At 67.5% G+C, this 56894-nt stretch carries 49 protein-coding genes (2 of these 49 cut by a window edge); 22 read left to right on the top strand and 27 right to left on the bottom strand.

All coding sequences use genetic code 11. The features are described 5' to 3' along the window. Positions 1 to 565: the 3' portion of a GNAT family N-acetyltransferase gene (locus F7Q96_RS13070; RefSeq protein ID WP_151022804.1), read on the top strand. It extends 536 nt beyond the left edge of the window; only the last 565 of its 1101 coding nucleotides appear in the window; its start codon lies beyond the left edge, outside the window; it ends in the stop codon at positions 563 to 565. A gap of 134 nt (positions 566 to 699) precedes the next feature. On the opposite strand, the gene F7Q96_RS13075 is transcribed toward F7Q96_RS13070, so the two are convergent. Then, positions 700 to 2055: a lysine N(6)-hydroxylase/L-ornithine N(5)-oxygenase family protein gene (locus F7Q96_RS13075; protein WP_053823542.1), complete on the bottom strand. Its 1356-nt coding sequence runs from the start codon at positions 2053 to 2055 to the stop codon at positions 700 to 702. Between the two features lie 242 nt (positions 2056 to 2297). Between F7Q96_RS13075 and F7Q96_RS13080 the strand changes: the two genes are divergently transcribed. The 4 genes from F7Q96_RS13080 to F7Q96_RS13095 are packed head-to-tail and all read left to right on the top strand — an operon-like array spanning position 2298 to position 5102. Then, positions 2298 to 2522: an MbtH family protein gene (locus F7Q96_RS13080; protein WP_053823541.1), complete on the top strand. Its 225-nt coding sequence runs from the start codon at positions 2298 to 2300 to the stop codon at positions 2520 to 2522. Beyond that, the gene (locus tag F7Q96_RS13085; protein ID WP_053823540.1) at positions 2519 to 3286 is read left to right on the top strand and encodes a thioesterase II family protein; all 768 of its coding nucleotides are present in this window, start codon (positions 2519 to 2521) and stop codon (positions 3284 to 3286) included. Before F7Q96_RS13080 ends, F7Q96_RS13085 begins: the two co-directional genes overlap by 4 nt. A 56-nt stretch (positions 3287 to 3342) precedes the next feature. After that, a complete protein-coding gene (locus F7Q96_RS13090) occupies positions 3343 to 4113 on the top strand; it encodes a 4'-phosphopantetheinyl transferase family protein (RefSeq protein WP_053823539.1) in 771 nt (256 codons plus the stop codon). Next, positions 4110 to 5102 carry a TauD/TfdA family dioxygenase gene (locus F7Q96_RS13095; protein ID WP_082371685.1) on the top strand — a complete coding sequence of 331 codons (993 nt, stop codon included), beginning with the start codon at positions 4110 to 4112 and terminating at the stop codon, positions 5100 to 5102. Before F7Q96_RS13090 ends, F7Q96_RS13095 begins: the two co-directional genes overlap by 4 nt. Positions 5103 to 5288: 186 nt before the next feature. Here the strand turns inward: F7Q96_RS13095 and F7Q96_RS13100 are convergent, their stop codons facing one another. The 5 genes from F7Q96_RS13100 to F7Q96_RS13125 all read right to left on the bottom strand — a co-directional run bounded on the left by F7Q96_RS13100 (position 5289) and on the right by F7Q96_RS13125 (position 12379). After that, positions 5289 to 7370 carry a 3-hydroxyacyl-CoA dehydrogenase NAD-binding domain-containing protein gene (locus F7Q96_RS13100; RefSeq protein WP_053823538.1) on the bottom strand — a complete coding sequence of 694 codons (2082 nt, stop codon included), beginning with the start codon at positions 7368 to 7370 and terminating at the stop codon, positions 5289 to 5291. Between the two features lie 109 nt (positions 7371 to 7479). Continuing rightward, entirely contained in the window at positions 7480 to 9237 is a 1758-nt protein-coding gene (locus tag F7Q96_RS13105) for a long-chain-fatty-acid--CoA ligase (RefSeq protein ID WP_151022806.1), read from the bottom strand. A 135-nt stretch (positions 9238 to 9372) separates the two neighbouring features. Beyond that, positions 9373 to 10707 carry an MFS transporter gene (locus tag F7Q96_RS13110; RefSeq protein WP_053823537.1) on the bottom strand — a complete coding sequence of 445 codons (1335 nt, stop codon included), beginning with the start codon at positions 10705 to 10707 and terminating at the stop codon, positions 9373 to 9375. Next, a complete protein-coding gene (locus F7Q96_RS13115) occupies positions 10704 to 11435 on the bottom strand; it encodes an alpha/beta fold hydrolase (protein ID WP_249041677.1) in 732 nt (243 codons plus the stop codon). Before F7Q96_RS13115 ends, F7Q96_RS13110 begins: the two co-directional genes overlap by 4 nt. A gap of 8 nt (positions 11436 to 11443) precedes the next feature. Continuing rightward, positions 11444 to 12379 (bottom strand): alpha/beta fold hydrolase, encoded by a 936-nt coding sequence (locus F7Q96_RS13125; protein ID WP_053823536.1) that lies wholly within the window; start codon positions 12377 to 12379, stop codon positions 11444 to 11446. 314 nt (positions 12380 to 12693) lie between these two features. On the opposite strand from F7Q96_RS13125, the gene F7Q96_RS13130 reads away from it, so the two are divergent. The 7 genes from F7Q96_RS13130 (at position 12694) to F7Q96_RS13160 (ending at position 21323) form a co-directional block, all read left to right on the top strand. Continuing rightward, on the top strand, positions 12694 to 13878 hold the full coding sequence (locus F7Q96_RS13130) for an acyl-CoA dehydrogenase family protein (protein ID WP_151022808.1): 1185 nt from the start codon (positions 12694 to 12696) through the stop codon (positions 13876 to 13878). A 73-nt stretch (positions 13879 to 13951) separates the two neighbouring features. Beyond that, a complete protein-coding gene (locus F7Q96_RS13135) occupies positions 13952 to 15106 on the top strand; it encodes an acyl-CoA dehydrogenase family protein (RefSeq protein WP_053824553.1) in 1155 nt (384 codons plus the stop codon). Positions 15107 to 15418: 312 nt separating this feature from the next. Next, positions 15419 to 16375: an ABC transporter permease gene (locus tag F7Q96_RS13140; protein ID WP_053823535.1), complete on the top strand. Its 957-nt coding sequence runs from the start codon at positions 15419 to 15421 to the stop codon at positions 16373 to 16375. Continuing rightward, positions 16375 to 17349 (top strand): ABC transporter permease, encoded by a 975-nt coding sequence (locus F7Q96_RS13145; protein ID WP_226995024.1) that lies wholly within the window; start codon positions 16375 to 16377, stop codon positions 17347 to 17349. Before F7Q96_RS13140 ends, F7Q96_RS13145 begins: the two co-directional genes overlap by 1 nt. A gap of 107 nt (positions 17350 to 17456) precedes the next feature. After that, complete coding sequence (locus F7Q96_RS13150; protein ID WP_053823534.1) at positions 17457 to 19175, top strand: ABC transporter substrate-binding protein; 1719 nt, start codon at positions 17457 to 17459, stop codon at positions 19173 to 19175. A 73-nt stretch (positions 19176 to 19248) separates the two neighbouring features. Further along, entirely contained in the window at positions 19249 to 20241 is a 993-nt protein-coding gene (locus F7Q96_RS13155; RefSeq protein WP_053823533.1) for an ABC transporter ATP-binding protein, read from the top strand. A gap of 59 nt (positions 20242 to 20300) precedes the next feature. Further along, positions 20301 to 21323, top strand: a complete 1023-nt coding sequence (locus tag F7Q96_RS13160) for an ABC transporter ATP-binding protein (protein ID WP_053824551.1) — start codon at positions 20301 to 20303, stop codon at positions 21321 to 21323. A gap of 153 nt (positions 21324 to 21476) precedes the next feature. On the opposite strand, the gene F7Q96_RS13165 is transcribed toward F7Q96_RS13160, so the two are convergent. The 4 genes from F7Q96_RS13165 to F7Q96_RS13180 form a co-directional block, all read right to left on the bottom strand. Beyond that, positions 21477 to 22715, bottom strand: a complete 1239-nt coding sequence (locus tag F7Q96_RS13165; RefSeq protein ID WP_053823532.1) for a TetR/AcrR family transcriptional regulator — start codon at positions 22713 to 22715, stop codon at positions 21477 to 21479. Positions 22716 to 22781: 66 nt separating this feature from the next. Continuing rightward, positions 22782 to 24344, bottom strand: coding sequence for a class I adenylate-forming enzyme family protein (locus F7Q96_RS13170; protein ID WP_170265849.1), 1563 nt, complete (start codon positions 24342 to 24344; stop codon positions 22782 to 22784). A 203-nt stretch (positions 24345 to 24547) separates the two neighbouring features. After that, positions 24548 to 25189: an NADPH-dependent F420 reductase gene (locus tag F7Q96_RS13175; protein ID WP_257720540.1), complete on the bottom strand. Its 642-nt coding sequence runs from the start codon at positions 25187 to 25189 to the stop codon at positions 24548 to 24550. Continuing rightward, positions 25186 to 25938 (bottom strand): 3-oxoacyl-ACP reductase family protein, encoded by a 753-nt coding sequence (locus F7Q96_RS13180; RefSeq protein ID WP_053823530.1) that lies wholly within the window; start codon positions 25936 to 25938, stop codon positions 25186 to 25188. The genes F7Q96_RS13175 and F7Q96_RS13180 overlap by 4 nt, the downstream gene beginning before the upstream one ends. Positions 25939 to 26055: 117 nt before the next feature. On the opposite strand from F7Q96_RS13180, the gene F7Q96_RS13185 reads away from it, so the two are divergent. Continuing rightward, positions 26056 to 27030, top strand: a complete 975-nt coding sequence (locus F7Q96_RS13185) for a LysR family transcriptional regulator (RefSeq protein WP_053824549.1) — start codon at positions 26056 to 26058, stop codon at positions 27028 to 27030. Here F7Q96_RS13185 and F7Q96_RS13190 read toward each other — a convergent pair. From F7Q96_RS13190 to cyoA, 7 genes are all read right to left on the bottom strand, one after another. Next, positions 27023 to 27538, bottom strand: coding sequence for a response regulator transcription factor (locus tag F7Q96_RS13190; protein WP_043440636.1), 516 nt, complete (start codon positions 27536 to 27538; stop codon positions 27023 to 27025). The genes F7Q96_RS13185 and F7Q96_RS13190 overlap by 8 nt on opposite strands. A 67-nt stretch (positions 27539 to 27605) precedes the next feature. After that, a complete protein-coding gene (locus F7Q96_RS13195; protein WP_151022810.1) occupies positions 27606 to 28985 on the bottom strand; it encodes an ATP-binding protein in 1380 nt (459 codons plus the stop codon). A 100-nt stretch (positions 28986 to 29085) separates the two neighbouring features. Further along, the gene (locus F7Q96_RS13200) at positions 29086 to 29883 is read right to left on the bottom strand and encodes an SURF1 family protein (RefSeq protein WP_390885762.1); all 798 of its coding nucleotides are present in this window, start codon (positions 29881 to 29883) and stop codon (positions 29086 to 29088) included. Next, the gene (cyoD, locus tag F7Q96_RS13205) at positions 29880 to 30317 is read right to left on the bottom strand and encodes a cytochrome o ubiquinol oxidase subunit IV (protein WP_053823528.1); all 438 of its coding nucleotides are present in this window, start codon (positions 30315 to 30317) and stop codon (positions 29880 to 29882) included. Before cyoD ends, F7Q96_RS13200 begins: the two co-directional genes overlap by 4 nt. Next, positions 30314 to 30970: a cytochrome o ubiquinol oxidase subunit III gene (gene cyoC / locus F7Q96_RS13210; RefSeq protein ID WP_006577860.1), complete on the bottom strand. Its 657-nt coding sequence runs from the start codon at positions 30968 to 30970 to the stop codon at positions 30314 to 30316. Before cyoC ends, cyoD begins: the two co-directional genes overlap by 4 nt. After that, positions 30963 to 32966: a cytochrome o ubiquinol oxidase subunit I gene (gene cyoB / locus F7Q96_RS13215; RefSeq protein ID WP_053823527.1), complete on the bottom strand. Its 2004-nt coding sequence runs from the start codon at positions 32964 to 32966 to the stop codon at positions 30963 to 30965. Before cyoB ends, cyoC begins: the two co-directional genes overlap by 8 nt. Next, entirely contained in the window at positions 32959 to 34116 is a 1158-nt protein-coding gene (gene cyoA, locus F7Q96_RS13220) for a ubiquinol oxidase subunit II (RefSeq protein ID WP_082371684.1), read from the bottom strand. Before cyoA ends, cyoB begins: the two co-directional genes overlap by 8 nt. A gap of 202 nt (positions 34117 to 34318) precedes the next feature. On the opposite strand from cyoA, the gene F7Q96_RS13225 reads away from it, so the two are divergent. Both F7Q96_RS13225 and F7Q96_RS13230 read left to right on the top strand, forming a co-directional pair. Beyond that, positions 34319 to 35644, top strand: coding sequence for an MFS transporter (locus F7Q96_RS13225; RefSeq protein WP_053823526.1), 1326 nt, complete (start codon positions 34319 to 34321; stop codon positions 35642 to 35644). A gap of 246 nt (positions 35645 to 35890) precedes the next feature. Beyond that, positions 35891 to 38458, top strand: a complete 2568-nt coding sequence (locus tag F7Q96_RS13230; RefSeq protein ID WP_151022812.1) for a hybrid sensor histidine kinase/response regulator — start codon at positions 35891 to 35893, stop codon at positions 38456 to 38458. A 65-nt stretch (positions 38459 to 38523) separates the two neighbouring features. Here F7Q96_RS13230 and F7Q96_RS13235 read toward each other — a convergent pair whose 3' ends face one another. After that, entirely contained in the window at positions 38524 to 38772 is a 249-nt protein-coding gene (locus F7Q96_RS13235) for a hypothetical protein (RefSeq protein WP_053823524.1), read from the bottom strand. 1006 nt (positions 38773 to 39778) lie between these two features. Here F7Q96_RS13235 and aqpZ point away from each other — a divergent pair. Next, the gene (gene aqpZ / locus F7Q96_RS13240) at positions 39779 to 40477 is read left to right on the top strand and encodes an aquaporin Z (protein ID WP_053823523.1); all 699 of its coding nucleotides are present in this window, start codon (positions 39779 to 39781) and stop codon (positions 40475 to 40477) included. Positions 40478 to 40593: 116 nt separating this feature from the next. Here the strand turns inward: aqpZ and F7Q96_RS13245 are convergent, their stop codons facing one another. Continuing rightward, a complete protein-coding gene (locus F7Q96_RS13245) occupies positions 40594 to 41319 on the bottom strand; it encodes a glutathione S-transferase family protein (protein ID WP_053823522.1) in 726 nt (241 codons plus the stop codon). Between the two features lie 134 nt (positions 41320 to 41453). Between F7Q96_RS13245 and F7Q96_RS13250 the strand changes: the two genes are divergently transcribed. Continuing rightward, the gene (locus F7Q96_RS13250) at positions 41454 to 42344 is read left to right on the top strand and encodes a LysR substrate-binding domain-containing protein (protein ID WP_053823521.1); all 891 of its coding nucleotides are present in this window, start codon (positions 41454 to 41456) and stop codon (positions 42342 to 42344) included. A gap of 21 nt (positions 42345 to 42365) precedes the next feature. Here F7Q96_RS13250 and F7Q96_RS13255 read toward each other — a convergent pair whose 3' ends face one another. Next, complete coding sequence (locus F7Q96_RS13255) at positions 42366 to 43274, bottom strand: LysR family transcriptional regulator (protein ID WP_053823520.1); 909 nt, start codon at positions 43272 to 43274, stop codon at positions 42366 to 42368. A gap of 121 nt (positions 43275 to 43395) precedes the next feature. Between F7Q96_RS13255 and F7Q96_RS13260 the strand changes: the two genes are divergently transcribed. From F7Q96_RS13260 to F7Q96_RS13275, 4 genes are all read left to right on the top strand, one after another. Continuing rightward, positions 43396 to 44520 (top strand): muconate/chloromuconate family cycloisomerase, encoded by a 1125-nt coding sequence (locus F7Q96_RS13260; protein WP_053823519.1) that lies wholly within the window; start codon positions 43396 to 43398, stop codon positions 44518 to 44520. 154 nt (positions 44521 to 44674) lie between these two features. Next, entirely contained in the window at positions 44675 to 45646 is a 972-nt protein-coding gene (locus tag F7Q96_RS13265) for a tripartite tricarboxylate transporter substrate binding protein (RefSeq protein ID WP_053823518.1), read from the top strand. Positions 45647 to 45926: 280 nt separating this feature from the next. Beyond that, positions 45927 to 47483: a methyl-accepting chemotaxis protein gene (locus tag F7Q96_RS13270; RefSeq protein ID WP_053823517.1), complete on the top strand. Its 1557-nt coding sequence runs from the start codon at positions 45927 to 45929 to the stop codon at positions 47481 to 47483. A 248-nt stretch (positions 47484 to 47731) separates the two neighbouring features. Then, entirely contained in the window at positions 47732 to 48232 is a 501-nt protein-coding gene (locus tag F7Q96_RS13275) for a DUF3597 domain-containing protein (protein ID WP_053823516.1), read from the top strand. Between the two features lie 93 nt (positions 48233 to 48325). Here F7Q96_RS13275 and F7Q96_RS13280 read toward each other — a convergent pair whose 3' ends face one another. The 7 genes from F7Q96_RS13280 to F7Q96_RS13310 form a co-directional block, all read right to left on the bottom strand. Then, positions 48326 to 49804, bottom strand: coding sequence for a M81 family metallopeptidase (locus F7Q96_RS13280; RefSeq protein ID WP_053823515.1), 1479 nt, complete (start codon positions 49802 to 49804; stop codon positions 48326 to 48328). 72 nt (positions 49805 to 49876) lie between these two features. Next, positions 49877 to 51163, bottom strand: a complete 1287-nt coding sequence (locus F7Q96_RS13285) for a Zn-dependent hydrolase (RefSeq protein WP_053823514.1) — start codon at positions 51161 to 51163, stop codon at positions 49877 to 49879. Positions 51164 to 51196: 33 nt separating this feature from the next. After that, positions 51197 to 51898 carry an ABC transporter ATP-binding protein gene (locus F7Q96_RS13290; RefSeq protein ID WP_053823513.1) on the bottom strand — a complete coding sequence of 234 codons (702 nt, stop codon included), beginning with the start codon at positions 51896 to 51898 and terminating at the stop codon, positions 51197 to 51199. A 2-nt stretch (positions 51899 to 51900) separates the two neighbouring features. Beyond that, positions 51901 to 52668 carry an ABC transporter ATP-binding protein gene (locus F7Q96_RS13295; protein WP_151022814.1) on the bottom strand — a complete coding sequence of 256 codons (768 nt, stop codon included), beginning with the start codon at positions 52666 to 52668 and terminating at the stop codon, positions 51901 to 51903. Continuing rightward, a complete protein-coding gene (locus tag F7Q96_RS13300; protein ID WP_082371849.1) occupies positions 52665 to 53690 on the bottom strand; it encodes a branched-chain amino acid ABC transporter permease in 1026 nt (341 codons plus the stop codon). The genes F7Q96_RS13295 and F7Q96_RS13300 overlap by 4 nt, the downstream gene beginning before the upstream one ends. Next, positions 53690 to 54547 (bottom strand): branched-chain amino acid ABC transporter permease, encoded by an 858-nt coding sequence (locus tag F7Q96_RS13305; RefSeq protein WP_053823512.1) that lies wholly within the window; start codon positions 54545 to 54547, stop codon positions 53690 to 53692. The genes F7Q96_RS13300 and F7Q96_RS13305 overlap by 1 nt, the downstream gene beginning before the upstream one ends. Before the next feature lie 205 nt (positions 54548 to 54752). Then, complete coding sequence (locus F7Q96_RS13310) at positions 54753 to 55955, bottom strand: ABC transporter substrate-binding protein (protein WP_053823511.1); 1203 nt, start codon at positions 55953 to 55955, stop codon at positions 54753 to 54755. A 299-nt stretch (positions 55956 to 56254) separates the two neighbouring features. Between F7Q96_RS13310 and F7Q96_RS13315 the strand changes: the two genes are divergently transcribed. Continuing rightward, positions 56255 to 56894, top strand: the 5' portion of a protein-coding gene (locus tag F7Q96_RS13315) for a FadR/GntR family transcriptional regulator (RefSeq protein WP_053823510.1). 200 nt of this gene lie beyond the right edge of the window; the window shows 640 of its 840 coding nt (coding positions 1-640); its start codon is at positions 56255 to 56257; its stop codon lies off the right edge, out of view.

Genomic DNA, 56894 nt, shown 5'->3' on the forward strand with positions numbered 1-56894 from the left:
GCGCACCTTCACGCTGCACGTCGCCACCGTCGAGCACGACCTTGCCAGCCTGCACCGCTGGATGAACGATCCCGATGTCGCGCACTTCTGGCAGGAGCAAGGCGACGAGGAAAAGCACCGGCGCTATCTGCAGGGACTGATCGACGATCCGCACATGCTGCCGCTGATCGCGTCGATCGATGGCACGCCGTTCGGCTACTTCGAGGTCTATTGGGCCAAGGAGAACCGCATCGCGCCGTTCTACGACGCCAACGACTACGACCGCGGCTGGCATGTGCTGATCGGCGAGCCGGCATTTCGTGGCAAGGCCTTCCTGACCGCATGGTTCCCGGCCATCCAGCATTTCCAGTTCCTCGACGATCCGCGCACGCAGCGCATCGTCGGCGAACCGCGCTCCGACCATCACCGCCAGATCGCCAATCTGGACCGGGCTGGCTTCTCGAAGGTCAAGCTGTTCGACTTCCCGCACAAGCAAGCCATGCTGGTGATGCTGCTGCGCGAACGCTTCTTTGGCGAGCATCTGTACCTGCCCGCGGACCGGGACGGCCTGGAAATGGCGTCCTGATGTGTCGATCCCGCGAACGCCGATATGGGTGGTTGCCGCCACCGCAGAGGCGGGGTCCAGCGTGTTGAGAGAGCGTTGATGTCACTGGGTCCCCGCGTACGCGGGGACGACAACATAAGTCAGCGATATGCGGCCTACGCCGTGCCGACCAGCGGCCGGGACTCGATCGTCTCCGGCGCCAGCGGCACCGCCTCACGGCCCGCTTGCGTCTCGTTTGCCAACACTGCCTCGGCGATCTCGTGCGAGCGCACCGCCAGTACCGACAGCAGCGTATCGCTGAGGCCGTGGCTGTCCTCGCAGCATCCTTGCAGGAAGATCTGCGGCAGGCAGCGCGTCGAGGTCCGCAGCCGATAGTGGCGGTCGACGCGGAAGCCCTCGCCGATCAGCGAGGCCAGCGGCGCAAGCATGCGCTGGTGGGCCTGGCGCCGATAGCCAGTGGCCAGCACCACCAGATCGAACTGCTGGCGCTGCACGGCGCCATGGGTACGGTCGCGCAGCACGCAGGCAATGCCGTCCGGCTGCGGCGCGGCCGCCTCGATCTCCTTGCCGGACAGCAGCTGGTGCTGCGGATTGCCGACCACTCTCTGCTGATAGAGCAGCTGATAGATGCGCTCGATCAGGTCGAGGTCGACCACCGAGTAATTGGTATTGCGGTATTCCTGCAGCATCTGTTGCCGGCGCTCGCCCGGTTGCCGATAGATGAAGTCGGTGAAGCCTGGGCTGAAGATCTCGTTGACGAACGGGCTGTCGTCCGACGGCTTCAGCGCGCCGCCGCGCATCACCATCGCCACCTCGGCGGCCGGGAAGCGCTTGACCAGGTCCATGAAGACCTCGGCCGCGCTCTGCCCGCCGCCGACCACCGCAATCCGCCGCGGCGCCGTATCGTCACGGTACTCGGCGATCCTGTCCAGATAGCCGGACGAATGCACCACGCGCGCATCGTGCCAGCCGCGGAAGGCCGCGGGCACCTGCGGCTCGCCGCCCACGCCCATCACCAGGTTGCGCGTCAGCCGTTCATGGATGCGCCCGTCCACGCCGCGGGAGCGGACACGCAGGCGTTGCACCACGCCGTCGGCCGGTTCCGGCAACACGTCGATCACTTCCTCGCCATAGTGGCAGCGCTCGCCGAAGTGCGAGGCGACCCATGCCAGGTAGTCGTTGAACTCGATCCGGCTCGGGAAGAAGGTCTTCAGGTTGATGAACGCCTCGAGCCGTCCACGGCTGTGCAGATAGTTGATGAAGGTATAAGGGCTGCGCGGATTGCGCAGGGTGGCCAGATCCTTCAGGAAGGAGATCTGCATATCGGTGTCGTCCAGCAGCATGCCGCCGTGCCAGACGAAATCGGGCTTGCGTTCGATGAAGGCATAGCGCGGCGGACGCGCGGCACGGGCGGCGGACGCGGCACGCTCTTCCATCGCAATGGCCAGCGCGAGATTCGATGGCCCGAAGCCGATGCCGAGTAGATCGTATTCCAAAGCACTGCTTGTCATCTGATGCCCCTTGCGGTGGGAGTTCGGCGACCGACGCAGCGGCCGACCCCGCGTCTCGTGCGGGGATATCCGATGTGACGATCCGCGGCCGGCGATATTTAGGTTTTCAGATCCGATCCGGCTATCCCGGACACCAGCCGGCCAGGCCCACTAAATCCGCGGCGTCCCGGTCCGTCTTGTTGTCACAGGCGTTCGCATCTGCGCCGCCAATGCCACGCATCCAGTCAGACGAGGGACACACCATGAGCTTCGACAGCGACACCCTGCTCTTCCAGGTCGTCATCAATCCGGAGGAGCAGTATTCGATCTGGCCCGATTACCGTCCGATCCCGGCGGGCTGGCGGGCCGTCGGCTTCAGCGGCCAGCGGCAGCAATGCCTGGAGTACATCGAGACCCACTGGACCGATATGCGTCCGGCGAGCCTGCGCGCCGCGATGGAAGCGCAGGGCGAGCCCGCGGCGCGATGAGCACCCTGGGGCCGGTGACGCTGTGGTGCCTGCCCAATGCGGGCGCTGGCGCGGCGGCCTATGCCGAATGGCGCCGCGCGGCGCCGGCCGGGCTGACGATCCGGCCCGTCGAACTGCCCGGCCGCGGCACCAGGATCGGGCAGCCGCTGTGCGAATCGTTCGATGCGCTGTGCGACCGGCTGGAACACGAACTGCGCCAGCAACGGCTGCTGGCTGAGTCGGCACGTCGCCGCCACGCCTTGTTCGGCCACAGCATGGGCGCCCTGCTCGCCTACGAGCTGGCGCACCGCTGGCAGGCCGAGGGCGAGCCCGCTTGCGCGCTGCTGGTCTCCGGTTGCCCCGCCCCGCGCCTGCGCGATCCCGACCGTTTCGCCGGACCGCTGGACGATGCCGCCCTGATGGATCATCTGCGCGAGCTCGACGGCACGCCGCGGGAGCTGCTCGAACACGAGGAAATGATGGCGCTGACATTGCCGGTGCTGCGCGCCGATTTCCGTGTCTGCGCGAGCTATCGGCATCGCGAGCGGCCGTTGCTGCGCTGTCCGCTGCATGCCTTCGGCGGGCGCGACGATCGCAGCGTCGGCGGGGCGGTCGCCGGCTGGGGGCACGAAACGGAGGGCGTCTTCACGCTGGACTGGTACGACGGCGGCCACTTCTTCCTGCGCGAGCACACCGGCTCGATGCTTGCGCGGATCGGCGCGCAGCTTGGCGTGCCGGTTCCAGCGGCCGCAGCGAGCGATACCGTGGAGGTCAGCGCATGCTAGCGCCGGCGCCCGTACCTGTGCCTGTATCCCTTCCCGCGCCGCTCGCTCGCTACGAGATGCGTGTCTGGCGGCTGGACATCGACATCCGGGCCGAGCCGGCACCCGGGGACCTCGTGGTCCTGTCGCCGCCGGAAGCGGCACGGCTGCGCGCCTATCGCCGCATCGCCGATCGGGCCCGCTTTGCCGCGGTACGCGGTGCGCTGCGGCGCTTGCTCGGCGCGTTTCTCGATCTGGCCCCGTGCGAATTGCCGCTGGAGGCAGACCCGCAGGGCAAACCGATATTGCCGCCGTCGATCCACGACGCGCCGATGTTCAACGTCTCGCACAGCGGCCGCGTCGGCTTGATCGCCATCGCAAGCGATCCTGCGATCGCGGCGGTCGGCATCGACGTCGAGCAGTGCCGCCCGGTGGAGCCGCTCGCGTTGGCCGCGTCCGCCTTCTCGCCGGACGAGCAAACCATGCTGCACGGCTGTCATCCCGCGCTGCGGCTCGATCGCTTCTATGCGCTGTGGACCGCGCGGGAAGCCTTGACCAAGGCGGCCGGCACGGGCATCGGCGACGCTCGCTGGCTGCAGGTTGCGCTGCAGGGGTCGGGCGATGGCCGCTGGCGGGCGCATGGACCGCACGCAGAATTGCCGATCGCGATGGGGTCGTGGCACCCGGCAGAGGCCAGCGACGTTGTCTCGCTGCCATGCCCGGTGAACTATGCTGACCTGCCATATCGCGCCGCCGTGGCGCTGCTCGCTCGACCGCTCTCTGCTCCCCTCTCCCGCCATGCGGGAGAGGGGAGAAACTCTGCCGAAGCTATCCCGATGAGGACCGCATGACCGATCTGTCCACGCCTGCGCTCGAGTCGCTGACCGCCGCGTCGTTGCCGCGCACGGCGGCACTGCCCTTCACCATCGAGGCCGCCAGCCCGGGGGAACCGCTGATCGAAGCGTTGCCACGGCTGCGCGCCCGGATCGAGGAACACCTGTACACGACCGGCGGCGTGCTGTTCCGCTCGTTCGCCGTCGATGGCGCCGAGGGCTTCCGCACCTTTGCCGCCGCCTTCGGCCACCCGCTGCTCAGCTACGAGTTCGGCTCCACACCGCGCAGCAAGGTGACCGGCGGCGTCTACACGTCCACCGAATACCCGGCGCACCAATCGATTCCGTTGCATAACGAGCAGGCCTATACGCGCGAATGGCCGATGAAGATCTGGTTCTATTGCGAACGGGCGGCGCCGCAGGGCGGCGAAACGCCGATCGCCGACAGCCGCGCGATCTACCGCGCGGTCGATGCGGGCACACGGGAGCGTTTTGCCACGCGCGGGCTCTGCTATGTGCGCAATTTCGGCAACGGCATGGATGTGCCGTGGCAGCAGGTGTTCAACACCGAGGACCGCGCCCAGGTCGAGACCTATTGCGCGCGGCATGGCATCGTCTGCGAATGGAAGGACGACGGCGAATTGCGCACGCGACAGCGGGTACAGGGGATCGCCCATCATCCGCATACCGGCGATCCGGTCTGGTTCAACCAGGCGCACCTGTTCCATCTGTCGGCGCTGGCGCCCGAGATGCGCGAGGTGCTGCTCGATACGGTCGGTGAAGAAGACCTGCCGCGCAACGTCTATTACGGCGACGGCACGCCGATTCCGGACGCCGAACTGGACGCGGTCCGCGCGGTGCTGGACGTGCACAAGGTCGTGTTCCCGTGGCGCGAGGGCGATGTGCTGATGCTGGACAATATGCTGACCGCGCACGCCCGCGAGCCGTTCAGCGGACCGCGCAAGGTCGTGGTGGCGATGGCCGAGCCGCACGGCGCGCGGGCCTAGGACGACCGCGGCCGCACCGCCCATGGGGTCATTCGGCCAATCGCCAATGCTGGACCCGGCGTCATACGAGCCGCCGGGTCCCAGGGACGTTGCCAGGACTTCGCCGGGACGTTGCCGGGACGTTGCCGGGAAGTGGCCGGGACGTGGCCGGGACCACGGCATTGCGGCCCGGACTGGCAACCACCCCTACTTCAGGTCACCGAACTTGCGCCCCTGCGCCACCAGCTCCTCGAGCAGCCGGGCCGGCTTGAAGTCGGCACCGAAGCTTTCCTCGTAGCGCCGCAGCGTCTCCAGCACCTTGTCCAGTCCGATGGTATCGGCATAGAACATCGGACCGCCGCGGTAGACCGGCCAGCCATAGCCGTTGACCCAGATCACGTCGATGTCCGACGCACGGATCGCCATGCCTTCCTCCAGGATCTTCGCGCCCTCGTTGATCATCGGATAGATGCAGCGCTCCAGGATCTCCTGCTCCGACACCACACGGGCGGTCCGCCCCTGCTTCGCCGCGAAATCGCGGATCACCTGCTCGACTACCGGTGACGGCCTGGCGTTGCGCTTCTCGTCATAGTCGTAGTACCCCGCGCCGGTCTTCTGGCCGCGCCGGTCCATTTCGCAGAGGATTTCGCGCAGCGTCGAGCTGCTCGATTTCTCCCGGACCCAGCCGAGGTCGAGGCCAGCCAGATCGCTCATCGCAAACGGTCCCATCGGGAAACCAAAGTCGTACAGCACCCGATCGACGTTCCACGGCAGCGCGCCTTCCAGCACGAGTTTCTGCGCCTCGCGCTGGCGTTGCGCCAGCATCCGGTTGCCGACGAAGCCCGGGCAGACGCCGACCAGCGCGGCGATCTTGCCAATCTTGCGGGCCAGTTCCATCGACGTCCGGATCACCGGCTTGGCGGTCTTCGCGCCGCGCACCACCTCCAGCAGCTTCATCACATTGGCCGGCGAGAAGAAATGCAGGCCGATGACCGCATCCGGCCGCGACGTGGCGGCGGCGATCTCGTCGACGTCCAGCGCCGAGGTATTGGTCGCGAGGATCGCGCCGGGCTTGGCGATGCGGTCGAGCCGGCCGAACACGTCCTTCTTGACGTCCATGTTCTCGAACACGGCTTCGATCACCAGATCGGCGTCGGCCAGCCTTTCCATCTCCAGCGTCGGCGTCAGCAGCGCCATGCGGCGCTCGATGTCGGTGGCGGTGATGCGGCCCTTCTTGGCCGTGTTCTCATAGTTGGTCCGGATCGTGCGGACGCCGCGGTCCAGCGCCTGCTGCGAGGTCTCGACGATGGTGACCGGATAGCCGGCATTCAGGAAGTTCATCGCGATGCCGCCGCCCATCGTGCCGGCACCGATGATGCCGACCTGCTTGACCGGCAGCAGCGGCGTATCGGCGCCGATATCGGGCAATTGCCAGACCTGGCGCGAGGCGAAGAAGTAGTAGCGCTGCGCCGCCGACTGCGTGCCGTTCAGCAGCTCGACGAACATCGCGCGCTCGCGCTTGAGCCCTTCGTCGAACGGCAGTTCGACCGCCGCCTCGATGCAGCGGATGTTGTATTCCGGCGCGTCGAAGCCGCGAAAGCGCCGGGCGTTGGCCCGGCGGAACTCGGCGAAGATCTCCGGCTTGCCGCGCGCGGCGGCGATCTTGTCGTCGAGGTCGCGCACCTTGCGCAGCGGCCGCCCCTCGGCCACCACCTGGCGGGCGAATGCGATGGCATCCGCGCGCAGGCTGGCGTCGTCGGCCAGCAGATCGACCAGGCCCATCTCGGCCGCGGCCGGCGCCGGCACATGGGTGCCCGAGGTCACCATCTCCAGCGCCTTCTGCACGCCGACGATGCGCGGCAGCCGCTGGGTGCCGCCCGCACCGGGCAGCAGGCCGAGATTGACCTCCGGCAGGCCGCATTTGGCCGAGCGCGCCGCGACGCGATAGTGGCAGACCAGCGCCACTTCCAGCCCGCCGCCGAGCGCGGTGCCATGGATCGCGGCGATCACCGGCTTGGGCGCGTCCTCGATCGCTGCCTGCACTTCGGGCAGCGAGGGGCCAGCGGGCGGCTTGCCGAACTCGGTGATGTCCGCGCCCGCGATAAACGTCTTGCCGGCGCAGATCAGCACGACGGCCTTGACCGCGTCGTCGGCAACGGCCTGCTGGACGCCCGCGAGGATGCCGGCGCGAACGTTGGCCGACAGCGCGTTGACCGGTGGCGAATCGATCGTCAGCACGGCGATGCCGGCGTCCACGGTAAGGTCGGTGACCGGGTTGATGGTCGTCATCGATGTGTCTCCATAGGAATTGGATTGAAATCGGAATTGGATTCAGGACCGGCCTCGGGCCTCGGATCGGATTGCGCACGGGACAAAGGCCACGCGCCCCACGGCCAACTCAGCCCGCACGATCGCTGACATCGCGCGCGATCGCCAGAAAGCGATCCAGCTCGTCGCGGATGCGCTTCTTGTTGTATTTGCCGACGCTGGTCTTCGGGATGTCGCGCGTGATCGCCACCAGCTTGGGCAACATCCATTTGGTGATGCGGCCGGTGTCGACGCCGTGGGTCTTCAGGAAGTCGATCACCGCGTATTCGTCCGCCTCGAAGCCGGTGCGCACGCTGACCAGCGCCATCGGCCGTTCGCCCCAGACCGGATCCGGCACGCCGACCACGGTCGCCTCCTGCACGAAGTCGGCCATCGCGATCAGGTTCTCCAGCAGCACGGTCGGCACCATCTCGGCGCCGCTGCGGATCACGTCCTTGATGCGGTCCGCGATCGTGATATAGCCGTGCGCATCCACCTTGGCCAGGTCGCCGGTATGCAGCCAGCCGCCGCGCCACAACTCGGCGCTTTTCTCCGGATCGCGGAAGTAGCGCTCGGTGGTCCACGGCGCGCGCACCACGATTTCGCCGACGGTCTGGTCGTCTTTGGGCACCGGCCGGCCGTCGTCGTCCACCACCTCGACATCGACACCAAGGATCGGCAAACCGGCCTTGACCAGCAGCGCATCGGTCTGCTCCCGGTCCAGGTCGACCAGGTCCTTCTTGATGAAGGAGGTGACGATGGTCGGCGCGGTTTCCGTCATGCCGTAGCCCGAACTCATCCGGAACGACGGGATCAGCGCTTCGAGCTTCTTCTTCAGGCCCAGCGGCAGCGCGCCGCCGCCGACGTTGACGCGCACGAGGCTGCTGAGGTCGTATTTGTGCAGGTCCGGGTATTCGAGCAGCATCGCCGCAATGGTGGCGACGATACCGACCGAGGTCACCTTCTCGCGCTCGACCAGCTCGCAGAACCCCTGCACGGTGAAGGTGCCGTGCAGCACGATCTTCTGCGCGCTGTAGACCGCGATAAAGGGCGCGCCCCAGGCGTGGATGTGGAACATCGGCGTGTTCAGCAGCGGCACCGCCGATTCGCCGAGCCGCACGCCCAGCCCGTCCTCGATATCGATCGACGGCGTGTTGGCGATCGCCATCTGTGCCATCACGTGCACCGTCATCAGATATAGCTGCCGGTGCGTGAAGGTCGCGCCCTTCGGCTGCCCGGTAGTGCCGGTGGTATAGCACAGCGTCGCGTTGACGTCCTCGTGCAGCGCTGGCCAGTCGAACTGTTCCGGCTGCCGCGCCAGCAGGTCCTCGTAATGGATCAGGCCGGCGATGCGCGTGTCGGGCAGGCCCGGCTTGTCCGACAGATAGACGAAGCGCTGCACCACGTCCTTGATATGGTCGTAGATACCCTCGACCAGCGGCAGCAGCGCGTCATCGAAGAACAACACGCGGTCCTGCGCATGACGGATCGTGTAGACGATGTGCTCGGGCGACAGGCGGACATTGACCGGGTGCAGCGTCGCGCCGACGCCCGGCACGCCGAAGTACAGCTCCAGATGGCGGTGCGTGTTCAGCGCCATCGTGGCAATGCGGTCACCCGGTTCGCCTGGCGTGCCAGCCACCACACCCAGTTCCGATGACAACGCGTTGGCCAGCTGGCAGACGCGCCGATACCACTGGCTCCAGGTAAAGCGGAAATACTCGCCGCTGAGGTGATTGCGGTAGACGACGCCGATCTGGTCGGGATACATCCGCACCGGCCGCCGCATGATGGTCGTCAACAGCAACGGATAGTGGGTGCTGAACTCGGGATAGGTTCTCGCTTCCATCTCGTCTCCTGGGTCGTCGTTCTTGTCCTTCCGGTCTTTCTTGTCCGTCTCCCTTCTCCCGCAAGCCGGAGGGGGGAGAAAACAATCGCGCAAGCGCAAGCGTCGGCGTCCGCTTTCGCACGCCGCAGCCGCCCGTCACGACGTCATCGGGTCGCCCTGGTTCGGCGGCAACGGGCCGGGCCGCCGTCGCGGGTCCTTCATCGCCAGCGCCATCGCGAAGGCCAGGCACTTGACGCCGATGGCCAGCGCGAACACCAGCCAGAAGCGCACGCCCTGCGCCAGCATGCCGCCGAGCACCGGGCCGATCGCCATCATGGCGTAGGTGCCGGTGCCCGCAACGGCCAGCAGCATCGGCCGGTCCTTGCGTGCGCCGAACTCCATCACCAGGTTGTCGGCCGAAATGAAGAAGCCGCCGAAGCCCGCGCCCAGCCCGCAGAAGGCCAGCACGAACCAGCCCAGCGAGCCGCAACACAGCAGCAGCGCGGTAGCGGCGACCCATAGCGCGATGCTGGCGAGGAACACCAGCCGATAGCCATGGCGGTCGGCCAGCCGGCCCCACAGCAGGTTGCTGGCGGTCTGCGCCAGCAGATAGGCCAGGCTCAGATAACCGAGCGTGGCGCCGGACAGGTCGATATGCTGGCCCGCATAGATCGCATAGAACGGCATCGCCATCATGCCCAGCGCCACCAGCGCGCGGGCGACGAAGAAGCGCACGAAGTCGGGCTGCGCCCGCAGCAGCGCCGGCACTTCGCGGATCCGGCGCCGGAAGCCGACCGGCAGGCGCACATCCTGCAAGGCGGGCTCGCGCATGCCGGCCAGTGCGGAGATGCCGAGGCTGGTCAGCACGAAGGCGGCCAGGAAGGTCGCCGCGTAGCCGTTGCCGAGCACGTCGTTGCCGACCAGATAGCGGCCCCCGAGCCAGGCGACCGCCGCCGCGGTCAGGCCGCCGAAGAAGTTGCGCAGCGCGCTGAGGCCGCCGCGGCGATGCAGCGGAATGATCTTCGAGGTCAGGTATTGGAAGGCGACGTTCTGGACGCCGTTCAGCAGGCCGAACAGCAACAGGAAGACGGCCGCGGCCGTCAGCGCCGCCGCGCCCGACAGCCACAGCGCCGACAGCGCGAGCCCCAGCACCTGCAGCCGCACCAGCCAGCCGACGCGGTACAGCATCGGCATCACCTGTTGCCGATGCTCGATCAGCGTCGCGCCCCACAGCGACGATGCGGCCATGCCGGCGTACTGGGCCGACAGCACCAGCCCGACGGTCAGCTTCGAGCCGGACAGCAGATACAGATAGGCCGGCACGAAGGTCGGCGCGGTGACCAGCCGGAAGCCGGTCATCCCGAGCATGCCGTGCGCCAGAAAGGCCATCGCATTGCGGCGGAAATGCCGCGACACATGGTCCAGATAGCCGCGCTCGCCGTCGTCGTCCGCATCGGCGGCCTCGCGCGCCGGCGACAGGGCGGGGCTCATGCCGACTCCAGCCCCGGCCGCGTGCCGGCCGCCGGCACCCTCGCGTACTGCCGCAGCGCCTGGTCCAGCGCGACCGGCTCCAGCGACAGCAGTTCCATCACCGCCGCGAGCCACGGCGGACGTTCGCAACAGCAGACGCAGATCGGTGTGTCGAGGTCGGAATGCTGCGACGCGAGCATCGCGAAGCTCGACGCATAGCTCGGAGGACGGACGTCATTGGCCAGCTCGGCAATGGCAAAGGGATCGGGCGGCGCGGGTTGGCTCAGGTCGGGCACCGGGATATAGGGGCTGCGCGCCGCGCTGCCGCCGCCGGACAGCCCGGGCCCGTCGCGCACGATGGCGCCACGCACCTCGCCGGGGCGTGCGCCTGCCAGCAGCAGCGCGACATAGCCGCCGATACCGCGCCCGGCGACCGTGCAGGGGCCCAGATGCGCGAGCGCGATGTCGGCATCGGCCATCAGGAATTCGCAGCTGTAGCCGCCGCCGCGCGGCAGGTCGGAGTCACCGTGGCCGGTGAAGTCGAGCGCATGGATGGGGCCCGGCCAGCCGGCGTATTCGGCCGGCAGCACAGCCGGCGAGCGCTCGCCAAGCCCGTGCAGCAACAGCAGCGGATGCCCGTCGCCATCCTTGAGCCGGTGCAGGGCGAGCCGCAGACGATGGTGGCGCAGGTACTGGGGCTGGGATGGGCGCAGGGATGGGCCCGGGGATTGGCGCTGGGATGAAGTCAAGGACATGGTCATGCCCCGAAGAACTGCAGGATGCGGCGCGCCGTCTCCTGCGGCCGTTCGATATGGATGAAGTGGCCGACGTCCTGCATGCGATGGACCTCGGTGGTCGCCGGGAAGAACGGCATCAGGTCGTCAGCGGTCGCGTCCCAGCCCATCGGTTCCTTCTCGGAGCCGAAAATGGCCAGCATGGGAATCGGGAACCCGGGCAGCCTGTCGGTCATCCAGCGAACACGCATCGGTCCGAAGCCGCCCACGCCGATCGCCGGGTCCAGCTTCCAGCGCCAGCCCTGCTCGTCGCGCCGCGCACCGTGCGAGGCGATGTAGCACAGCCATTCGTGGCTCAGGCGGGGGTTCATCCTGGCGCGGCGCTGCGCCAGTTCCTCGAGCGTACCGGGGCGCCGTTCGAGCTCGCCGCTGCGCCGGCGCGCGTCGAGCCAGCGCGCAATGACGGGCCCGGTCAGCGAGGACTTGCGTTCGCGTACGGCGCTGTCGGCATGCGGGCTGCGGAACGGCAGCCCATCGATCGCGGCAAACCGCGTGAACCGGTGCGGCAGCGCCTGGATCGCCTGCACCAGCAGCGAGCCGCCCTTGCTGTGGCCGACCGCCAGGCAGGGCTCCCGCGTGATCGAGTCCGCCACCGCCAGCATGTCGCGCACATCGGCAATCCAGTTGTAGAGATCGGCGTGATCGGAATCGCCGTGGCCGCGGTGATCGTACGAGACCACGCGGTAGCCCGCGTCCGCCAGCAGCGGCGCAAAGCCATCGAAGGTCCGGGCGAAGTCGAGCGCGCCATGGACCAGCAGCAGCGGCGTGGCGTCCGGCTCGCCCCATTCGTAGACGGCCAGCCGCAGGCCGCTGGCGTCGACCCAGCGGCGCCGGTCGGGCGCCCGCGCGCCCGGGAAGGTCCACACCGCTTCGTCTGTCGAGGGCTCGCTGGTCTGCATGTCTCCACCTTGGGCCGAGCGGGCGCCGTCTTGTGCCGCCAGCCTGTTTCGTGATTTTGGTATGTTTCAGGCGATGCTAGCACAAGGTCGCCGCTCCGCCATATTGCCTTCCCTGCTGCGCCGCGTGTGGCATAGCCGGTATGCGTTGTTTGCATGGTCGATACCATTTTCGTAAATGGCGTATTGACGATGTCCAACACGCGCTTGTATAACGGCCCTGCACGCGCTTCATCGCCGCATTCGGCATGAGGCGGCGCACGGTTCAAGCAAGGACGACGGCCCGCAGAGGCCGCCCACCGCGACAGGAGGCCACCGTGGAAGACCTGGAGACGTTCCGGCAGCAGACGCACGCCTGGCTGCAGGACAATTGCCCGCCCGAGATGCGGCAGCCGGTGCAGGACGACGAGGACATCTGCTGGGGCGGACGCAAGTTCCGCTTCCGCTCCGAGGCGCAGCGCCAATGGCTCGAGCGGATGGCCGAGCGCGGCTGGACCGTGCCCGAATGGCCGCGCGAGTACGGTGGCGGCGGCCTGAGCCGCGAACAGGCGAAGATCCTGCGCGAGGAAATGCAGCGGCTGGGCTGCCGCGTGCCGCTGCAAAGCTTCGGCATCTCGATGCTGGGCCCGGCCCTGCTGAAGTACGGCTCCGAGGCACAGAAGCGCGAGCACCTGCCGAAGATCGCGCGCGGCGAGATCCGCTGGTGCCAGGGCTATTCCGAGCCGAACGCCGGCTCCGACCTGGCGGCGCTGCAGACGCGCGCCGAGGACCGCGGCGACCACTTCGTCGTCAACGGCCAGAAGATCTGGACTTCGTATGCGGACAAGGCCGACTGGATCTTCTGCCTGGTGCGCACCGATTTCTCGGCGCAGAAGCACACCGGCATCAGCTTCCTGCTGTTCGACATGGAGACACCCGGGGTGACGACGCGCCCGATCGTGCTGATCTCCGGCAAGTCGCCGTTCTGCGAGACCTTCTTCGACGATGTCGTGGTGCCGCGCGACCAGCTGGTCGGCGAGCTCAACGGCGGCTGGGAGATCGCCAAGTATCTGCTGACCCATGAGCGCGACATGATCAGCGCGATCGGCAGCCGCGGCTTCCGGCAGCCGCTGGGGCGCCATGCCGCCAAGGCGATCGGCACCGATGCGGCCGGCCGGCTCGACGAGCCGATGCTGCGCGCGCAGCTGGCCCGCTTCGAGATCGACGAGGCCGCATTCGGCTTCGCCGGCGAACGGGTGCGCGACCTCGCCAGACAGGGCGAGGGCATTGCCGCGTTTTCGTCGGTGCTGAAGTACTACGGCGCCGAGCTGAACAAGCGGCGCTACGAACTGCTGATGTCGATCGGCGGCAGCGATGCACTCGAATGGGAAAGCGAGCGCAGCCAGCAGGGCGCCACCGCGCGCGCCTGGTTGCGCACCAAGGCCAATTCGATCGAGGGCGGCACCAGCGAGGTCCAGCTGAACATCGTCGCCAAGCGCATCCTCGGCCTGCCCGGCGCCTGACGCCCTTCCCTCCTTCACCCGTGCCGGCGCCGTGCGATCGCACGGCGCTCCGGCGACCTTCGCGGACATCGACATGGCCATCGTACTGAACGACACCCAGGACATGCTGCGCGACAACGCGCTGACCTTCCTGCGCGAGAACGCGCCGATCTCCGCGTTGCGCGCGATGCGCGACAGCGGCGACCCGGTCGGCTTCTCGCGCGAGCTGTGGCAACGCTTTGCCGATCTCGGGCTCGCCGGCGTGCTGGTGCCCGAGGCGTACGGCGGCAGCGGGCTCGGCGTGGTGGAAGCCGGCGTCATCATGGAGGCGATCGGCCGCACGCTGGCGCCGTCGCCCTTCCTCTCCACCGCGGTGCTCGGCGCCTCGCTGCTGACCCACTTCGGCAACGACGCACAACGCGACGCGCTGCTGCCCGCGATCGCGGCCGGCCGGCACCTGACCGCGCTGGCGCTTGACGAAGCCGGCAAGCATCGGCCGTTCCGCCTGTCCACCCGCGCGACGGCCGATGCCGGCGGCTACCGGATCGACGGCAGCAAGCAGCTTGTCGTCGACGGCCACGTGGCCGATACGCTGATCGTCGCGGCGCGCACCGCGGACGCCCAGGCGGGACAGAGCGAGGACACACAGGGCATCACGCTGCTGCTGGTACCGCGCACCAGTCGCGGCGTGCGAATCGAACGGGTGGTATTGGCCGACGCCACGCAGGCCGCGCGCATCGTCTTCGAAGGGGTGCAGGTGCCCGCCGATGCGGTACTCGGCGACGTCGATGGCGGTGGTGCGATCCTCGAGCGCGCGCTCGACATCGGCCGCGCGGTGCTGTCGTCCGAGCTGCTCGGCATCGCGGATGAAGCGTTCGCCCGTACGCTGGCGTATCTGAAGGAGCGCCGGCAGTTCGGCAAGATCATCGGCGAATTCCAGGCGCTGCAGCATCGCGCCGCCCATCTGTTCACCGAGCTCGAGCTGACGCGCGCCATCGTGCTGCGCTGCCAGCAACGGCTCGATGAATCGGCGCCAGACGGCCCCGAGGCGCTCGCATCGGCCGCCAAGGCCAAGGCGGGCGAGACCGCGACGCTGGCGGTGCAGGAAGGCGTGCAGATGCACGGCGGCATCGGCATGACGGACGAGTTCGAGATCGGCTTCTTCATGAAGCGCGCACGCACCGCGCAGGAGTGGCTGGGCGACGCCAACTTCCACGCCGACCGCTGGGCCCGGCTGCGCGGCTACTAGCCGGAGCCGCGAGAAAGCACAGGGCCGCGCGGCGGCCCGCCCCCGGGAAATTCACTAGACCACCGGGGGCGCTTCCGGGTTGTCATCGCTTCGAACGATGAGTATGCTGGGATCGCGATCGGCGCAACGCCGGTCGCTGCATTGCCCCGCACAAAAACTGCATTCCGCGTGCCGAAATACCGCCACAGGCAATGACCTGTAGGCGGAAACAGGAGACAGCATGGCCGGAGCATCAGCAGAAATCGTGTTGCCGGTATCCCCGCCGGCATTGGCGCGCGCGGTCAGCCGCGCCGCCCGCCATGCGAGGCGCCCATGAGCGCCTACCTGATGCGCCGGCTGCTGGCGCTGCTGCCCACGCTGCTGTTCGCCAGCATCATCGTGTTCTCGATCGTGCGGCTGGTGCCGGGCGACGTGGTCGACCTGATGCTGAGCCAGAACGACATCAGCGCCGATGTGCGCAGCCGCGAGGAACTGATGCAGCTGCTGGGCCTCGATCGGCCGATGTGGCAGCAATACCTGCACTGGGCCGGCAACATCGTGCTGCACGGCGACCTCGGCGTGTCGCTGTGGCAGGGCGAGCCGGTGCTGAAGATGGTAATGGCGCGCATCCCGGTGACGCTGTCGCTCGGCGCCATCGCGCTGGTGGTGGCGCTGTCGGTGGCGCTGCCGATCGGGGTGCTGTCGGCGATCCGGCAGGACAGCGCAGCCGACTACGTGGCGCGCTCGTTCTCGATCCTGATGCTGGCGGTGCCGAGCTTCTGGCTGGGCACGATGGTGATGGTGTTTCCGTCGGTCTGGTGGGGCTGGTCGCCCGAAGTCCGCTACGTGCCCTTCCGCGAGAACCCGCTGCAGCACCTGCAGCAGATGCTGGTGCCGGCGATCGTGCTCGGCATGGCGCTGTCGGCGATCACGATGCGGATGACGCGCACGATGATGCTGGAGGTACTGCGCCAGGACTATATCCGCACCGCCTGGGCCAAGGGGCTGAACGAACGGATGGTGATCCTGCGGCATGCGCTGCGCAATGCGCTGATTCCGGTGGTGACGCTGGTGGGCCTGCAGGCGCCGCTGCTGATCGGCGGCGCGGTGATCATCGAGCAGATCTTCGCGCTGCCCGGCATGGGCCTGCTGCTGCTCGACGCGGTGCATCAACGCGACTATCCGGTGATCACCGGCGTGTTTCTGGTGGTCGGCGTGGCGGTGATGCTGATCAATCTGCTGGTGGACCTGAGCTACGGATTGTTCGATCCGAAAGTGAGGCATCGCTGATGGCACGTTCCGCGACTCCCCTGACTCCTGTCGCGCCGGTGGCCGCCGACGCCGCCGCAGCCACCGCGGCGGCGACAGCAGCAACGGCAACCCCGGCGACATCGGCAACCGCGACGGCCCGACGCTGGCCCGGCTTCGGCCTGCTGGGCCGCCTGTTCCGAGACAAGCCGCTGGGCGCCGCGGGCGCGGTGATCTGCGCGATCTTCCTGTTCTGCGGCGTCTTCGCCGACGTGCTGGCGCCGTACGGCGTCAACGAGATCAACATGCTGCATCGGCTGCAGCCACCGTCGTGGGCGCATCCGTTCGGCACCGACAACCTCGGCCGCGACATGCTGTCGCGCTGCCTGTACGGCGCGCAGCTGTCGGTGGTGATCGGCCTGTCGGCCGCGACGCTGGCCACCGCGGTGTCGGTGCTGCTCGGCATCCTGACCGGCTATCTCGGCGGCAAGTTCGACCTGGTGGTGCAGCGCTTCGTCGATGCGTGGATGAGTTTTCCGGATCTGGTGATCCTGATCGTCGTGGTGTCGGTGCTCGGCCCGGGCAGCTGGCAGATCGTGGTGACGCTGGGCCTGCTGCTCGGCATCGGCGGCTCGCGCATCGTGCGCAGTGCCGTCGTCTCGGTGCGCGAGAACATGTACGTGCACGCCGCGCAGTCGATGGGCGCGTCGACGCCGCGCATCCTGTGGCGCCACATCCTGCCGAACGTGCTGCCGCCGGTGATCGTGCTGTTCACCACGCGCGTCGGCACCGCGATCCTGGCGGAGTCGGGCCTGTCCTTCCTCGGCCTGGGCGTGCCGCCGCCGGCGCCGACCTGGGGCGGCATGCTGTCCGGCGACGGCCGCACCTTCATGTTCCAGGGCCCGTGGCTGGCGCTGGCGCCCGGCGCCTGCCTGACCGTGGTCGTCTACGCGATCAACGTCTACGGCGATGCGCTGCGCGACCTGCTCGATCCGCGCATGCGGGGTACGCGGTAGCGGCATCGCCCGGCCATGCGCCGGGCGGCAGCACAGCCTCCGGTAGTGCGGCACGTGGCAGCACGGCACGGACCCATCCCATACAAGAACAGCGACAGGAGACAGCGATGATCGACAACGACAAGGCGGTTCGCCGCCCGGCAAAACGAGGAGCGGCGATCGCCGCCGCTGTCGCGCTGGCCCTGGCGGCCGGCAGCGCCCTCGCGCAGGCCGAGGCGCCGAAGTACGGCGGCACCGTGGAGATCGGCTCGGTCTACCCGACCATCTCCGCGCTGTCGTGGGATCTGGCCGACTGGAACTGGAAGCAGAACTACGACACCGGCCAGGTCTACGAGCAGCTGTTCGTCGCCGACCTGAGCAAGGCCAGGCGCAACGGCGGCAAGTACGCGTTCCAGGCCGATGCCTGGCTGCCGGAGGACGCGATCCGCGGCGAGCTGGCCGAATCGTGGAAATGGACCGATCCGCTGACGCTCGAGGTCAAGCTGCGCAAGGGCGTCAAGTTCCCCGCCAAGCCCGGCGTGATGGAAGAGCGCGAGCTCGTCGCCGAGGACGTGGTCTTCAGCTACAGCCGGCAGGAGGCCAGCGCCAAGAAGATCCCCACCTATTTCGATCACCTGAGCAAGGTGGAGGCGCGCGACAAGCACACGGTGCTGTTCCGCTTCAAGGAATTCAACGCCGAATGGGACTACCGCTTCGGCTGGGGCTACTACTCGGGAATCATGCCCAAGGAAGTGGCCACCGCGGGCGCCGCCAACTGGAAGAACGTCAACGGCACGGGGCCCTTCACGCTGACGCAGTTCGTGCAGGGCAACGCCAGCACCTACACGAAGAATCCGCAGTACTGGGACAGCGAGCGCATCGGCAACAAGGACTACAAGCTGCCCTTCGTCGACAAGGTGGTGCTGCGCACGATCAAGGACGAAGCCACGCGCAACACGATGCTGCGTACCGGCAAGATCGACATCATGGAGGGCCTGCGCTGGACCGCCGTCGACGAGCTCAAGCGCAGCGCGCCGCAGCTGCAATGGTCGCGCTGGCTGTCGTACACCGGCCAGTATCTGGCGCTGCGGGTCGACACCAAGCCGTTCAACGATATCCGGGTCCGGCGCGCGCTGAACATGGCGGTCAACAAGCAGGAGATCGTCAAGCAGTACTACGGCGGCAACGCCGAACTGTTCGCCTATCCGCAGCATCCCGACTACGGCGGCTACTACGAGCCGCTCAGCGCGATGCCGGACAACGTCAAGGAGCTGTTCACCTACAACCCCGACAAGGCGCGCAAGCTGCTGGCCGAGGCCGGCTATCCGAAGGGCTTTACCTTCAAGGTGCAGGTCTGCGCCTGCAGCCCCGACCATATGGAGCTGCTGCCGCTGATCGCCGCCTACCTCGAACAGGTGGGCGTGCGGATCCAGATCCAGCCGATGGAGTACGGCGCCTTCCTGTCGGCGATGACGACCAAGACCAATGCGCCCGGCTACATGATGAACAACGGCCATACCAATCCGACCACGACGATTCGCAAGAGCTTCGTCAGCGGCCAGGTGTGGAACGCCTCGCAATGGAACGATCCGAAGTTCGACAAGCGCGTCGAGGAGGCCTTCGAGCTGCGCGACGTCGGCAAGCGGCAGGAGGCGCTGCGCGCGCTGACGCGCGAGATCGTTGCGCAGGCCCCATATATCTGGCTGCCGACGCAGTACGTCTATACGGCCTGGTGGCCGTGGGTCAAGAACTACGGCGGCGAGCTGCGCGCCGGCGCGGTGCGGCCCGGACCGATCTACGCGCGGCTGTGGATCGATCAGGAGATGAAGAAGAAGATGGGCTTCTGAGCCCAAGCCCGCCGACGCTCGCCGGCAGCTTTGCCCGCTGCCGGCGCCAACCTCGCACCACCAGGAGCAAGCGATGACGCAGCCGATCCTGCAGGTCCGCGACCTGACCACGCGGTTTCGTACCGATCGCGGCGTGGTCACCGCGGTCGACCAGGTCTCCTTCGACGTGGCGCCCGGAGAGACGCTCGCCATCGTCGGCGAATCGGGCTCCGGCAAGAGCGTGACCGCGCTGTCGATCCTCGGCCTGATCCCGCGTCCACCCGGTTCGATCGACCGCGGCGAGATCCTGTTCGATGGCCAGGACCTGCTCAAGCTCGATGCCGACGCGATGAGGGCGATCCGTGGCAATCGCATCGCGATGATCTTCCAGGAGCCGATGTCGTCGATGAATCCCGCGCTGACGATCGGCAAGCAGATCGCCGAGCCGATCCAGCTGCATCAGAAGCTGCCATGGAAGACCGCGCTGGGCATGGCCGCCGACCTGCTCGGCCAGGTGCAGATTCCCGAGCCGGCCAGCCGCCTGAACGCCTATCCGCATCAGTTCTCCGGCGGCATGCGGCAGCGCGCGATGATCGCGATGGCGCTGGCCTGCAAGCCGCAGCTGATCATCGCCGACGAGCCGACCACCGCGCTCGACGTCACGGTACAGGCGCAGATCCTCGATCTGCTGAAGGATCTGGCGCAGCGGCTCGGCACCGCGCTGATCCTGATCACGCACGACCTTGGCGTGGTGGCGCGCTACGCCGACCGTGTCGCGGTGATGTACGGCGGGCGCCTCGTCGAGATGGCCTCGGCCGATGATCTGTACCGCACGCCGCGCCACCCGTACACGCGCGGGCTGATGGCCTGTGTGCCGCGCCTCGATGGCGACACCAGCCAGGCGCTGGTGCCGATCGAGGGCCAGCCGCCCGACCTGACCGCCCTCGGTCCCGGCTGCGCCTTCCAGCCGCGCTGCGCGCTGGCCCAGGCGCAATGCCGCGTCACGCGCCCGCTGCTGCGGACTGCCGCCGACAGCCGCGGCGTATCCGTTCATCTGAATGCCTGCCATCTGCAGGAGACGCCATGACCGCCACCGCCGCGCTCGACACGCCCGCCACGCAGGACGGCGCCTTGAACACCGGCGGCATGCCACCCGCCGCGCCTGCCCCGACACCCCGCGCTCGCACCATCGGCCGCGAGATCCTGCGCGTGCAGGATCTGAAGGTGCATTTCCCCGTCACGCGCGGCGTGGTGTTCAAGCGTCAGGTCGGCTCGGTCAAGGCAGTCGACGGCGTGTCGTTCACGCTGCGCCAAGGAGAAACGCTGGGCCTGGTCGGCGAGAGCGGCTGCGGCAAGTCGACCACCGGACTGGCGATCCTGAAGATGCTGGCGGCCAGCGGCGGACGCATCGACTACGACGGCACCGATCTCGCGCAGATGACACGCGCGCAGGAGAAGCACTTCCGCCGCAGCGTGCAGATGGTCTACCAGGACCCGTTCGGTTCGTTGAACCCGCGCATGAAGGTGCGCGACATCGTGGCCGAGCCGCTGGAGATCCATGGCATGGCCGGCGATCGCGCGGCCACGCGGGCGCGCGTCGGCGAGCTGCTGGAGATGGTCGGGCTGCTGCCGTACATGGCGGACCGCTATCCGCATGAGTTCTCCGGCGGGCAGCGCCAGCGCATCGGCATCGCGCGGGCGCTGGCACTGAAGCCCGGCGTGATCGTCTGCGACGAGCCAGTGTCGGCGCTGGACGTCTCGATCCAGGCGCAGGTGGTCAACGTCTTCATGGACCTGCAGCGGCGGCTTGGGCTGTCGTACCTGTTCATCGCGCACGACCTGGCGGTGGTGCGCCATATCAGCGACCGCATCGCGGTGATGTATCTGGGCCGCATCGTCGAGATCGCCGATCGGGACGCGCTCTATGCGCAGCCGCGCCATCCGTACACGCAGGCGCTGCTGTCGGCCGTGCCGGTGGCCAATGTCCAGGCGGAGCGGCAGCGCAAGCGCATCGTGCTGCGGGGCGAGGTCCCGAGTCCGATGCATCCGCCGTCGGGCTGCCGCTTCCATACGCGTTGCCCGGTGGCGATGGAACGCTGCAAGTCGCAGGAGCCGGCGCTGCGCGACAGCGGCGACGGGCAGATGGTGGCGTGCCATCTGTATGACTGATCTTGACGGCTGACCTTGGCGGCTGATCTTTACGGCTCGTCTTGACGGCTGGTCGGCTCGGTCGACCGAGCCGGCGGCGCCGATCTCCGCAGCACCGCTACGCCGCTACGCCGCTACGCCGCTACGCCGCTACGCCGCTACGCCGCTACGCCGCTACGCCGGCGACAGTATGCCCATCAGCAGCGGCCGCACGAACAGATCGGCCGCGTTGTCCGCCGAGGCATCGCGCACCCAGCGGCGCAGCTCGACCGCGGCGTTGATCATGCCGTTGATCTGCAGCGCCGCGATCGATTGGTCGAGCGGCCGGATCGAGCCGTCCTGCATGCCCTGCACCAGGAATCGCACGAAGCGCGCCGACAGCCGGTTCATCGTCAGCATCTTCTCCTTGCGCATTTCCTCGGGCAAGGCGCCATAGATGGTCAGCCGCAGCAGCGGCCCCTGGCTGGAGAACTGGTAGTGGACCAGCGCGCGCGTGACCGCGCACAGCTTGTCCCAGCCGGTACCGGGCCCGTTCTCGACCAGCGTCTGCGTGCTGCGTATCACGTCGAACATCCGGTCGAAGCAGGCGCCGATCAGGTCGTCCTTGTTCTCGTTGTGGTGGTAGAACGAACCCTTGGTCAGATTGAGCCGGGCGGAGATGCGGTCGGCCGAGGCGCCGCGGTAGCCCTGCTCGTTCAGCAGTTCGGTGGCCGCGCGCAGGAAGGCCTGCTGCGTGGTCTCGGGCTGGTCCAGCGACGGCAGCAGCGCGGCGGTATCGAGCGTCGGCTGCCAGCGCGCCGTGCGTGAGCCGATGCCATGCAGCAGCAGATCGATCACCGACTCGGCGACCTTCGGATAGTCCTCGGGTTCGTAGCGCTCGATCCAGACCATCGCCCCGGTCGCCAGCGACAGCAGCAGGTGGGCGCGCGCGCTCAGCACGCTGCGCTCGGCCGGGTCGACCGGCGTGCGCTCGCGCAGCAGCTGGCGGATGCGGCGGAACATGTCGTTGTACGCGCTGAACGCGACCTCGGCATGGCTGTCGGGCAGCGTGCGGATCTCGCGAAAGCTCATCAGCTCCGGACGCTCGCCGGTGGCCGTCAACGCGAGCCGAGCAAAGAACAAACGGATAAACCCTGCCACCCGCTCGCCCGGCGTGGGCAGCGCGCCAGCCTGCGCCGCGATGCCGACCATCTCGTCGATGGTCCGCAACAGGCAGGCGACCACCAGGTCTTCCTTCTTGCGGTAGTAGTAGGTGATGCTGTTGGTGCTCAGGCCGACGTCCTGCGCAACGTCCGACAGCGTGGTGCCGCGCACGCCCTTGCGATTGAAGCGCACCGCGGCCGCATCGAGAATGGTCTCGCGCTTCTCGACATAGCGGCGCGTCGGGCGGGCTTCGACAGGATCCTTGAGCATGGAGGAGTGCGTGGGCGGTCGATCGGTCGGCGGATTATAGCGGGCGGCTCGGCCACCCGAACGGCCTCATGCCAACGCCCTGCCCCCGCGAAACCCATCCCGCAACTCGCGCTTGAGCACCTTGCCGATCGCGCTGCGCGGCAGCTGCGCGCACAGTTCCAGCGCGGCGAGCCGCTGCGTCTTGCCGACCTGCGCATTGACCCATTCGCGCAGCGCCTCGGCATCGACGGCCGCACCCTCGCGCAGCACCACGAAGGCCACCGGCGTCTCGCCCCAGCTTTGCGACGGCACGCCGACCACCGCGCATTCGACCACGTCCGCATGCTGCTGCAGCACCGCCTCGAGGTCGCTCGGATAGATATTGAAGCCGCCGCTGATGATCATGTCCTTCTTGCGGTCCATCAGCGTCAGGAAACCGTCCTCGTCGAAGCGGCCGACGTCGCCCGTACGGATGAAGCGCTTGCCGGTCGCGTCGTACCACTCCGCGGCGGCGGTCTTGTCGGGCTGCTTGTGATAGCCCGTCATGATGGTGTTCGAATGCCCGACCACTTCGCCGATCTGGCCCACCGGCACCTCGTTGCCGTCGTCGTCGATCAGCCGGATGTCGTGCCCTTCCATCGGCTTGCCGACCGTATGCAGCTTGTCCGGAAATTCGTGCGCGGCCAGCACGCAGCTGCCGCCGCCTTCGGTCATGCCGTAGTACTCGACCAGTCCACCGGGCCAGCGCCGCAGGATGTCGGCCTTCAGCGCGGCGGACAGCGGCGCGCTGGTCGAGAACTTCATCCGGAACGACGACAGGTCGTAGCGATCGAAATCCTCGCGGGCCAGCAGCCGCTGGTATTGCACCGGCACCAGCATCGCGTGGGTGACGCGATGCCGCTCGGCCAGTTCGAGATAGCGCTGGGCGTCGAATTTCCGCATCAGCACCACGGTGCCGCCGAGCGCCAGCGTCGGGATGAAGCTGACCAGCGTGGTGTTCGAATACAGCGGCGTGGCGATCAGCGTCACCGCATCGGCTCCGTAGCCGCCCGTCTCGTTGACGCGGCGGATCTGGTTCCAGCGCAGCGCGTGGTCGTGCACGATGCCCTTGGGCGCGCCCGTGGTGCCGGACGAATAGATGATGTTGAAGACCTGCCGCTGGCGCAGCGGCGTCTCGCGCGGCCGTCTGCCGGCGGGCGCCAGCCAGTCGGCGAATGCGACGCCGGTCTGTGCGCCGCCCAGTCCGATGCGCGGCACCGTGGCCTCGATACCTGCGCCCTGCAATGCGTCGAGCACCGGGGCGTCGAGGAACAGCAGCTTTGCGTCGGAGTCGGCGATCATGCCGGCCAGCGCCGGCGGCGTCGACGACGGTGCCAGCGGCGCGATGGCGACGCCGGCACGCAGCCCGCCGAGGAATACCGCCGCATACTCGATCGACGCGGCGGCGCAGATCGCCAGCGCATCGCCCGGCTGCAGCCCGTCGCGCTGCAGGGCCGCGGCCACGCGGTCGACCAGCCCGTCGAATTCCCGATACGACAGGCTGGTACGGTCATCGATGACCGCGGGATGCTCGGGGCGGGCGTTGGCGTGGGCACGGACGCAGTCGGCGAGATTGCCGAGCGGCTGGTCCAGCAGGGATTCGATCTGCATGGGCGCAAAGTCTCCTTGATCGGGGCCGGCCAGGCGGATTTGCCGTCGCGGCGAACGCGGCCGACCTTCTTTTCTAAATCGCTGCCGGCCATTGTAAGCGCTGCACTATCGCCCTGCAGCTATCGCTTCCACGGAGTATCGCGACCATACCGAAACAACGAATCGATAAAGCCGCGGCACTCCGGGAGGCGCGCGAGCGCCTGTTACCGCGCGTCGATCGCGACCAGGTTCAGCGCGGCCAGCGGTCCGCCGGGAAACTGGTGCTGGCGTCCGCCGGCATCGAGCGTGCCGAGATCGATGCCGAGAAAACCCAGCCGCGCGATCAGCGTGGCCACCTCGGCCTTGGCGCCGGCATCGTCGCCCGACAGGAACAGCACGCGGCGACCGCCGTCGGCCTGCGGATCGCCCGACACCAGTGCGGGCTGCAGATGATTGAAGGCCTTGACGACACGGGCGCCCGGCACGAGGCCGGCAAACACCGCGGTCGACGAGATGCCATGCAGGTCCACGGGGCGAAACAGCGGCGCTTCGATCGGATTGTTGGCATCGATCACGATCCGGCCGCCGAAATCGGGCAGTCCTGCCAGTGCCGCCGGCAGCTTGGACCAATTCACGGCAACCAGCACGATGTCCTGCGCCGCGGCTTGCTCGCGCGTGCCCGCGCGAATCGATGGGCCGATCGCCCTTACGGCGTCCTGCAGCGTGTCCGGGCCCCGGCTGTTGGCGATCACCGCTTCGATGCCGTGGCGGGCCAGCGCCTTCGCAAACGCGGTGCCGATCGCGCCGGCACCGATGATGCCGATGGTCTTGCCGATGTCGTTACGCATGACTCTCTCCTGGCTCAGGCCGTGAAGCCGCCGTCCGCGACGATATCGGCACCGGTCACGAATGCTGCGTCGGGCCCCGCGAGGAAGGCGACCACGCCGGCGATCTCGCGCGGCTGACCGTACCGGCCCAAGGCAATGCCGGGGCCGACGATCTCGCTGACCGGGCCGCCATCGGGATTCATGTCGGTATCGGTCGGGCCGGGATGGACCGTATTGACGGTGATGCCCTTCGGGCCGAGGTCGCGTACCAGGCTGCGGTTGAAGCCCGCAATGGCGCCCTTGGTCAGGGTATAGAGCGACGCGGTCGGAAAGGCCGCGTACCGCGTCATCGACGAGCCGATATGAATCACGCGGCCACCGGGCTTCATCTGCCGCACGGCTTCCTGGGTGGCGACGAACACGCCCGTCACATTGACCGCGATCATCCGTTCATAGGTCTCGAACGGGATGTCCTCGATGGCGCCGCCCAGGCCCAGGCCGGCGTTGTTGACAAGAATGTCGATGCCGCCGAAGGCCTCGACCGTCCCGGTCACTGCCCGACGCACGGCGGACGGGTCACCGGCGTCGGCGGCAATCGCGACGGCGCGGCCTCCGGCCGCCACGATGTCGTCCACGACAGCGGCGGCCTTGTCGGGTGATGCGCTGTAGGTCAGCGCGACGGCCGCGCCGTCGGCGGCGAGCCTGCGGGCAATGGCGGCGCCGATGGAGCGCGAGCCGCCGGTCACGAGGGCCGTCTTGCCGGCCAGGGGAAGAATCTGTTGCGTCATGGCTGTTTCTCCGTAGGTCAATCGAAAAGGTGTGAACGGAGTATGGGAGGCGGATTGCCCGATGTTTAGCCAGCAATGACTGGAATGATTTTCAAGTGTTCATATAAGATGAGCAACATGGAGACCCTCGCGAACCTCGAATCGTTCGTCCGCAGCGCCGAATCGGGCAGCTTTTCTGCTGCCGGCCGCCGGCTGGCGCTGACGCCGGCCGCGGTCAGCCGCAATGTGGCCATGCTGGAGCGCAATCTCGGTGTCAGGCTGTTTCAGCGCTCGACGCGCAAGCTGACGTTGACCGAGGCGGGCGAGCGCTTCCTCGCGGCCATCGGCGGCAACCTGGAGGCGCTGCAGGCGGCCATTGCCACCGTCTCCAGCGATCGAGGCGAGCCCGCCGGCGTGCTCAAGCTGAGCCTGGCGCCTTCTTTCGGCGTGACCTGGGTGATGCCGCTGCTGCCCGAATTTCTTGCCCGCTATCCCGCAATCCGGCCCGAATGGCACTTCGACAATCGTGCGGTCGACCTGATCGCCGAAGGATTCGACGCCGCCATCGGCGGAGGCTTTGAACTGGCGGCGGGGATGGTGTCCCGCACGCTGGCGCCCGCGCATGTGATCGCCGTCGCATCGCCGGCGTACTTGCGGGGGCGCACGTTGCCGACCCATCCATCGATGCTGCAATCGCTGGATGGCATCGTCATGCGATCGGGACGTACCGGGCGTACCCGCCAGTGGGTCATGCGCGATGCCGCCGGCGACGAACAGGGAATCGAGATGCAAGAGCGGATCGTCCTCAACGATCCGGCCGCCATGCGCGAAGCTGCCTTGCAAGGACTTGGCGTGACGCTGCTGGCAGTGCCCGATGTGCTGCCGTGGCTGGAGCGCGGCGAACTGGTCCGCGTCCTGCCACAGTGGTACGCCGATGCGGGAGCGATCTCGCTGTACTACCCCACGCGCACGCTGCTGCCGGCCAAGACGCGTGTATTCGTCGACTATGTAGTGGAGGTCTTTCGCCGCGAGCGGCTGGCGGAGCGGTTTGCTGGCAGCCTCGGCGGCCTGCGCCACGAGGGCCGGGGAAGGCCGCGGCGCGGCCTTACTTGATCCGCTGCTTCTCGAGCTTGCGCGCCAGCGTGCGGCGATGCATGCCGAGCCGGCGCGCCGCCTCGGAGATATTGAAGCCGGTTGCGGCCAGCGTCTCGTGGATGTGCTCCCACTCGAGCGTCTTGATCGAGGTAGGGCGGCCGGTGACCTCGACGTCGACGTCGCCGGTGGCGCGCTCGAAGGCGGCCTCGATGTCGTCGGTAGTCGACGGCTTGGCCAGATAGTGGCAGGCGCCCAGCTTGACGGCCTCGACCGCGGTGGCGATGCTGGCGTAGCCGGTCAGCACGACAATCAGCATGTCGGCATCGTGCGCATGCAGCGCCTGCACGCAGGCCAGGCCCGAGGCCTCGCCCTTGAGCTTCAGGTCCACCACCGCATAGCCGGGCGAATGTTCCTTCAGCAGTTCGTTCATCCCTTCGAGGCTGGTCGCATGCAGGACCTGATAGCCGCGCCGTTCGAACGAGCGGCGCAGCGTGCGGGCGAAGGCGGCGTCGTCCTCGACGATCATCAGCACGCGTCCGGCCTCGTCCTGCGTCTGCGCCGCTTGGCCGGCCGCCGCGGGGCCGCGCTCGGGATCATTGGGCAGCATCTTCGGCCTCCTCTTCCAGCGTGATTGCCGCCAGCGGCAGCTTCATCGTGACCATCGCCCCGCCCTGCGGACGGTTATGCGCGGCCACACTGCCGCCCAGCGTGCGAGCAACATTGACGACCAGGAACAGCCCCAACCCGCCGCCCGGCCGGCCCTTGCTCGACTGATAGGGCTTGCCCAGGCGCTCGAGCATCTGCGGCGCGAAACCGGGGCCTTCGTCGAGGACCGACAGCACCAGCGTATCATCCTCGCGCCGCACGTCGAAGCCGACCCAGCGCGGCGACGCCTCCAGCGCGTTGTCCAGCACGTTGCAGACCATCTGCTTGATCGCCGAGTCCGACAGGATCGGCAGGTCCGGGCCGAAGCGGTAGTCGTAGGAGAACTCGGCGACCGGCCGGGTCGCGCGCCATTCCGCAACGAGGTCGTCGACGAAGCGGCGCACCGTGGTTTCGGTCAGCGCCTCGCCGCGCGCCTCGCCCGCGGACAGCAGGATGCCGCTGACGATCGACTTGCAGCGCTGCACCTGTGTCTGCATCTCGCCGAGCTCCTGCAGCAGCTCGGGGTCCTTCGAGAACGGTTCCATGCGGCGCCAGTCGGACAGGATCACCGCCAGCGTGGCCAGCGGCGTGCCCAGTTCATGCGCGGCCCCCGAGGCCAGCAGGCCCATGCGGACGATATGTTCTTCCTCGGCGGCGCGCTGGCGCAGGTCGGCCAGATGCTCGTCGCGGGCGCGCAGATTGCGCATGATCCGCGTGATGAAGACCACCAGCAGCGCCGCGTTCAACACGAAGCAGATCAGCATGCCCTGGATGTAGAGGCTGCGGAGCCCCTGCTCGTGGTCCGGCGGCAGCGCCAGCGGCTTGCCGACCAGCGCCAGGCCGGCGAAGCACGACGCGGTGACCACCACGATGACCCAGATCGACCATGCCTGCAGCAGCACCGCGCCGAGGATCACCTGCAGCAGATAAAGAAAGACGAAGGGGTTGGAGGCGCCGCCGCTCAGATACAGCAGCGCGGTCAGCATGCCGATATCGACCAGCAGCGAGACGAACAGCTGCGTCTGCGAGACCTCGGCGACGACAAAGCGCAGCCGCAGCAGACTGAGCGCGTTGAAGGCGATCAGCCCGAGCAGCACCGCCAGCATCTGGTTGACCGGCAGCGGCACGTCCAGGCCGAAATGCACGACGCTGATGGTGGCAACCTGCCCCAGCACCGCGATCCAGCGCAGCTCGATCAGCTGCTCCATGTTCTTGCGGGCGGTGGCGTCGAGCGCGCGCTCGCCGCGGCGCGCCGGGGCCGGAGCGCCGTTGGGCGCCGCCAGCGTGGCGCCGGCGGCCTTCGGCGGGGAATCGGTGGAAAGAGGCATCGTCAGGGTCGAAGCAGGATGGCAGCGGCGTGCGCAGCGTACCGCCGCGGCGCCGCGGGTCAATGCATGCCGTGCGAACCGGCATGCCCCGCATTGTCCCTCATCGGCCGCGGCGCAGCCGCAGTTCCTCGCGGCCGACGTACCAGGCGGCGCCCAGCACCATCAGCGCCAGCCCGTACCAGGTCAACGCATAGACCAGATGGCTGTTGTGGAAGGTCACCACGGTGAGCCCGCCGACCGGCCAGCGGCGCGGTGCGCCCGACGCGCCGAACGCCTCCGGCGGGCCGGCATCGGCATCGATGAAGTACGGCGCGACCCGCTCCAGTTCGCGAGCGGCGGCGATCGCCTGCACATCGCGGGAGTACCAGCGGTCGGCGGCCGGGTCGTTGCGGCGCAGAAAGCCCCCGCCCGGCTGGGTGATCCGCAGCAGGCCGGTGACCGTGGTTTCACCGGTCGGCTCATCCTTGGCCCGGCTCTCGCGCGAGCGGAATTCCGGCGGCACGAAGCCGCGGTTGATCAGCACCACGGTGCCGTCGCGCATCCGCATCGGCGTCATCACCCAGAATCCGCCGCCCAGCGCGGTCGTGGCCTGCACCAGCGTCTCGCGGTCGTGCAGGAAGGTGCCGCTCACGCGTACATGCCGGTATTCGTCGGCCGCGGCACTGATCAGCGGCCATCGCTCGGGCGCCGGTGCGTCGACCGGCGGCGCATGGACGCGCGCCTCGACGCGTTCGATCAGGTCCAGCTTCCAGGCGCGGCGCTCGACCTGCCAGGTGCCCAAGGCAAACAGCCCGGCGAAAGCCAGTACCGCCAGCAGCGCCAGCACCGCGAGGGCGGCCGGGCTGCGGGGAACGGGCTTGCGATCCGGGCTGTGTTTTACAGGTCGAGGCGAGGTCAAGGCATCGATTTCATGTCGTGCGTCATCGTCGGCATCATATTTGTGTTCATGTGATACATGACCCAAAGCGAGCCGGCCAGCGTGATGACGACCAGGATGATCGTGAAGATCAGCGCCAGCATGTTCCAGCCACCTTCCGACTTGGTGTTCATGTGCAGGAAGTAGATCATGTGGACCACGATCTGCACGGCGCCGAAGCCGAGGATCACCAGCGCGGTGGTGTTCTGATTGTCGATGACCTTGCCCATCACCAGCCAGAACGGGATCGCCGTCAGGATCACCGACAGCACGAAGCCGATCACATAGCTCTTGAGGGTGCCATGCGCGGCGCCATCGTCGTGATCGTGGTGATCGTCGTGGCCATGGCCATGATCGCCGTGATGACCGTGGCCCTTGTCGGCCAGGTTCGAGAACGAATAGTCGTGGGCGCTCATACCATCACTCCCATCAGATAGACGAAGGTAAACACGCCGATCCAGACCACATCCAGAAAGTGCCAGAACAGCGACAGGCACATCAGGCGACGCTTGTTGGCGGCGATCAGGCCGTGCTTGTTCAGCTGGAACATCAGCGTGATCAGCCAGATGATGCCGAAGGTCACGTGCAGGCCGTGGGTGCCGACCAGCGTGAAGAACGACGACAGGAACGCGCTGCGCTGCGGCACCGCGCCTTCGTGGATCAGGTGCGAGAACTCGTACAGCTCCAGGCCGACGAAGGCCGCGCCCAGCAGGCCGGTGATGGCCAGCCACACCATCGTGCCCTTGAGCTTGTTGCGCTGCATCTCCAGCATCGCGAAGCCGTAGGTGATCGACGACAGCAGCAGCATCGACGTGTTCAGCGCCACCAGCGGCAGGTCGAACAGGTCGGCGCCCGACGGGCCCGCCGCATAGCTGCGGCCGAGCACGCCGTGCACGGCGAACAGGCAGGCGAAGATGAGGCAGTCGCTCATCAGGTACAGCCAGAAGCCCAGCATCGTCCCGTTCTGCGGATGATGCTCGGTCGGCAGGTAGAAGCGCAGCTCGTTGGAGCCGCCGCGGACCGGCGCGCCGCTGGCGCCGGCCGGTTGGGTTGCAATGGTGTCAAGCATGTTGTGCAAGCAGGCGGGTGCGTTCTTCCTCGGTGCGGACGACGTGCTCCGCCGGGATGTAGTAGTCACGCTGGTAGTTGAAGGTGTGGCCGATCGCGACCGCCAGCAGGGCGACGAACGCAACCGCGGCCGGCAGCCACATGTGCCAGATCAGCGCGAAGCCCAGCACCGTCGACAGGCCGGCGAGGATGATGCCCGCACCGGTGTTCTTCGGCATGTGGATCGGCAGGAAGCCCTTCTGCGGACGCTCGTAGCCGCGGTCCTTCATCTGCCACCAGGCGTCGTTGTCGTGCACTACCGGCGTGAACGCGAAGTTGTACGCGGGCGGCGGCGACGAGGTCGACCATTCCAGCGTGCGGCCATCCCACGGATCGCCGGTCACGTCGCGCAGCTGGGCACGGCGCTTGAAGCTGACCACCAGCTGGATCAGGAAGGCGGCGATGCCGATCGCGATCAGGAACGCGCCGACGGCGGCGACCTGGAACCAGATCTGCAGCGACGGATCGGTGAAGTGGCTGACGCGGCGGGTCACGCCCATCAGGCCCAGCACGTACAGCGGCATGAACGCGGCATAGAACCCGACCAGCCAGAACCAGAACGAGACCTTGCCCCAGAAATCGTCGAGCTTGAAGCCGAACGCCTTCGGGAACCAGTAGTTGATGCCGGCGAACAGGCCGAACAGCACGCCACCGATGATCACGTTGTGGAAGTGGGCGATCAGGAACAGGCTGTTATGCAGCACGAAGTCGGCGGGCGGCACGGCGAGCAGCACGCCGGTCATGCCACCGATCACGAAGGTGACCATGAAGCCCACGGTCCACAGCATCGGCACTTCGAAGCGGATACGGCCGCGGTACATCGTGAACAGCCAGTTGAAGATCTTCGCCCCGGTCGGGATCGAGATGATCATCGTCGTGATGCCGAAGAACGAGTTGACGCTGGCGCCCGAACCCATCGTGAAGAAGTGGTGCAGCCAGACCAGGTACGACAGCACCGTGATCACGACCGTCGCGTACACCATCGACGCATAGCCGAACAGGCGCTTGCGGCAGAAGGTCGACACCACTTCCGAGAAGATACCGAACGCCGGCAGGATCAGGATGTACACCTCGGGGTGGCCCCAGATCCAGATCAGGTTCACGTACATCATCGGGTTGCCGCCGAAGTCGTTCGTGAAGAAGTTGGTGCCGACATAGCGGTCCAGCGACAGCAGCGCGAGCACGGCCGTCAGCACCGGGAAGGCGGCGACGATCAGCACGTTGGTGCACAGCGAGGTCCAGGTGAAGACCGGCATCTTCATCATCGTCATGCCCGGGGCGCGCATCTTGACGATGGTCACCAGCAGGTTGACGCCTGACAGCAAGGTACCGATCCCCGCTATCTGCAAGGCCCAGATGTAGTAGTCGACCCCCACGTCCGGACTCTGCAGGATGCCCGACAGCGGCGGATAGGCCAGCCAGCCGGTCTTGGCGAATTCGCCGACGAACAGCGACACCATCACCAGCACGGCGCCGGCGGTGGTCATCCAGAAGCTGAAGTTGTTCAGGAACGGGAAGGCCACGTCGCGCGCGCCGATCTGCAGCGGCACCACGTAGTTCATCAGGCCGGTGACCAGCGGCATCGCCACGAAGAAGATCATGATCACGCCGTGGGCGGTGAAGATCTGGTCGTAGTGATGCGGCGGCAGATAGCCCATGTTGTCGCCGAAGGCGATCGCCTGCTGCAGACGCATCATGATCGCGTCGGCGAAGCCGCGCAGCAGCATCACCAGGCCGAGCACCATGTACATGATGCCGATCTTCTTGTGGTCGATGCTGGTGAACCACTCGCGCCACAGGTAGCCCCAGGCGCGGAAATAGGTCAGCGCGCCGACGAGCGTCAGCCCGCCGAGCACGACCGCCGCGAAGGTGGCGATCAGGATGGGCTCGTGCAGCGGGATCGCCTCCCAGGAGAGACGGCCGAAAATGAGCTTGGTGAGGTCGAAACTGTCAAGCATGCTGGTCAACGCCGGCTACAGCGCGTTGTGTAAGAGGAAGCTGGGGAAGCGTCACGGCGGCGGATTCGCCGGCCGGCGCAAAGGTGGACGCGGCCGGGCCGAAGGCACCGGAGCCGTCCGGATCGGCGACCGTGCACATGCCGCCGACATAGCTGCGCACCGGCGCATCCTGCAGGCCAAGGCGCGCGCGCGTGGCGGGGTCGAGCGTGGCGACGTTGAAGGCGCCGGGCTTGCCCTGGCCGCCCTGCTCGTCGATCGCCATCATTTCGTTCATGCACATGCGGTTCGCTTCGACGCAGCGGTTCAGGATCTTGTCGTACAGGCCCTTGTCGACGCTGGCGTAGTAGCGCACCGGCTCGCGTTCGCTCGGTTGCTCCAGCTTCAGATAATCCTCGCGCGTCAGGGTCTGGCCGCTGGCCTTGGCCTTGGCGATCCACTGCTCGAAGCCCTGCTCGTCCAGGCCATGGAACTTGAAGCGCATGCCCGAGAAGCCGGCGCCGCTGTAGTTGGCCGACAAGCCTTCGTATTCGCCCGGCTGGTTGATCACCGCGTGCAGCTTGGTCTCCATGCCAGGCATCGCGTAGATCTGCCCCGCCAGTGCCGGCACGAAGAACGAGTTCATCACGGTCGAGGCGGTGATCTTGAACTGGATCGGCCGGTCGACCGGCGCCGCCATTTCATTGACCGTGGCGATGCCATGCTCCGGATAGAAGAACAGCCACTTCCAGTCCAGCGCCACCACTTCCACCGTCAACGGCTTGACGTTGGTCGGCAGCGAACGCTTGGCGTCGATCCGCTCCAGCGGCCGGTACGGGTCCAGCGCATGGGTGCTGACCCAGGTGATCGCGCCCAGCGCGATGATGATCAGCAGCGGCGCCGACCAGATCACCAGTTCCAGCACCGTGGAATGGTCCCAGTCGGGCGAGTAGGTAGCGTTCTTGTTCGAGGCCCGATACTTCCAGGCAAAGAACAGCGTCAGCGCTATCACCGGGACGATGATCAGCAGCATCAGCGCCGTGGAGATGTATATTAGGTTACGTTGCTGTACCGCGATGTCACCCGAAGGAGACAACAACACAGCATTACAACCTGTCAATAGGGTAATGGCGGGCAGCAAAATCAACCCGCGAATGGTATTAATGAGGGGCATTGCCGGCAGAGGAAATAGCGTAGCCGTCTTGGGGGAGACTGGTACTACGAATGCTTCGGGTGCGACGGGCGCAGCTGTTACAACCGAGGCGGAATGTACTCTATTCGGCAAGCGCGGAGAATTGGACATTTTGTCCCAATGGTCGCGGCGCCTGGCGGGCGCGTCCGTCCGGCGTAGCGCTATCCTGATTTAGCGAGGAAGCATGTCGAGTATCACGCACGATTCGCAAGCGCCTTTCCCTTCACTCGCCGCCAGCGACGACCGACCGCATTCGCCGGTCGCCCCAAGCGAGATCGCCACCGGCGTCGTCATCGGCCGGGCCTCCGAGTACTTCGACTTCTTTGTCTACGGCATCGCCTCGGTACTGGTGTTCCCGTCCGTGTTCTTCCCGTTCGTCGGGCGGCTGGAAGGGACGCTCTACGCCTTCACCATCTTCGCGATCGCCTTTTTCGGGCGCCCGCTCGGTACCGCGCTGTTCATGGCGATCCAGCGGCGCTGGGGCCGCGGCGTCAAGCTGACCGCGGCGCTGTTCCTGCTGGGCTGCTCGACGGTCGGCATCGCCTTCCTGCCCGGCTATGCGGCGCTCGGCGAAAACGCGATCGTGATGCTGGCGGTATTCCGCTTCCTGCAGGGCGTGGCCTTCGGCGGCTCCTGGGACGGCCTGCCGTCGCTGCTGGCGCTGAACGCGCCGCCCGACCGGCGCGGCTGGTACGCGATGCTGGGCCAGCTCGGCGCGCCGATCGGCTTCCTGGTCGCCAGCGGCCTGTTCCTGTACCTGCACGCCAACCTGGCGGCCGACGACTTCCTGGCGTGGGGCTGGCGCTACCCGTTCTACGTGGCCTTCGCCATCAACGTGGTCGCGCTGTTCGCCCGGCTGCGCCTGGTGGTGACCGAGGAGTACACCCGGCTGCTGGAGGAAGGCGAGCTCGAGCCGATCAGCACCCGGGAAATGGTGCGCGGCCAGGGCTACAACATCTTCATCGGCGCCTTCGCCGCGCTGGCCAGCTACGCGCTGTTCCACCTGGTGACGGTGTTCCCGCTGTCCTGGCTGGCGCTGCAGGCGACCCAGAGCGTCAACAGCGTGCTGAAGGTGCAGATCGCCGGCGCGCTGGTGGGCATCGTCGGCACCATCCTGTCCGGCTGGATCGCCGACCGCATCGGCCGGCGCACGACGCTGGGCTTGCTGGCGACGCTGATCGGCGTGTTCAGCCTGTTCACGCCGATGCTGCTCGGCGGCGAGGAGGCGGGGCAGGACCTGTTCATCCTGATCGGCTTCCTGCTGCTCGGCCTGTCGTATGGCCAGGCTTCGGGCACCGTGACCTCGAACTTCGAACGGCGCTTCCGCTATACCGGCGCCGCGCTGACCTCGGATTTCGCCTGGCTGTTCGGCGCGGCCTTCGCCCCGCTCGTTGCGCTGGGCCTGTCGGTCAAGTTCGGCCTGGTCGCGGTCAGCATCTATCTGCTGTCCGGCGTCGCTTGCACGGTGCTGGCGCTGCGCATCAACCGCGCGCTGGAAACACGCGACTGACGCACGGTTGAACGCCGCGCGTTGAAACCGGCGCGGCGGCTCCAGCCGCCGCGCTTCATCGTTCCGCCCCCGCCGCGACCGGCGGTTCGTGGCGGGGCGCCGCCATCCGCTGCTGCGACAGTCCACCTTCCGCGCCCCTCTATATATATATAGCGGTGGGCCGAAGGACCGCCCTCCGGGGCGCCGGCATTGGCAAACGCACTCTGCGCCAGCACAATCTCGCTGTCGCCACTCTCGCTTCACACCATGCCATTCCTGGCAGAACACCACGACTGTTCCGGCTGGCACGGCGAAATGGCCGAGCGCATCCGGGCGTTCGACTGGTCCACCACCGAGCTGGGGCCGATCGACCGCTGGCAGCCCAGCCTTGGCACCGCGGTGCGGCTGCTGCTGGCTTCGCCGGTGCCGATGGTGTTGTTGTGGGGCCGACCGGGCTACATGATCTACAACGATGCCTATGCCGTGTTCGCCGGCGGCCGACATCCCTATCTGCTCGGCTGTCCGGTCGAACTGGGCTGGCCCGAAGTGGCCGACTTCAACCGGCATGTGATGCAGACCTGCCTGGCAGGCGGCACGCTGTCCTTCCGCGACAAGGAGCTGGTGCTGCTGCGCAATGGACGTCCCGAGGACGTCTGGATGGACCTGTACTACAGCCCGGTGGCCAACGACGATGGCGTCCCCGCCGGCGTGCTCGCCGTGGTGGTCGAAACCACCGAGCGCGTCCTGACCGAACGCTGGCGGCAGGAAGCCGAGGACGCGCTGCAACAGGCCAACGAACGGCTGCAACTGGCGCTCAATACCGGCGCGGTCCTTGGCACCTGGGTCTGGGACATCGCTTCGGACACACTGACCGGCGACGAACGCTTCGCCCGCACGTTCTCGGTCGGACTGGCTCAGGCGATGCAAGGCGTGCCGCGCACGATCATCAACGCGGTGATCCACCCGGACGACATCGAGGAACTGGCCAGGCTGACCGACGAAGCGATCCGCACCGGGGCGCCGTTCCGCGCCGAATACCGGATCCGCCGGGCCCACGACAGCTATCTGTGGGTCCAGGCCAACGGCCAGTGCGAGTTCGACTCGCACGGCGAGCCCTACCGCTTCCCCGGCGTGCTGATCGACATCGACGAGCGCAAGCTGGCCGAGCAGGCGCTGCGGCAACTGACCGAAACGCTGGAAAAGCGTGTTGCCGATGCGATCGCCGCGCGCGCGCTGGCCGAAGGCCAGCTGCGGCAGGCGCAGAAGATGGAGGCGATCGGCAACCTGACCGGCGGCATTGCGCACGACTTCAACAATGTGCTGCAGGTCATCAGCGGCTATCTGCAGATGCTCGCCGCCGAAGCCGGCGACAACCCGATCGCGCAGGGCCGCATCGCCACCGCCGCCAACGCGGTGCGCCGCGGCGCCAAGCTGGCTTCGCACCTGCTGGCCTTCGCCCGCCGGCAGCCGTTGTCGCCGGCGGTGATCCACCCCGGCCGCTTGATTGCCGGGATGGCCGAGATCCTGCACCGCGCGCTGGGCGAGTCGCTCAAGGTCGAAACGCAGACCCCCGATGACCTGTGGAACGTCAAGGCGGACCGCAACCAGCTCGAGAACGCGCTGCTCAATCTGGCCATCAACGGCCGCGACGCGATGCGCGGCGGCGGCACGCTGACGATCTCTGCCGCCAATATCGTGCTCGACGGCGTGTCATCGCCCGATTCGGATGCCGATACCTGGACCGCCAACACGCCAGAGCGGCCGGAAGGTGATTATGTGGTCTTCCGCGTGGCCGACACTGGCACCGGCATGACCGCCGACGTGCTGGAGCACGCGTTCGAGCCCTTCTTCACGACCAAGGCCGATGGCCACGGCACCGGCCTCGGCCTGAGCATGGTGTTCGGCTTCGTCAAGCAGAGCGGTGGCCATATCGCGATCCAGAGCACCGTCGGCCGCGGGACCACGGTGCAGATGTTCTTTCCCCGCTGCGTCGAGGCCGAAACGCCCGAGGCAGCGGAGCAGGAGCCCGCGCCGGTTGGCGGCGGCGAGACGATCCTGGTGGTCGAAGACGATCCCGATGTACGGATCACCGCGGTCGAGATGCTGGCACAGCTCGGCTATCGCGTGCGCATTGCCCCGAATGGCGACGCCGCCTGGTCGCTGATCGACAGCGGCATCGGCATCGACCTGCTGTTCACCGACGTCATCATGCCCGGCACGATCAAGGGCGGCGAACTGGCACGGCGCGCGGCGCAGCGGCGGCCGCCGATTCCGGTGCTGTTCGCTTCCGGATATACGCGCGACGAGATCTTCCACGTCGGCAAGCTGGACGATGGCGTGACGCTGCTGAACAAACCCTATCGGCGCGACGATCTGGCCCGCGCGGTGCGGGCCGTTCTGGACGCCCATCGGCGCACGAGCGGCCCGGCGCCAGCGCAGTTGCCGCAAGTCCGGCGCGACGGCGTGGCCGCCGCCGTATTGCTGGTCGAGGACGACATCCCCTCGCGTGAGGCGCTGCAGGAAGTGCTGCTGGGCTTCGGTCTCGATTGCGCCGCGGCGGGCTCGGCGGAGGAAGCGCTGCTGCTGGCCGATGACCGGCGCTTCGACGTGCTGCTGACCGATATCACGCTGCCGGGCATGGCCGGCGATGCGCTGGCCGTGGCGTTGCGCGCCCAACAGCCGCATATCGACGTGGTGCTGATGACCGGCTATGGCGCGGGCGCGGACCTGCAGGAGCCGATCGCGGGCGCCCGCGTGCTCGGCAAGCCGATCGATCTATCGACGTTGCGGCGGGAGCTCGGCCCGTGGATGGGGGACATCGAGGCGGTGCAGTAGCCCGGGCGTCATCGCCAGTACCGTCGCTGCCGTCGACGTCTTCCGCATCGACATCCTCCCGCCATCTAGCGCGGCGGCGGCCGCCGCTTGTACCAGGCATAGCCGGGCTCGACATCGGCCGCTCCGGGGTGTCCGACGCTATACGGATTCTCCGACACCATCGTCACGAAACCGACCGGCTCACCGGCCCGCTGCCGCGCCCGCAGCGCCTCGCAACGCGCCAGCACCGCGGCGAGCTGATCGGAGCCGTAATCCTCCGCATGCGCGGTCGGCACGCCCTGCGCGTCGTAAGTGGTCCAATAGACTTTGTACATGCGGCTCTCGCAGTGAGGAAGATCGCGGCGCCCGGGACCCTCGCAAGCCGACTCCGCATGCGAAATCTTCGGCGCCGGTGCGTGCGTTGTCATGCTGCGACGCGGTGCGGGTCAGTAGCGGCGAAAACGCGATCGAGCCAACGACACAGTGCGCGTTCGGTTTCGTCGCGGCACTATCGGAATGCACCAAGCCCCATTGCCTTGCAAGCAGGAAGCGAATGTAACGCAAGCATCCCGAAGCTAAGATCGGTCCCGTGCCTGTCGGCACGCACAAATGCGAAAAGGGCGCTTATTAGGCGCCCTTTTCAAATCCCAGCCCCGGAGTCTGAGCACTGACTGTTTGGCACCCCGCTCGCGCGGGTCGTGGCCAGGAGAAGACCTTGCCGGGGATTACTCGCCGAGTATAGCAGGACAAAAAATTCCCATGCAAGGCTTCTACCCGCGCTCCAGCGAACGTTCTCGACGGCTCGGCTGCATGCGTACCACGATGGCGAACCGGATCCCTCGACCCTCGACGTCACTGCCCGCTACACACACAACATGGAAGTTGCCATGCGCCTGTCGCCAGCGTTGCACGTGCTTGAAGTGGCGCTGCGAAACAACATGCACAACGCCTTTTCGGCGAAGTACGGAACCGGCTCTGCTTGCTGACGCATTGCGACCCTTTCGACGGGGCATTGTCGGCCGCCGCATTCGCGGCATGCCGCACCAAGGTACAGCCCTGCTTCGAGCCCGAGAAAACTTGAATTGCCGCACGGATGCTCCTCACCAGCGCTTTTGCGGAAAGCTCGCATTCGAGGACATCGGCCAGCACGAGAGGACTGGCGTTGGCGCAGCCGGAGGCCCATCCCACGAGCCTCGCCAATTGTGAACGACTGCAAAGAGTGCGCTTTGAGTCATGACATCGCCGTAACCGGCTCCTAGAATCCTCCCGCACGCTGCGACCTGTCGGACGTCGCACCCGCGTGTCCGTGCGGCGCGCCATATTCAATCGGGAGAAGGAACCATGCACTTCAAGCGCCCCCTTGCCGAAGCCTTCGGCACGTTCTGGCTGGTATTCGGCGGCTGCGGCTCGGCCGTCCTGGCGGCCGCCTTTCCGCACCTGGGCATCGGCTTCGCCGGCGTCTCGCTGGCCTTCGGCCTGACCGTGCTGACCATGGCCTATGCAGTGGGACCGGTATCGGGATGCCATCTGAATCCGGCCGTGACGGTCGGCCTGGCCACCGCGGGCCGCTTCCCGTGGAAGGAGGCGCCGGTCTATATCGTGGCGCAGGTGATCGGCGGCGCGCTGGCCGCGCTGGCGCTGCTGCAGCTGATGGACGCCAAGCCCGGCTTCGACGTGACCGTCAGCGGCCTGGCCGCCAACGGCTTCGATGCCGGCTCGCCGTCTGGCTTCGGCATGATGCCGGTGTTCGCCACCGAAGTGCTGGCCACCTTCTTCTTCGTGCTGATCATCCTGGGCGCGACCGCGCAACGCGCGCACGGCGCGCTGGCGCCACTGGCGATCGGACTGTGCCTGACGCTGATCCACCTGGTGACGATTCCGGTCTCGAACACCTCGGTCAACCCGGCGCGCTCGACGGGCCCGGCGCTGATGGTGGGCGGCATGGCGCTGCATCAGCTGTGGCTGTTCTGGGTGGCACCGATCGTCGGTGCGATCGCCGCCGGCGTGGTCGGCCGCGTGCTGTACAGCGACGACGAGTAAGCGAACACCAAGGTACTGCGGGGATGGCCGGCGACATCCCCGCCGGCCGCGCCACAAGCCTCGGCTCAGCCTCAGCCTCAGCCTCAGCCTCAAACCTCAAGCTTCAAGCTTCAGCCTCAAGCCGGCAGCCGCTGCTGGCGCGCGGCCAGGGTCTCTGCCCAGGCCTGCTCCAGTTCCACATGGCCGGCGAAGCCGCCGGCCGACTTCACCTCCGCCTGCGCCTCGATCCCATGCGCGAAACGCACCGCCGGATCGTCCTGCAGCTTCCGATAGAGCCGGTCCAGGTTCGGATAGTCGGTCCGGTCGACCACCCCGTGATAGTCCGTCCAGCGCGCGATGCCGGCGAAGTAGGCATCGGCCACCGTGCGCCGTTCGCCCAGCAGCCACGGACGGTCGCCCAGCATCGCGTCCAACTGCGCATGCGCCTTCTTGACCTTGGTCGTGCCGAAGTCGCGCAGCACCGCCTTGGTGGTGTCGTCGCTGGCGTGCTCGTACAGGTGCCACAGCGGCACGAAGGCATTGAAGAACGTCGTGTTCAGGTAGGCCAGCATCTGGTTGAGCCGGTCGAACTCCGGCGTGCCTTGGGCAAAACCGAGCGCGCTGTCGATGCCGCGCGCGCCGATCCAGTTCAGGATCGCCATGCTTTCGGTCACGACCGCGCCGCCATCGGTGGCCAACGCCGGCGTTTCTCCCACCGGGTTGATGCGGCGGAAGGCCTCGCTGGTCACCACCTCCGGCATCTCGATCCGGGACAGCCGATAAGGCTGGCCCAGCCATTCCAGCGCGACGATCGAACCGAACGAGCATCCCGACGGCACACCGTAAAAAAGGATGGGGGTCATGTTGTTTCTCCAGTTGAATGACCCGGGCATCGGGTCGATGGAGAGACTATAGATTTGTGGACATTGAAGCGGTAGTCGGCAAAAATTCAACGCAATGTCCATACTGGTGGACTTTAATACGCCGCTGCCGCCCCATGCTGAACCTGAACGATCTCTCGCTGTTCGTCGCCGCCGTCGAGCATGGCGGCTTTGCCTCGGCCTCGCGCCAGCTCGGCATTCCGAAGTCGACGCTGAGCAAGCGCGTCGCCGAGCTCGAACAGCGGCTCGGTGCGCGGCTGATCCACCGCAGCTCGCGCAGCTTCACGCTGACCGACGTCGGCCGCGCCTTTCACGAGCACGCCCGCGCCGCGCTGATCGAGGCCGAGGCCGCGCACGACGTGGTGCGCCAGCGCGCCGCCGAGCCGAGCGGCACGGTCCGGCTGACCACCTCGGTACCGGTCGCGCAGCAGACGTTGGCGCCGCGCCTGCCGGAACTGGCCCTCGCCTACCCGAAGCTGCATATCCAGCTCGATGTGTCGGACCGCTTCGTCGATGTCGCGCAGGAAGGCTACGACCTCGCGATCCGCAGCCATTTCGCGCCGCTGCCCGATTCGGAGCTGGTGCAGCGGCTGCTGTCGACCGAGCCGATCATCCTGGTCGCCTCGCCCCGCTATCTCGCCGCCGCCGCCGACCCACCGTCGACACCCGAGGCACTTGCCGGCCATGACGGGCTGCTGACGCGGCCGATGGCGACCAGCTGGCGGCTGAAGCGCGATGACCATACCCTGACCGTCACCCCGCGCCCGCGCATGACCGCCAACGAATCGACCGCGCTGCTCGCTGCGGCCACGGCCGGCCTCGGCATCGCCTGCCTGCCGCTGTCGGTGTGCCGCTCCGCGCTGCAGCGCGGCGACATCGTGCGGGTGCTGCCGGACTGGACCGCCGGCCACGTGATGACGTCGGTCGTGATGCCGCATCGGCGCGGGCAGCTGCCGGCGGTACGGGCGGTCGTTGATTTCCTGGCCAACTGCTTTGCCGAGGAATGAACGAACGGCGAGGCCGTCGCTTCAGCCCGAGACCTCGGCCTGCCGGCGCACCCACGCCACCGCCCTGCCCAGGAACGGCGACGCATCGCCCGCCCGATAGCTCATGATCACCGGGGACACGAAGCCCGGTGCGTCGATCGGGCAATAGCGGACATCGTCCCGGTGCAGCCGCTGGACCGATGACGGCACCAGCGTGATGCCCAGCCCCGCGGCGACCAGCCCCAGCGCGGTCTGCAGCTCGTTGGCTTCCTGCACCACGCGCGGCTGCAGTCCCTGCGCCCGGAACAGCGACAGCACGTGGTCCGCATAGCTCGGCCGCGGACGCGCCGGATAAAGGATCAGCCCGCGCCGCGCCAGGTCGGCAGGTGCCATCGGACCATCGCCACCGCCACCTTCGCGTTCGCCCGGGGCGGCCCGTGTCGGCAGCGCCGCCACCAGCGGCTCTGCCATCACCACCTGCTGCACGATGGCCGGATCGCTCAAGGCCAGCCGGCCGAAGCCCAGATCGATGCGGCCAGACTTCAGCGCCTCGAGCTGCTGCACCGAGATCATTTCCGTCAAGCCGACCTCGACCTCGCTCTGGTCCGCGCGCAGTTCGCGGATCAGGTCCGGCAGCACGCCATAGAGCACCGACGGCACGAAGCCGATGCCGAACCAGCGCTTCTCGTTGCGGCCGATGCGCCGGGTGCCCTCGATCATCTCGTCAAGCCGCTGCGTCAGCTGCAGCGATTGCTCGAGCAGGAAGCGTCCGGCCTCGGTCAGCCGCAAGCCACGGCCGACGCGCTCGAACAGCGGCACGCCCAGTTCATCCTCGAACTGGCGGATCTGGCGCGACAGCGGCGGCTGCGCGATATGCAGCAGCGCGGCCGCGCGCGTCACGTTGAGTTCGCGCGCGACGGTCTGGAAATAGCGCAGATGGCGCAGTTCCATGATGGCCTCCTTGAACCAGCACCCATACCTCACAGGTATGGAATCAGACATCATCGGTCTTGGACAGCGCATTGGTCAAGCCGCATACTGGGCCACAAACCCTCAATCCAATCCCTCAGGTATGGCAACCACCATCACATCCGTCGACGCGATCCTGGTCGACCTTCCCACCATCCGCGCGCATCAGCTGGCCATGGCCACCATGCAGCAGCAGACGCTGGTCATCGTGCGGCTGCGTGCCAGCGATGGCATCGAAGGCATCGGCGAGGCCACCACGATCGGCGGCCTGTCCTATGGCGAGGAAAGTCCAGAAGGCATCAAGCTGACCATCGATACCTATCTGGCGCCGGCACTGATCGGCCAGGATGCCACCAATGTCCATGGCGCGATGGCGCGGCTGAACAAGGTCGCGCGCGGCAACCGCTTCGCCAAGTCGGCGCTGGAAACCGCGCTGCTCGACGCGCAGGGCAAGCGGCTCGGCGTGCCGCTCGCCACGCTGCTCGGCGGTACGGTGCGCGACGCGCTGCCGGTGCTGTGGACGCTGGCCAGCGGCGATACCGCGCGCGACATCGAGGAGGCCGAGCGCCTGCTGGCCGAGCGCCGCCACGACACCTTCAAGCTCAAGATCGGCCGCCGCGCCGTACGCGACGACGTCGCCCATGTCGCGGCGATCAAGCGTGCGCTGGGCGACCGTGCACGCGTGACGGTCGACGTCAACCAGGCCTGGAGCGAGGCCGACGCGGCCACCGGCATCGCGATGCTGGAAGCGGCTGGCATCGACCTGATCGAGCAGCCGATCGCACGGGAGAACCGCGTCGGGCTTGCCCGGCTGGCGGCGCGCTTCGTCGTGCCGATCATGGCCGACGAAGCGGTGACCGGGCCGGAGGACGCGATGGAACTGGCGCGCCTGGGTGCTGCCGACGTGTTCGCACTGAAGATCGCCAAGTCGGGCGGCATCTTTGGCATGCTGCGCACCGCCGCGGTCGGCGATGCGGCCGGCATCGCGCTCTATGGCGGCACCATGCTCGAAGGCAGCGTCGGCACCATCGCCGCGGCGCACGGCTTCTGCACGCTGCCGCAACTGGCCTGGGGCACCGAGCTGTTCGGGCCGCTGCTGGTCAAGGACGACGTGGTGGTCGAACGCCCCGCCTATCGGGATTTCGCGCTGCACCTGCCCGACGGTCCGGGGCTGGGTCTGGCGCTGGACGAGGACAAGCTGGCGCATTACCGGCGCGATCGCGCATGACACGCCCATAACAACCACATGACGGCCACATAGCGGCCGCATCACGCCCGTGCAAGCGCCGCATCGCCGCCGCATCACGGCTGGATAACGCGATCGAGCGCGCCCAACGCGCGCCAGGCACGCCAATTTCGAACTTCACGAAGGAACGGAGACAATGAAGTCGCTCACTCTCGCCACCGTGGTCCTCGGCCTTGCCGCGGCCCTCGCCACGCCGGCCGCGCAGGCTGGTTATCCCGAACGTCCGATCCGCTGGATCGTCCCCTTCCCGGCCGCCGGTGCGATGGACAATATCGCCCGCACGCTCGGCGAAGAGATGTCGCAAACGCTGGGCCAATCAATCGTGGTGGAGAACCGCCCCGGGGCCGGCGGCAATATCGGCGCCGAGCTGGTCGCGCGCTCGCCTGCCGACGGCTACACGATGCTGATCGTCGCCAACGGCATGGCGGTCAATCCGGCGCTGTACCGCAAGCTGAGCTACGACCCGATCAAGGATTTCGCGCCGGTATCGCTGCTGGCCGTGGTGCCGAACGTGCTGGTCGCCAACAAGGCCAAGACCAGCGCGAAGACCGTGCCGGAGGTGATCGCCAGCGCGAAGAGCCAGCCCGGCAAGTACACCTATGCGTCGGCGGGCAACGGCACCTCGATCCACCTGGCCGGCGAGCTGTTCACGTCGATGGCGGGCGTCGAGCTGCTGCACGTGCCCTACAAGGGCAGCGGGCCCGCCGTCACCGATCTGCTCGGCGGACAGGTCGATTACATGTTCGACAGCATCACGTCCGCCAAGCCGCATATCGATGCCGGCAAGCTGACCGCCATCGCGGTCACCACCAGCAAGCGCTCCGCCGCGCTGCCCAACGTGCCGACGGTGGCCGAAGCCGGCCTGCCGGGCTACGAGCTGTCGCCATGGTTCGCCGCCTTCGTGCCGGCCGGCACGCCGCCCGCGGTGGTCGAGACGCTGAACCGGGCGATGGTCGAGGCGCTGCGCAAGCCCGCGGTGCAGAAGCGCCTGGCCGCGATCGGCGCCGAGCCGATCGGCAGCACGCCGGCCGAGCTGAAGCAGCATCTGGCGAAAGAGACCGACAAATGGGGCAAGTTGATTCGGACGCGGGGGATCCGCGCGGACTGAGCGAGGAGCCGCTCCGTTCGTTCTGCTCTCCCGCCCCAGCGAGAGAGCAGAACCGATTGCACGCCGTCGCGCGACGTTCGCTACTGCCGTAAGACCGCACTGCTCACTGCCCTCTCCTCAAGTTTTTCTACCAACTGCCGTTGTCTGACATCGACCCCCGAAGCAATCGTCAGCGAACGGGCGGCAACACAAGAGCGACGAGCGAATACGCACCACGCGCGCGGGACCGCCGCGGGCGTGGCGTTGTTCGCCGCGATTCAATGTCCATCAGGTAGAAGAAATGAAGAACTTGGGAATAGGTGCACGCCTTGGCATCGGCTTCGGCGTGGTATTGCTGCTGTCCACGCTGATGACCGGTCTTGGCATCCTGCGACTGCAGCAGGTCGCGGAGCGCACGCATGACATGATGCAGCAGCCGCTGGCCAAGGAACGGCTGGTCAGCGACTGGTACCGCTACATGCATACCAGCGTGCGCCGGACCACCGCGGTGGCAAAGAGCTCCGATCCGACGCTCGGCGCGTTCTTCGCGAACGAGACCAAGCACTCGGTCAAGGCGATCGCCGATCTGCGCGACAAGATCGAGCCGCTGCTGAGCACCGACGCCGAGAAGCAGGCATTCCAGACCATCCTGCGCGTGCGCGAGCCGTACAACGCCTCGCGCGACAAGATCACCAAGCTGAAGCAGGAGGGGCTGACCGACGAAGCGAACACCGTGCTGGAGAAGGAATTCGTGCCGGCCGGCGACGCCTATCTGGGTGAAATCCAGAAGCTGCTCGACATCCAGCGCGCCAGCATCGACGCGACCGCGCGCGACATCAACGCGGTCTACCAGACCGCGCGCAACCGGCTGATCGGGCTGGGCGTGCTGGTGCTCGCCATCGGCATCGCCTTCGCGGTCTGGCTGACGCGCGGCATCACGCGTCCGCTGCATCGTGCGGTCCATATCGCGCGGACCGTCGCCGCGGGCGACCTCAGCGCCCGCATCGACGTCGACAGCAAGGACGAGACCGGCCAGCTGCTGCAGGCGCTGGCCGAGATGAACGGCAATCTGCTGCGCATCGTCAACGAGGTTCGCCTCGGCACCGAAGCCATCGCCACCGGCACGAGCCAGATCTCCGTGGGCAATACCGACCTGTCGCAGCGCACCGAGGAACAGGCCGCGTCGCTGCAGGAAACCGCCTCGAGCATGGAGCAGCTGACCAGCATCGTCCGCCAGAACGCCGACAACGCCAAGCAGGCCAGCCGCCTCGCGGTCGATGCCTCGGACATCGCCGTCAAGGGCGGCACCGTGGTGGGTCAGGTGGTCGACACGATGGACGAGATCCACGGTGCCTCGAAGAAGGTCACCGACATCATCGCGGTGATCGAGAGCATCGCCTTCCAGACCAATATCCTGGCGCTGAACGCCGCGGTGGAAGCCGCACGCGCCGGCGAGCAGGGCCGCGGCTTCGCGGTGGTCGCCGGCGAAGTGCGCAGCCTCGCGCAGCGCAGCGCCACCGCCGCCAAGGAAATCAAGTCGCTGATCGACGATTCTGCCGAGCGCGTCGAGAAGGGCTCGCAGCTGGTGTCGGAAGCCGGTCAGACCATGGAAGAGATCGTCGGCGCGGTCAAGCGCGTCACCGACATCATGGGCGAGATCAGCGCCGCGTCGGCCGAACAGAGCGCCGGCATCGAGCAGGTGAACCAGGCTGTCACGCAGATGGACACGGTGACGCAGCAGAACGCCGCGCTGGTCGAGCAGGCCGCCGCCGCGGCCGGCTCGCTGGAAGAGCAGGCGCAACGCCTGAAGCAGGCCGTGTCGACGTTCCGCCTCGGTACGGCGCAACTGGCGGCTTGATTCGCCGCAACGACCGATGAAACGGGCCGCGAAACGCGGCCCGTTTTGCTTTGCTGGACTCAATAAAAGCGCCAATCCTTGTCAAAAGTACCTGCCTCACGGACATGCCATCCCGGACGCCTCGGCTACCGCACCGTGGCGCGGATCCTGCGTGGCTGCGCGGTACAGCCCGAACATCAGGCTGCATACCGCAGCACATCTCGGCACATCCCAGCACCTGGCAATACATCCCAACCGGAGGATCTGCAATGAGCATCTTTGGCGAAATCCTGAACCGGCTGCGCGGCAAGGCGCGGCCCGAGCCCTCCACGCAGGCCCAGCAGCCGCAAACCGGCACCGCGGGGCAGCCTCAGACCGGCGCCGCCGGGCAGGCACAGAACGCAGCACCGCCGGCCACGGCGCCGGTGACGGCCGGCGTCGGCGGCGGCAATACCACTGCCGGCGCAACCGCCGGCGGTACCGCAACCGGTGCCGCGCAGGCGCCGCTGTCGGAGGTCGACGTCGAGAAGATTCTCGACGACCTCGCACAGCAGAGCGGCCAGAAGCTGAACTGGCGCACGTCGATCGTCGACACGATGAAGGCGCTGGGGCTGGACAGCAGCCTCGAGCATCGCAAGGAGCTTGCGCGCGAGCTGCAGTACAGCGGCGACATGAACGACTCGGCCGCGATGAATACGTGGCTGCACAAGCGCGTGATGCAGGAACTGGCGCGGAACGGCGGCAAGCTGCCGCCGGAATTGCGGGACTGACGTTTCGGCTGGAAGCGAGGGAGCGCGATCCCCTCCTTCTTCTCACCTCGTCCCCCCCGCAGTCCGCGGGGACGGCGGGATACGCTGTGGGCTCTACCGCCAGTTCGTCTGCGGATCGAGCGGATAAACCGGCCGCGCCACGCGCTGGAACGGAAAGCGCTCGTAGCGCGAGCTGGTCACGCCTTCGCCGTCGCACTCGACGACGGCGCGGGCGATCGGCACGAACACCGGCCGGCAGTACATCCGCGATTTCAGCAGCAGGAAGCGCGCGCGATGCGGGTCCACGCCGATATGCGTGAAGATGCCGAAGTCCCAATGCTCCTGCGGCGTTTCGACGATCACGATCTGCGCGGCGCCGATATCGAGCAGCGCGCTGCGTCCCATGCGGATGCGCTGGCCGGTATAGGTGGGGCCGCTGATCACGTATTCGCCGTCGCCGAGCGCGGCGACCTTGCCGGTCAGCGGCTTCGATTGCGGATAGAGGCCGAGCTGGGTCAGCGCGACCTTGTCGCCGACCGGCAGCGTCACCGTGGCGCCGACGCCGGCGGCAATCAGCGCCGCCACCGCCTCCGGATCGCAGACAGGCCCGACCGCGATGCCGCTCAGGCCTTGCGCCAACGCTTCGTGCAGCACGGCCATGTTGTCGCAAGTGCCGCCGGACATGCAGTTGTCGCCGTGATCGAGCAATAGCACCGGGCCCTCGCCCGGCGCATCGGCGAGTTCGGCGGCGCGCGCAATCGACTGCGCCAGCGGCTCGCTGTCGTAGACGAAGCCGGCGCGGTCGTCCCAGATCTGCTGGGCAATGCGTTGCGCGACCGCGTCTGCGGCGGCGGCATCGCCGTCGCCGACCACGATCACGCTCAGGCAAGGCGCCGCGATATCGGCCAGGCCGAAGCCGGCCAGCACCGAGACCGCCAGCATTCCTTGCGCTTCTGCCTCCTTGGCCAGCGCCACCGCGCGCTGCATCGCGCCCTGGTCGGTGCGGCTGCACAGCGTATGGGTCAGCAGCGGCAGGCGGCGCCAGGCCACCACGGGCCTGGTGCGGCCCGCGATATGGTCGAGCAGCAGCCGGCCCGCGTGCTCGCCGGTCTCGTACATGTCGACGTGCGGATAGGTCTTGAAGCTGACCGCCACGTCGACGTGGTCGATCAGCTTCTGCGTGATATTGCCGTGCAGGTCCAGCGCGACCGCGATCGGCGCGTCGGGCAGCACGGCCCGCAGCCGTTCGAGCAGGTCTCCTTCGCCGTCGTCGCTGTTCTCGGCCACCATCGCGCCGTGCAGATCCAGCATCACCGCATCGCAGCCCGGCGCGGCCGCGACGATCGCGTCGCACAGCGCGGTATAGGCTTGCGCCGCGACGCGGCCGCTGGGGTTGGCGCCGGCGATCACCGGCACGACGATCTCGGCGCCCGCCGCTTCGGCCAGCGCGATGAACGCGCCGGCCGCGGTGCGCGTGCCGCGCGCGGCGCGATAACCGTCCTCGCCATAGCGCGGGTCGAACGACGCCAGCGGCGTGGGCACCGGCGAGAAGGTATTGGTCTCGTGATTGAGGCGGGCGATCAGGATTTTCATCGCGTGGGGTCCGGTCGATGCGGTGTAGGTCGGAGGCCGATGTCGGGCAGCGGAGGCAGCGGGGCAGCGCCCTCAGCGCCGGCGCGCGGCATCGAGCATCGCGTGCAGCAGCACATTGGCGCCCGCTTCCAGATGCTCGGGGCGCGCGTCCTCGATCTCGTTGTGGCTGATGCCATCCTTGCATGGTACGAAGATCATCGCGGTCGGCGCGACGCGGGCGAGATACACGGCATCGTGGCCGGCGCCGCTGACCACGTCCATCGCCGACAGCCCCTGCTGCGCGGCGCCGTCGCGCACGGCCTGTACCAGCCGCGGTTCGAAGGGCTGCGGCGGAAAGTAGACCACCTGCCTGACGTCGATGTCGATGCCCGAACGATCGGACAGCGCAGCGCAGGCCCGATGCAGGGCCGCGTCCATCGCCGACAGCACGGTGTCATCGGCGGCGCGCAGGTCGACCGTCATCGTCACGCGGCCAGGGATCACGTTGCGCGAATCGGGATGGACCGACAGACAGCCGACCGTGCCGCGCCCGTGCGGCGGGTGATCCAGCGCGATGCGATTGACGATGCCGACCAGTTCGGACGCCGCCAGCAGCGCGTCGCGCCGCAGCGCCATCGGCGTCGGCCCGGCGTGCGCCTCCATGCCGGTCAGCACCACGTCGTACCAGCGTTGTCCGAGCGCGCCGGTGACGACGCCGATCACCGTGTCGTTCGCCTCGAGTACCGGCCCCTGTTCGATATGGGCCTCGAAATAGGCGCCGACGGCGCGGCCGCCGACAGGCTCGCTGCCGGCATAGCCGATTTCGCGCAGCGCGTCGCCGACGCGAATGCCGTCGCGATCCGTTTGCGCCAGCACGTGGTCGAGCGCGAATTCGCCGATGAAGGCCCCGGAGCCCATCATCACCGGCACGAAGCGCGAGCCCTCTTCGTTTGTCCATACCGCGACCTCGAGCGGCGCCTCGGTGACGATGCCGGCGTCGGCGAGCGTGCGCAACACCTCGAGGCCGGCCAGCACGCCATAGTTGCCGTCGAACTTGCCGCCTGTCGGCTGCGTATCGATATGGCTGCCGGTCATCACCGGCGGCAGTGTGTCGTCGCGGCCAGCCCGGCGTGCAAAGATATTGCCGATCGCATCGACGCGTACCGTGCAGCCGATCGCCTTGGCCTCGGCGACGAAGAAGTCGCGGCCCTGGCGATCGAGATCGGTCAGCGCGAGCCGGCAGACGCCGCCCTTGGGCGTCGCGCCGATCCGCGCGAGCCGCATCAGCGCGTCCCACAGCCGGGCGCCGTCGACCCGCAGCGCCGCGGTGCCGGCCGGTGCGGTCCCGGCCCGGGTGTCGTTGGTGGTGTCTTCTGCCATGTTCGTCGACTCTCGTCTGCTACGTCGTTCCATTCAGGCCGCCAGGCCCACACCGAGATAGCGGTCCTTGACCGCGTCGTCGGCGATGAATTGCGCATTGGTGCCGGTATAGACCACTGCACCCTGCTCGATGATCACGTGCCGATCGGCCAGTTGCGTGCAGACTTCCAGGTTCTGCTCGACCAGCAGGATCGGCACGCCGGCCGCCTTGATCAACTTCAGCTGCGCGACGATTTCCTCGACGATCACCGGCGCCAGCCCTTCCACTGGCTCATCGAGCATCAGCAGGCGCGGATGGTTCATCAGCGCGCGGGCGATGGCGAGCATCTGCTGCTCGCCGCCCGACAGGTTCGCGCCGCTGTTGCGGCGCCGCTCGCGCAGCCGCGGGAAGATCCGGTAGACATCGTCGAGCTGCCACGGGGAATCGCGCCGGGCACCGAGCTTCAGGTTCTCCTCGACGGTCAGCAGCTTGAAGATGCCGCGATGCTCCGGCACGAAGCACAGCCCTTGCGCGGCGATGCGGTGCGGCGGCAGCCCGGCGATATCGTTGCCGCGGAACAGCACGCGGCCGCCCCGCGGGGGCACCACGCCGGCGATCGCCTTCAGCGTGGTCGACTTGCCGGCGCCGTTGCGGCCCAGCAGCGTCACCAGTTCGCCCTCGCCCACCGCGAGCGAGACGCCTTGCAGGACATGGCTCTTGCCGTAGTAGCCATGGATGGCCTGCACTTCGAGCATAGTCATCGCTGCCCTCCGGTGATCATGTTGCCGAGATAGGCCGCGCGCACGCGCGGGTCGCCGCGCACGCTGTCGGGCGGGCCTTCCATCAGCACCTTGCCCTGCTGCATCACGGTGATGGTGTCGGAGATGTCCATCACGATGTCCATGTTGTGCTCGATCAGCACGACGGTATGGTCCTCGGCCAGCCCGCGGATCAGCCGCTTCATCGCGCCGAGATCGTCGACGCCCATGCCCGAGGTCGGCTCGTCGAGGAAGATCGCGCGCGGCCGCGCGGCCAGTGCCATGCCGACCTCGAGCCGGCGCTGCTGGCCGTGCGACAGCGCACCGGCCACGGCATCGGCGACGCGGGTCAGTTCCAGCCGCTCCAGCACCCGCTCGACGGTATCCGTACAGGACAGCTCGCCGACCGGGCGGCGCCAGCAGTTCATTGCGCGCCGCGGCTGCGTGCCGAGCGCGGCCAGCCGCAGGTTTTCGCGCACCGGCAGGCTGGGAAACAGGCTGGTGACCTGGAACGAGCGCGCGATGCCTCGCTGCACGCGCTGGTAGTCGGTTTCGCCGGTGACGTCGTGGCCGTCGAACACGATGCGGCCGCTGGTCACGCTGCGCGTGCCGGTCAGCATATGGAACAGCGTGGTCTTGCCGGCCCCGTTCGGTCCGATCACCGAATGCACGGTGCCGGGCATCACGCGCAGGTCCACGCCGCCGAGCGCCATGAACTTGCCGTACTGCTTGACCACGCCGGTGGCCTCGAGGATCGGGGCGGTCATGCGCGTTCCTCCCTTGCGGTGACTGCTTCCGTGGCGACTCCCGCGGCGGCTTCCGTGTCGGGGCCGATCGCGGCGGGCTCGCGGCGGATGCCGCGCAGCCGCAGCCAGATCGTCGTGCCCAGCCCCCAAAGGCCGCGCTGCATGAACAGGCTGACCGCGATCAGCAGGAAGCCGAGCAGCATCAGCCAGCGCGGCCACAGCGTCGACAGCCAGTCGGCCAGCAGCACATAGAACGCCGCGCCCAGCACCGAGGCGAACACGTTGGCGGTGCCGCCGATCACCGTCATGATCAGGATCATCTCGCTGACGTGGTAGTCGATATTGGCCAGCGGTGCGATGCCGGTCAGCATCGCGTGCAGGCCGCCGGCCAGGCCGGTCACCGCGCCCGAGATCACGAAAGCCAGCAGCTTGAACGCCTTGATGTTGTAGCCGACCGCCAGCGCGCGCTCCTCGTTGTCGCGGATCGCCAGCAGCGTGCGGCCGAACACCGAATCGGTGACGCGCAGCACCAGAAAGAACACCACCAGGAACAGCACCGCGACGAAGCCGTAGAACTGCCACGGCGAGGCCAGCGAGACCAGCTCGCGCCCGGCGAGCGACAGCGCGGGTCTCGGGATGTCGAGCAGGCCGTTGTCGCCGCCGGTCAGCGACGGCACCGAATAGGCCAGGAAATAGAACATCTGCGAGAACGCCAGCGTCAGCATCACGAAGTAGGTGCCCCGCTGCCGGATCGAGAACCAGCCGACCAGCGCCGCAGCACCCGCGCCGATGGCGATCGCCAGCGCCAGCGACAGCGGCACCGGCAACGCGATACGAGTCAGCGCCAGGCCCAGCGAATAGCTCCCCAGGCCGAAGAAGATGCCCTGGCCGAACGACAGCAGCCCGGTGTAGCCAAGCAGCAGATTGCAGGCCATCACGGCCATCGCGTAGATCAGCACCTCGGTCGCCAGCGTGCCGGAGCGCAGCGTCAGCGGCAGCAGCAGCGTGACGGCCAGCGCCAGCCACCAGAATCGATACGCCATCATCCCCTCCCCAGCAGGCCGTGCGGACGCAGCAGCAATACCGCCGCCATCGCAACATAGATCATCAGCCGCGCGCCCTCGGGCCACAGCGTGCTCATCAGGCTTTGCACCACGCCGACCAGCAGCCCGCCGATCAGCGCGCCGGTAAAGCTGCCCATGCCGCCGACCACCACCACGATGAAGGCGACGCCCAGCGCCTCGACGCCCATGAACGGCTCGGCGCCGCGGATCGGCGCGGCCAGCACGCCGGCGATCGCGGCGGTGGCGGCGCCGAGCGCGAACATCAGGCTGAACAGCCGGAACACGTTGATGCCGAGCAGCGACACCATCTCGGTCGACTCGCTGCCGGCACGCACCGCGCTGCCCAGCCGCGTGCCCTCCAGCAGCCACCACAGCGCCACCGCCAGCAGCGCGGTGAACGCGATCACGAACAGCCGGTACTTCGGATAGATGAAGTCGCCCCACATCACCACGCCCTGCAGCGCGTCGGGCGGCGGCACGTCGACGCCCAGCGGGCCCCAGCCGACGATGATCAGCTCCTGCACCGCGAGCGCGAGGCCCACCGTCACCAGGATGTGGAACTCATGGGGCTGGGCGTAGACGTGGCGCAGCATCACGCGCTCGACCAGCCAGGCGAGCGCGCCGATCAACAGCGGGGCGAGCACCAGCGCCGCCCAGAAGTTCATGCCCAGCTGCAGCGCCTGGAAGCACAGATAGGCGCCCAGCGCATAGAAGGCGCCGTGCGCGAAGTTGACGAAGCGCAGCAGCCCAAAGACGATCGACAGGCCGACGGCAAGCAGGAAATACAGCATGCCGATGCCGATCCCGTTGATGACCTGCAACAGGTAGACGTTCATGAAGCGCTTCTTCGCTTTTGCTGTCGGATTGGATGGCGCCCTCTGACCATCGAAGGCGCGGCGTTCTTCCTGTCCCCTCAGGGGGACAGGGTTGGGGAGAGGGGCTGGTTGCGAAGCGCAGGGGTTGGCAAGCGCCCCTTGCCCTGTCCCCCACCTCTCTCCCGCAAGCGGAAGAAGGGAGAAGGGGGAAGATCAGCCGGATCGCTCAAGCCATCTTGCACTGCGTCTGCTCGGGCGGCAGGAAGGCCTTGCCGACGCTGATCACGTCGGCGTAGTCGTCCTTGTCCTTCATCCTGGCCTTGGCCTTGCCCTTGAGCAGGTAGTAGTTCTTCAGCACCTGGTGATCGGCCGCGCGGATTTCCTCGGGGCCGGTCAGCCCCTCGTACTTGAGCCCTTCCATCGCCGCGATCACGGCCTTCGGGTCCGCACTGCCGGCCTTGACCATCGCGTCGAGCATCAGCTTGGTACAGATATAGGAACCGGCCAGGCTGTAGTTCGGATTGGCCTTGAAGGCCGTCTTGCAGCGCTGCACCAGGTCGCGGTTCAGCGGCGTGTCGACCCCGTGCCAGTATTGCGCGCCGAAATAGACGCCGTCGCACAGGTCCGCGCCCAGCGATTCGAACTGCTCGAGCCCCGAGGCCCAGGCCAGCAGGATCGTCGTGTTCTTCTTCATGCCAAAGCTGACCGCCTGGCGCAGCGTGTCGGCCGATTGCGAGCCGAAGTTCAGGATCAGCAGCACGTCGGGCTTGGCCGCGATCGCGTTGGTCAGATAGCCGCTGAATTCCTTCTCGTTGAGCGCGTGGTAGCTGTTGCCCACATGCTCGATGCCCTTCTCCTTGAAGATATTCTTGGCCGCCGACAACAGGCCCTCGCCGAACACGTATTGCGGCGTGATCGTGTACCAGCGCTTCGCCTTGGGCATCGACTCGATCAGCGGCCGCACGGTGCGCTCGATCGCGCCGTAGGTCGGCACCGACCAGCGGAAGGTCGCGCGGTTGCAGTCCTTGCCGGTGATCTCGTCAGCGCCGGCGGTGGTGACGAAGACCCCGCCGAACTTCTCGGCCTCCTTGCCCATCGCCAGCGATTCGGACGACAGGATGCCGCCGGCGAAGTAGCGCGCGTTCTTCTGCTGCGCCAGCTCCTGCACCTTGCGCACCGCAGTGGCGGGCTTGCCCTCGGTATCGAGCACGCTGTAGCGCAATGGCTTGCCGAGCACCTTGCCGTACTGCTCGACGATCAGCTTCATGCCGAGATCGGCATACTTGCCGTTGGCGGCGAACGGGCCGGACATCGGCACCGGGCAACCGAGTTCGATCGCATCGTCGGCGGCCAGAACGGCACCGGCGCGCAGCAGGGATGCGGGGACGGCGGCCAGCGCGCCGAGTTTGAGCACGTCACGACGATTCAAAGCTCACTCCTTGGATCTGTGGGGTCCATCGAAAGGGAAGGTCCGGCACGCGACAGGATCGCAACAGCGCTACAGCAAGAATCGAACCCGTTTATTCTATTTATACGTATAAACTGGTTGAAGGCATCATAGAAGCCGGTTTGCGCGACTGTCAATGAAGCGCCGGTCAGGGTTTACCTGCGCCCACGGACGCAGCGGGCATGCGCGATCGCGGTGCCGTGCGCACCGCGATGGACCTTGGTGAACCGGCGAGGCGCATGCCGCACCGGCATGGCGATCAACGAAAGGAAGGACAATCCATGGTGACGTTCCGCGGCGCGAAGGCGCCGGCTCTGGCGATCCGCAAGCAGAAGCGCGCCGACCTGGTGGCGGAGGAACTGAAGCGGCTGATCACCGAGCGCGATCTGAAGCCCGGCGACAAGCTGCCGCAGGAGATCAAGCTGCAGCAGACCTTCGGCGTCAGCAAGAGCACGATCCGCGAAGCGCTGAAGTCGCTGGAGGTGCAGGGGCTGATCAGCGTCAGCACCGGTCCGGCCGGCGGCGGCACCATCGTCGAGGTGCCGCTGGACCGCACGTTCCAGCTGATGCAGAACTACCTGTTCTTCAAGGACGTGGGCATCGCCGACGTCTATACGGTGCGCCGTCTGCTCGAGCCGGAGTTGGCCGCCGGCGCGGTGCCACATCTGACGGAGGACGACTTCCGCGCGCTCGAACACACGATCGACCTGTGCGACCCGACCTCGGCCTCGGCCGCCGCGCCGCTGGACCAGCGCCAGGAGGACCTGAGCTTCCATGACATCCTGGCCGCGGCCAATCCGAATCCGATGCTGCGTTTCTGCTGCGAGCTGATCAACGAGATGCTGCGGCAGCTGGTGGTGTTCGGCAACGACACGCCGGCCTGCGAGCACGAAAAATTCGGCGCGTCCAATGTCCGCTTCC

Source organism: Cupriavidus gilardii (assembly GCF_008801915.1).
GTDB lineage: Bacteria > Pseudomonadota > Gammaproteobacteria > Burkholderiales > Burkholderiaceae > Cupriavidus > Cupriavidus gilardii.

Bases quoted from the DNA above. Each gene is read 5' to 3' on its own strand.
- F7Q96_RS13190 (WP_043440636.1), bottom strand. From the start codon at position 27,538: ATGATCGTCGAGGACGACGCCGCCTTCGCCCGCACGCTGCGCCGCTCG.
- F7Q96_RS13300 (WP_082371849.1), bottom strand. From the start codon at position 53,690: ATGGCGTATCGATTCTGGTGGCTGGCGCTGGCCGTCACGCTGCTGCTG.
- F7Q96_RS13250 (WP_053823521.1), top strand. From the start codon at position 41,454: ATGCTGAACCTGAACGATCTCTCGCTGTTCGTCGCCGCCGTCGAGCAT.
- F7Q96_RS13180 (WP_053823530.1), bottom strand. From the start codon at position 25,938: ATGACGCAACAGATTCTTCCCCTGGCCGGCAAGACGGCCCTCGTGACC.
- cyoC (WP_006577860.1), bottom strand. From the start codon at position 30,970: ATGCTTGACACCATTGCAACCCAACCGGCCGGCGCCAGCGGCGCGCCG.
- F7Q96_RS13165 (WP_053823532.1), bottom strand. From the start codon at position 22,715: ATGCTCAAGGATCCTGTCGAAGCCCGCCCGACGCGCCGCTATGTCGAG.
- F7Q96_RS13185 (WP_053824549.1), top strand. From the start codon at position 26,056: ATGGAGACCCTCGCGAACCTCGAATCGTTCGTCCGCAGCGCCGAATCG.
- aqpZ (WP_053823523.1), top strand. From the start codon at position 39,779: ATGCACTTCAAGCGCCCCCTTGCCGAAGCCTTCGGCACGTTCTGGCTG.
- F7Q96_RS13265 (WP_053823518.1), top strand. From the start codon at position 44,675: ATGAAGTCGCTCACTCTCGCCACCGTGGTCCTCGGCCTTGCCGCGGCC.
- F7Q96_RS13075 (WP_053823542.1), bottom strand. From the start codon at position 2,055: ATGACAAGCAGTGCTTTGGAATACGATCTACTCGGCATCGGCTTCGGG.
- F7Q96_RS13090 (WP_053823539.1), top strand. From the start codon at position 3,343: ATGCGTGTCTGGCGGCTGGACATCGACATCCGGGCCGAGCCGGCACCC.
- F7Q96_RS13280 (WP_053823515.1), bottom strand. From the start codon at position 49,804: ATGAAAATCCTGATCGCCCGCCTCAATCACGAGACCAATACCTTCTCG.
- cyoB (WP_053823527.1), bottom strand. From the start codon at position 32,966: ATGCTTGACAGTTTCGACCTCACCAAGCTCATTTTCGGCCGTCTCTCC.
- F7Q96_RS13230 (WP_151022812.1), top strand. From the start codon at position 35,891: ATGCCATTCCTGGCAGAACACCACGACTGTTCCGGCTGGCACGGCGAA.
- F7Q96_RS13095 (WP_082371685.1), top strand. From the start codon at position 4,110: ATGACCGATCTGTCCACGCCTGCGCTCGAGTCGCTGACCGCCGCGTCG.
- F7Q96_RS13275 (WP_053823516.1), top strand. From the start codon at position 47,732: ATGAGCATCTTTGGCGAAATCCTGAACCGGCTGCGCGGCAAGGCGCGG.
- F7Q96_RS13195 (WP_151022810.1), bottom strand. From the start codon at position 28,985: ATGCCTCTTTCCACCGATTCCCCGCCGAAGGCCGCCGGCGCCACGCTG.
- F7Q96_RS13290 (WP_053823513.1), bottom strand. From the start codon at position 51,898: ATGCTCGAAGTGCAGGCCATCCATGGCTACTACGGCAAGAGCCATGTC.
- F7Q96_RS13285 (WP_053823514.1), bottom strand. From the start codon at position 51,163: ATGGCAGAAGACACCACCAACGACACCCGGGCCGGGACCGCACCGGCC.
- F7Q96_RS13225 (WP_053823526.1), top strand. From the start codon at position 34,319: ATGTCGAGTATCACGCACGATTCGCAAGCGCCTTTCCCTTCACTCGCC.
- F7Q96_RS13305 (WP_053823512.1), bottom strand. From the start codon at position 54,547: ATGAACGTCTACCTGTTGCAGGTCATCAACGGGATCGGCATCGGCATG.
- cyoA (WP_082371684.1), bottom strand. From the start codon at position 34,116: ATGCCCCTCATTAATACCATTCGCGGGTTGATTTTGCTGCCCGCCATT.
- F7Q96_RS13105 (WP_151022806.1), bottom strand. From the start codon at position 9,237: ATGGAAGCGAGAACCTATCCCGAGTTCAGCACCCACTATCCGTTGCTG.
- F7Q96_RS13150 (WP_053823534.1), top strand. From the start codon at position 17,457: ATGATCGACAACGACAAGGCGGTTCGCCGCCCGGCAAAACGAGGAGCG.
- F7Q96_RS13295 (WP_151022814.1), bottom strand. From the start codon at position 52,668: ATGACCGCCCCGATCCTCGAGGCCACCGGCGTGGTCAAGCAGTACGGC.
- F7Q96_RS13170 (WP_170265849.1), bottom strand. From the start codon at position 24,344: ATGCAGATCGAATCCCTGCTGGACCAGCCGCTCGGCAATCTCGCCGAC.
- F7Q96_RS13270 (WP_053823517.1), top strand. From the start codon at position 45,927: ATGAAGAACTTGGGAATAGGTGCACGCCTTGGCATCGGCTTCGGCGTG.
- F7Q96_RS13085 (WP_053823540.1), top strand. From the start codon at position 2,519: ATGAGCACCCTGGGGCCGGTGACGCTGTGGTGCCTGCCCAATGCGGGC.
- F7Q96_RS13110 (WP_053823537.1), bottom strand. From the start codon at position 10,707: ATGAGCCCCGCCCTGTCGCCGGCGCGCGAGGCCGCCGATGCGGACGAC.
- F7Q96_RS13155 (WP_053823533.1), top strand. From the start codon at position 19,249: ATGACGCAGCCGATCCTGCAGGTCCGCGACCTGACCACGCGGTTTCGT.
- F7Q96_RS13135 (WP_053824553.1), top strand. From the start codon at position 13,952: ATGGCCATCGTACTGAACGACACCCAGGACATGCTGCGCGACAACGCG.
- F7Q96_RS13245 (WP_053823522.1), bottom strand. From the start codon at position 41,319: ATGACCCCCATCCTTTTTTACGGTGTGCCGTCGGGATGCTCGTTCGGT.
- F7Q96_RS13145 (WP_226995024.1), top strand. From the start codon at position 16,375: ATGGCACGTTCCGCGACTCCCCTGACTCCTGTCGCGCCGGTGGCCGCC.
- F7Q96_RS13235 (WP_053823524.1), bottom strand. From the start codon at position 38,772: ATGTACAAAGTCTATTGGACCACTTACGACGCGCAGGGCGTGCCGACC.
- F7Q96_RS13160 (WP_053824551.1), top strand. From the start codon at position 20,301: ATGCCACCCGCCGCGCCTGCCCCGACACCCCGCGCTCGCACCATCGGC.
- F7Q96_RS13255 (WP_053823520.1), bottom strand. From the start codon at position 43,274: ATGGAACTGCGCCATCTGCGCTATTTCCAGACCGTCGCGCGCGAACTC.
- F7Q96_RS13260 (WP_053823519.1), top strand. From the start codon at position 43,396: ATGGCAACCACCATCACATCCGTCGACGCGATCCTGGTCGACCTTCCC.
- F7Q96_RS13140 (WP_053823535.1), top strand. From the start codon at position 15,419: ATGAGCGCCTACCTGATGCGCCGGCTGCTGGCGCTGCTGCCCACGCTG.
- cyoD (WP_053823528.1), bottom strand. From the start codon at position 30,317: ATGAGCGCCCACGACTATTCGTTCTCGAACCTGGCCGACAAGGGCCAC.
- F7Q96_RS13100 (WP_053823538.1), bottom strand. From the start codon at position 7,370: ATGACGACCATCAACCCGGTCACCGACCTTACCGTGGACGCCGGCATC.
- F7Q96_RS13125 (WP_053823536.1), bottom strand. From the start codon at position 12,379: ATGCAGACCAGCGAGCCCTCGACAGACGAAGCGGTGTGGACCTTCCCG.
- F7Q96_RS13080 (WP_053823541.1), top strand. From the start codon at position 2,298: ATGAGCTTCGACAGCGACACCCTGCTCTTCCAGGTCGTCATCAATCCG.